The organism is Solibacillus sp. FSL K6-1126 (genome assembly GCF_038003445.1).
Classification (GTDB): Bacteria; Bacillota; Bacilli; order Bacillales_A; family Planococcaceae; genus Solibacillus; species Solibacillus silvestris.
Genome location: NZ_JBBOPD010000001.1, coordinates 240,001 through 297,671, shown reverse-complemented (window position 1 = coordinate 297,671; position 57,671 = coordinate 240,001). Strand labels below are relative to the sequence as shown.

Sequence of the window (57,671 nt, the reverse complement as noted above, 5' to 3'; positions counted from 1 at the left end):
GTAGTAAGTACCAGCTTTAGATGCTTCGAATTCAACTAAATTCCGAGTACTTTCAATCACTACTTTTTTGATTTCCATTTTAGGAATTTCATTATCGACATGCTCATAGTATGCTTCGTTACGCGGTGCATTTTCAGTTGAAGGGAAGCGATCGATATGCTCGAATTCATTTTCAGCTAAATCCAATACATTTTTTGATACAGTTACACGAATTGTATCGCCTTTTACTAATGCATTGAGAGCGGGAATTGTTAGCCTAACTTTTGTACCACTTACTTCTACTTTCGAAGGATTTATCGTTTTTTGTCCACTAACATTTAATATCCCCGTACCTGACAACGAGTAATTATTTTTATCGAGAGCAGATTCAGGATCTAACTGCTCAGATACAGTAAACTCAAAAACCCCATTCTTTTCGTCTATTAATTTTAGTTCCGCATTATTAGCTACATATGGTTGGCTTAAATCCGGCACTGCTGTCTTAATTTGCTTAGCCTCTACTAAACGCATTTTGTTCCCCGTCAAATCGACCATTACTGCATACACGACATAATCTGTACTTGGTTGAACTGGATTTAATCTAGGAGATGTACCATATTCTCTCACTTCAAATACTTGGTCTCCAGGTTGCGCGACTTTTCTGCTTCCCGTTTTATTATTGATGACATAGTCCACCGTTATATTTTTATCAATTTCTTTTTCTTGACGTACTAAATAGAAAATTTCCCCGGGCTCGCTCATCTTGTCTATTGTAAATTCAAAACGTTTACCACCTGGTTTCGCATCTAGCTTAGAAATACTGAATGTCGGTGGCCGGTTATCAATTGTCGAGAACTCCTGCTCTTCCTTCTCTGAAACATTGTCCGCATCATCAATAACAATCGCATAAATGACATAGTCCGTCATCGTTTCCAGGCCGGATACCGTAAATTTCACAGGCTCGTCCATTACGAGTGGGCCATTGCCGTTATATTTTGTACCGCCTGTTTTAATCTCGCTGATCGATGGCGCTTTTTCATTGGCCTTTTTAATGACATAGTAGTACGTTCCATCTTCATCGGCTGTTAATGTCACATCGGCTGTCGATCCGCCTGCTGCAACATCCAGTTGTGTAATGGATGGGGACGTTACATCTGTTATAATCGTATTTTCCACAGGGTCACGATCAACCGGTTTTCCGTTTTCATCCTCTACATAACCAATGTTCGGATCATCGATTTTATAATCGTCAAACACATCATTTACTGTTTTGTTGTTTGGGATAATCGCTTTAGAAATATAGGCATGTGTACCAAGATTCGTAAAGCCGTTGCTTGATGTAATGTAATAATAATCATACGTGCTGTCTGTATTCAGATACACATTTTTCAATGTATTTTTGTAGACATATTGAATATCATGTACGCCATAAATAGAGACATTATAGTCTGTATCGATATACATCGCTTTCGGGCTTGCATACAGCTCCATATTTGCAACATTTCCCTGCACTGTCATCCGGTCGATATCATAGTTGGCCTTTAAAAATGTTCGGTCCGCTGTTACATATAGTTGACGTATATCGGAGTTTTCAAAGTCCACATATTTCTTTACATTGGCCATACGTTCTGTGTACTTTTGCAAATGGGGCGGCTTTGTCGGATCAGGCTTTTCCTGCAAATCCTCATTTTCACTAGGGTTCAGGAAATCCTCATTATCCGGATTATTTGGCTTTCCCCAGTCGATAAACGATGCGAAGCTTCCTAAACTTGCAATACGTACATTTTCCAATGCGCCAAGCGAGCGTCGTGGTGCTTCCGCTACTTCCACACGTCCTGTAAAATTGATATTTTTGAAGCGTAAATAACTGCCATGAATGACAAGTTCCCCTGCAAAAGAAGAATAGCCCCCATCAAGCGCCAGTAAACGCGAGGAAGTTCCGCTTGCATTGATTGTCAGCTTCGAAATGTTTTGAAGGGTCTTTCCTGAATAGCTTCCTTCAATGTAAGCACCTTTTAATACATTTTGATTTCCCGCATTAATAATACTGCGTAAATGGGATGCCACCGTGTACGCGACACCGTTTATGTATATTTGATTCCCTACAATATCCCCGACTGTGTAGACAGGATTGCCGCGGTCCGCTTTTTCCGCACGCCAAATAAATGTCGCCATCTGTCCGCGTGTTACGGTATTGAACGGATCAAATGAAACAGGCGTTTTCCCTTTTGTTACATTCAAATCGTAAAGTGTCTGTATAAAATACGCATTGGCATTTTTATTTGAAACGTCCTTGAAACCGTGGTTAAGTTTTGTTGAAATGCCAAACTTGAAGCCGAGTGTTAAAATTTTCGCCATTTGACCACGTGTTATCGGCTCTTTTGGTTTAAAGGTTTTATCTGAATAGCCATTAATGACACCAGCCTCTGCCAATGCGGCGATATAACGGTAATTCGGATTATTTACCGTCACGTCTTTAAAGCCCGGATTTTTTGGATTTGTTGTATTTACATCAATCGTCAATGCCAGCATTTTTGCGGCATCTTCACGAGTAATCGCTGTATTTGGTTTAAATGTGCCGTTTGAATAGCCTGTTGCAATCTTACGGTTGGCTAAATCGATAATCGGCTCATAATAATCTGCATTTGGATTTAAATCACTGAATGAATAGGCGTTTGCCTGATGGGGCATTGCCACTAGCACACCGCTTGTCGCCAAAACCGTTGCGACCGCTGCCTTCGAGAGTTTTTGTGCTTTTTTCGAGTCCATGTTAGAAAATCCCTCCCTTTTGAAATGTCGTAACATGTTCAATCTAGTAAAAACTTCTACTCTTTATATCGGCTAGCGGTGTGCAAAACTGTATGAAATTTATGGAGTTTTTCATTTTAATTCTGGATTTCTATATTTGAACAAAAAAAGGAACGACCCTGCTCCGACTTAAATGTCTAAAGCAAAATCGTTCTTATAAATAAATAGCCAACCATCCATACTTTACCCTAGCTAAAAACTTTCTAATCTTTAATAGGGTTTCTATACTAGTTAATATTCACTAAACTTATATTTTATTCCTCATTAGGGCTATTTTTTTTTAAAAAAGAATAGAGAACAATCTATGTAAGTTTGTTTTTTCTATATTTCTGCACAATTTGCTTATTTTCGCACTATAATTTTCAGAGTATTTAAAATATAATGGATAATAGAGAACGAGAAAATAAGGGGACTCTTTTTCTTATATTTATATTTTATTGAAAGCGTTGGCGTCATCTGCTATTTTATAAGCTCTTATTTTGGCGTTGGTTCTACTTTTCATTCAGAACTTTCCACTTTGACACCAATGCTTTCTACTTTCACTTAATTTGATTCAACTTTTGCGCCAAAAAGTTCTACTTTCCGGCAAAGGGTTTCTACTTTCCACACTTAACATTCAATATTTCTTACAAAAACAACTGTTCAACACATAAGGGGGATGGGTATGACTATTTTAAATGGGTTAAAAGTTTTGGATTTTTGTTCGCTATTACCGGGACCGCTTGCGTCAATGATGTTTGCAGATCTTGGGGCAGATGTTATTCATGTGGAATCAGAGCGCCGTGTTGATTTAATGCGGATTATGCCGCCGTATGATGAAGATAAGGAATCTTACTTCCATCAGCATTTAAACCGCTCAAAAAAATCTTTGCAGCTCAATTTAAAGTCTGCGGAGAGCATTGAAATTATTAAAAAGCTTATCCAAGATTATGACATTGTCATTGAAGGGTTCCGCCCGGGTGTGATGAAGCGTCTTGGAATTGACTATGAAACATTGCGCGAATTCAATCCGCGCCTCATTTACTGTGCGATTACAGGCTATGGACAAACCGGGCCATATGCAACACGGCCAGGCCATGATAATAACTACTTATCAATTGGCGGAGTGCTCAATCATTCCCGTTTAAAGGATAAAAAACCTGTTGCAATGGGAATTCAAATCGCGGATATTGCCGGCGGGACAATGCATGCTGCTGTCGGAATATTAGCGGCTGCTTTTCACCGTGAAAAAACAGGCGAAGGGAAATTTATTGATGTCTCGATGACCGATGCGGTGTTTTCTATGAATGCTTTATATGGCACACAATATCTCGGAAGCGGCCGTCCGCCTCAGCCAGAAGAGGAAATTTTAAACGGCGGAACATTTTATGATTACTACCGTACGAAAGACGGGCGCTATTTTTCAGTCGGCAGCCTGGAGCCTCAGTTCCGTAAACTGCTATGTGAAGCGCTTGGCATTCCGGAACTGATCGACAGCACATTTAATGACTCCTACTATACACAGCAACGCTTTAAGGAAGCGGTTACCGATGCGTTTTGCTCGAAAACATTTAATCAGTGGCTAGAAATTTTCAATGAAGACTTCCACGGATGTGTGGAGCCCGTTCTTACATTTGACGAAGCTTGCGAACACCCGCAAATAAAAGAAAGGAATATGCTTGTAGATGTTCAGAAACCGGATGGATCCTCGCAACGCCAAATTGGAACTGCCCTGAAAATAAGCGGAGTTGAGCCGACTTATAAACATGTCGGGGCAAAAATGGGTGAACATACCGAGGAAATTTTAGCTGCATATGGCTATAGTAAAGAACAAATCGAGCAACTAACCAAAGCAGGGGTATTACAGTAAAATAAAAAGGTGAGGCATGCATCGGCATTGCTTCACCTTTTCTTTTTTAACATAGAGCTACACGGCGCTCAATAAATAGGCGCAAATCTTGGAAATGATGCGGTATAATCAAATATTTCTTATAGACCGCTAATAGTTTCTCCACTAAAAGATCTTCTTCTGCCCAAAACAGTATTTTCAACAAATTGCAAATATGCTGTGATGTCATTTCAGCAACACGATAATAAGCGCTGCCTTTTTTTAAATATTGCTGTTGCCAAATAATGATCGATTCCCTGATATTTTGTGGCGAACCATCAATGAATAGAGCAATATCGCGTTGAACAGTCGCTTCGATTATATGTAGCATCGTTTCCGTTTCATCGGCATGCAGCAGCTGAAATACCGCTGTACATGACGCGAGCTCATTATTTTTCAACAGCTCCATCCCAAGCCCAAACTGCTCCTCTTTTACAACACTATTAATCAGTTCATAAAAGACATGCTCCAAGTAGTTTTCCCGGTAATCTTTCACAAGTGTATCAGGCTGCGGGTTCATGCTGCTCAACACGTCAGCATATTCAACGACAAGTTCAATCGCATGATTATTAATCCGCTCTTCTTCAATTAAATACATACCCTGCAGTAAAATACTCCGATAATCTCTTTTATAAACCGCCTCCTGAAATAACATATAGCCAAGCAATGTTTGCTCTTTCATATTTAATGCAAACTTTCCGGTCGACCAATTTTCCAGTAATGCGTGAATGCATTTTCGAAGCTTCAGCATATGACGTCGTCCACTTGTAAAATGCGTTCGGACATTTAATAGATGCAGCTGCTTTACTTCATCAGATTTCGGATTTTCATAATCAATCTTTTGTACGAGCTTATGAATAATAGTTGCAATCCGATTTGCCGTGAATTGTCCCGCAAGCAATGTTTTAAAATGTCTCATTAATTCAACGGGTCTTGTAATGTTCCTTAAGGGTACTTGTAAAAACAGTGAATAAATCTTCTTCGCCCCAATTATTTTCCAGTACTTTTCATTTACAAAATAAATTGGTTGCACAAAAAATTGATTGTTTACTTTGTACACATACATTTTCTCAAGTCCTGTTTGTTGACGAGATACAGGAACAGGTTTTGTATAAATAAATTCAATCAGCTGGTCAAATGCCACTTCCCCTTGTGTATGTAAAAATGAAAATAACGCTTTTCTGTTTTGCTGCTCGGCAAAATACTGCTTCATTTTTTCATTCACTGTATTCGTCTCGTGAACTGAATCATTACTATATAATTCTAGTTTACCCCAATATTTTTTGATTAACTGAAAGCAAAACCTCTCTGCACAATCCTGTTCCAACAAAAATTCATTACTTTGTACAGGTGCACCCCAAATTGCAGTTTGTTTTACAAATAGAAAATCTTCCTCCAAAGCTTGCTCTAGCTTTTTTCCTGTTTGTCCGTCCGTCCGTTGAAAGAGCTGCTCATCAAATGAAAGCAACAACAAAGATCCCTCCATATATTCCACCTTATTTCTATACAAAAATATACCAAAAAATAATTGTGTATGTAACGTTTTAATTTTTTTACTTTTCTTGCACAAAAAAAGCATATCGTTTCATTTGTTCCAATTCGTATGAAATATTGCTTAGAACATACAAACTGATAAATAGAAAACGATATGCCTCTTCACTATTCATTATGCATAATAGAGGTCACGATAATTTTTGATGGATTGGCTTGCACTGGTTTACTTTTCGTTGCACGGTCATAAAAAATGAACAGCATCTTTCCTTCCAAATCTTTCTGATCAACGCGCTTTCCCACCAAATCCACAATTTCCGTTTTTTCATTAACATGGAGTTTAAGCTTCAGCTGATCACAGTAAAGCACCCGGTCAAATGCACCGACACATACCTCGCCCTCTTTATCAAACTGATCAAAAATAATGAGCAATGGTGTCGTATGTGGCGGGGAAACCATTGGCAACGGATTTCTGGAATCAATAAAGGCAATAATTTTCGCCTTAACCGGAATGGCAGATGCCCCAATTTGGTATCCGTCCTTTGTCATTAAAGGCGTTTTTGATGTAATTTGGAATATGACTTTCTTATTGCCGTCTTTTTCACTTATTGCTTCAATAATACCAATACCGGACTGAACGCTAATCGAGATGACAAGAGCTTCTATCTTCTTGATCAATGGCTGCATCGCTTCATCCCCTCTACTTTTCTAGTAATTTCCTAATTCCCGAAAAATAAAGAACAAAAACTTATCTAATTAACTATGATTTTACTGCTTTTTACGACTGATCAACGAAATTCAGTCATACTGGCGTTTAATGGTTTTAAACAGTCTCGCTTTTTTCAGAAGTGTTTTCGGCATCTGAACCGTAGCCGTCACAACACCCGGGTGCCTTCCTATTTCAATTCCACCGGTAATGGTTGCACGATTTCTCACTTCTTCCACTGTTAGCTCAAATAATTTTGCTGCTCGATCGAGTGCATTTTCTGTAGCCACGTTTAAGTTAGCTCCTGTTCCTACTATCGACAACGGGAAACTTTCCTCAACTTGCTTCACACCGAATTCTTCAGCCAACTCACGTGCAATGCGTTTTTCTTCTTTCGTAAAAGGTTTTGCAGTATAAGGCAAATCCTCTACATTCGGCAGCAGAATTGGACCGTCCAAATTTACTTTTTTCAATACACTTACCTGAAGCTGTACGATACCCGAGACATCTGTCGTATGTCCGGCAATTTCTCCATCACCCTGCATTGCATGCATATCTCCTACGTATACACCGCCACCAGGAACTTTTACAGGGCAAATGACAACAGCCCCTTCACGTACACGATTAATATCCATATGTCCATCTGTACGGTGAATATTCAGCTCGTCTTCGGTCATCGTAAATTCATGTGGTGCTCCGATTAAAAATGTTCCGAAATCACCGGCATTATGAGAATCCGGCATTGCTTTTGATGGCGTTGTTCCAAGCTGTCCAACAAACGGACGCATTCTTGCAAGCACTCCGATTAAATCACTCGGAGCGAATGAAGTAATTGGATTTTGAACGGAATTTTCCGGAGTTCGCATATAGTTTTTGCTGTCTTGAGCAATCCGGCGTGCAGCCTCTTTTCCGACCGTTAATCCGACATTCCCTTTTGAATTAAATGTCATCGTATAGCCGTTTGAAATTTTAAATGGTGTTGTATCCGTCCCGCATGTCATACATTTTACCGATTCCTGACCGATACCCTGGACAATTGTCGGCGGATGGAGCTTCCCGCACCCCGGGCATTTCACTTTCACAAAAGGATCTCCGATAAAACGTTCATTCTGAGCTTCGTCTGTTCCTGAAGAAGTCGCAATCGATGTCACTTGAATCGACTTAATCTGAATAACAATTGCATCTCCGACTTCCGCACCTTCCACATATACCGGCTTCGTTACTTCATGTCCTCCGCGAATCGTCGGTGTAATCATTGGGCCCCAACAGCCAGGAGCTGTATTGGCAATAATCGTCCCCCCATCTTTTAATGGTCCTAACATCGGTGCATTCGGATTTAATACACCATCTGTAAATTCATTGACGAATATTGTTTCAGCAGCCTGAATGACTGGTTTTTCCCGGTATACCAACTCTCCTGTTATTTCTCCACTCACTGATGTTAGTTCATTTACCATCGGAATCCCTCTTCCCCTTTAATTTTAAGTAAATTCAGTAAATTTTGAAGCTATCTACATTATACAATTTTTTACACTATAAGTTTGGTTTGCCTTTATATAAAAGCAAAACTTTTCTCTATCTTATATAATGTGAACAACTAGTACATTATGCAAAAGTGGAACGGGAGGAGAAAATTTTATGGATCAGAAGAAGACGGAAATCCTTTGGCGTGAGGAAAAGTATAATGTGATGTTTCACAGCCAAAATTACTATAATGCAATTCGACAGGCGATGAAAGACAAGGGCGCTTACGAAGAAATTTCAGCGCTGATCGAACAGGCATTAAACTTAACGCCAACAGAAGGAAGCATGCGCAATGCTTGCCAACATATGTGGGGCTATTTTAAAAAGGTTGCAACCGAAGAAGAGAAAAAACAGTACGAACAATTGATACAAACAACAAGCTTCAGCGAATTATTAACCTTTTTAAGACAATTGGCAGAGAAATATGGAGTAACATATTTACTGGAAAGCCGCGTTTTGGAGCGTTAAAAGAGGGAGATTAATGAGGATAAAAAATCCCCTTAAAGATTTTTTTAAGGGGATTAATAATTAATATTTATAAGACTGCCCACCGTCAATTGGAATAACTGCTGCGTTGATGAAGTCCGCTTCGTTTGATAAGAGGAATGCCACTAAATAACCGACTTCTTCCGGCTTACCGAAACGTCTCATCGGATTCGGCTTTACAAACTCCTTACCGACTTCCTCCCAGTTATCGCCACCCATTTGGCGCAGTGATCCTTCTACCATTGGGGTCATAATTGCACCAGGGGCAATTGCTTTAATCGAAATCCCGTATTGGCCGTATTCAATCGCCGAGTTGCGCGTTAAACCGACAACGCCATGCTTACTTGCCGCATAGCCTGACTGGTTACCCACACCACGGATCCCGCCAACCGAAGCCGTATTGACAATCGAGCCGTATCCTTGCTCCTTCATTACTTTAAGCACATATTTCATACCATAGAAGACACCGTTTAAATTGACGGATATGACTTTATGAAATTCTTCAATTCCGTAATCACCAGTTAAATTTTGCTTTCCTTCAATTCCTGCATTGTTAAAGAAACCATCAATTTTGCCGAACTTCTCAACCGTTTGATTGACAAAATTTTCGACTTCGCTCTCTGTAGCTACGTTTGCTGTCACTAACAATGTTTCAGCATTCGGTGCCACTTCTTGCACTTTTTTCTTTGTTTCATCCAGTCCAGCCTGGTTTAAATCAACGAGTACAAGCTTTGCGCCTTCCTTTGCAATTTGCAATGTCGCAGCTTGTCCTAATCCCGAACCTGCACCGGTAATAATTATAACTTTCCCTTCAAAACGATTCATGAGTTGTCCTCCTTTGTTATGAAAAGCTCACCATCAGCATACAGTATTTTCTGTTTGAGTAAAATTTATAGCCCCTAAAGAATTTAATATTCTGTAAACTTTTATGTTATTTGGAAAAAGTATTTATAATATAGGATATATCATCACAAAAGTGAGGCATGGACCCGATATAGATTCGAATCCATGCCTACTAAAAATGTTATTTAAATCAGAAAAGCTCAAAAAGCCCGGCTGTTCGTTTATTGAATTCATCTAAGTTGATAGCAGCATCTACTGCTTCACGTACTTTCCTTTCTTGTTCTGCGTATTTTGCTGCAAAATGTTTTGCACCTGCCATCGTTGCTTTGTACTTTTCTACGATTGCTTCAATATTCTTTGCTTCTACTTCTGTCGGATGACAATGCTGAGCAATATCGAAAATTTCATCACCAGGACGATTTCCATCAGGAAAATACACGTGCGGCTCCGTACTGTCAAAAATACAGAATTTCAATTCAGGGATAATGACCATATCAATCGAATTGGAATCCAGTCCGCACCAAACGAGTTGTACATCAAAGCCTCTGCTTATCGCTTCATTGGCTAATTTCTTCATCATCGAAGATTTCCCTGTTCCGGGATACCCTTTAATAAACAATCTCTTTTCAAGGTTTTGCGTAATGCTTTGTACTGTGTCTTGCGCTCCTGTTGGGGTTAATGTTCCGAGTAAGCGATGAGTAAGCTGGCCGGATTTCTGCCGATTCGTTTCGCCAAACAGATCGTTCGTCAACTCCGCAAACTGCTGATCCAACCCGCTCCATTCCATTTGCTTTCTCGTTTCGACTTCCCAGTCATCATGAATGTGAATAGCATCTGCAAGCTTGGCGAAGCATTGGTCATAATAGGCTTGTTTCGATTCGTTTACCGAAGACAAATTTCCATACAATGAAATGTATTGTTCATCCAAACAGTCATTCAGGGAAATGACATGATCCCGTATCCCCGGCAGTACCGGTTCTATTGACGGGTTTGTCGCTTGAACAATTAAAATCTGATGAGGGGCTTGAATATAAACAGCCTCGACCGTATTTTCAAATAAAGGATCATGGAAAAGCTCAATGTGGGCACCTTTTTCACAGTAATGAGAGCCAATTTTCTGCAGTAACTCAGAAACTTTGAAACCGTGTGCTCCCTTTAATAAATACACAGCTTTTGCTTCATCCATTAGCTCTTTATAAATATTTTTAATACCCTGCCCTGTCATTGCCTGGCCGAAGAAATGTTTTGTCGTGCTAATAATGTCATCCTTCCATAACCTTGTTAACCTTATTTTTATGTTAACCGGCAAGAAAAGTTGCCATATACATTTTTACCATTTTCTATTTATGCCTTAGCAGGCCCGAAAAACAGTTTACGGACTTGGATAATAACTAATGGCACCAAAGATAACCCATAAATCATTAAATATTGGTTACTCGTCAAATTAGCAACCTCAAATAACCCGTTGATTAGTACAAAGTTCAGTATTGTAAACCCAAGTAAAAAGGCGATCCAAACTGCCAAATTTGAGAAAATTCCTATTTTAAAAATGGATTCTTCCGATCGGCAATTAAATCCATGCAGCAACCTTGATAAACATAATGTTGCAAACGCCATCGTTGTTGCGACTGCTGTATCGCCTGTTGATAAGCCCACTTGGAAGGCGATAATTGTGACTGCTGCAATAATCAGGCCTTCAAAACCTACTTGGGATACGAATTTTTTATTTAGGAGTGACTCATTTATGTGACGCGGTTTTTCCTTCATCAATTTCTTATTATGCGGTTCCAAACCAATCGCAATTGCTGGAAGACTATCCGTTAATAAGTTGATAAACAGCAGATGAATCGGCAGAAACGGCGCCGGCAAAGCGAAAAGCGTCGCATATAAAACAACGAAAATCGCCCCTGCATTCCCGGACAAAAGAAATTTAATTGCGTTTTTAATATTGGCATAAATACTTCGTCCGTTGGAAATCGATTTGACGATTGTTAAAAAGTTATCGTCGGTTAAAATCATTGCTGACGCATCTTTAGCCACTTCTGTTCCTGTTTTCCCCATTGCCACACCAATTTCAGCCTGTTTTAACGCCGGGGCGTCATTTACCCCATCCCCCGTCATTGCGACAACATGTCCCTTTTCTTGCCAAGCCTTTACAATACGGATTTTGTGCTCTGGAGATACACGAGCATAGACAGAGAAGCTTTCCACCTTATTTTTCAATTCCCGATCCGAAAGCTTTTCAATTTCCTTTCCTTCAATTGCTTCATCAGGACTTTTTAATATACCGAGCTGTTTCGCGATCGCAATTGCTGTAATTTTATGGTCCCCTGTAATCATGACAGGTTTAATTCCTGCTTCAATACAATCTGCAACTGCCTGTGCCGATTCATCGCGCGGAGGATCCATCATCGCGATTAGACCGACAAATGTTAAGCCTTGCTCGTCCTTTTCACTTATATGAGAAGAAAAGACATCTTTATACGTAATTGCAATTACGCGTAACCCGGCATTCGAAAATGCGGTATTCGCCTGATTAATCTTTTCTAGCTGCTCGTTTGTAATAATTGTACTGCTGCTTGAATCGACGCGACTAATACGGGGAAGAAGCTCGTCCACTGCCCCTTTAGTAATCATGACATTACGGTTCCCCATACGGTGAACAGTACTCATTAATTTTCGAGTAGAATCGAAAGGAATCTCTCCTACACGCGGATGAAGCCCGCGTATCAGTTGCTCACTCATTTCAAATTCATGTCCTAACTTTACAAGCGCAAGTTCTGTTGGATCTCCTATTGTTTTATCCCTTAGCATCATAGAATCATTGCAAAGAATCGCGAAATCGAGCAGTTTTTTATGATTCGGATTGGCCGGCTCCAGCTCGCTAGATGAGAAAAACTGCTCCCCCGTATAAATTTCCTGAACAGTCATCTTGTTTTGTGTCAGCGTCCCTGTTTTGTCTGTACAAATAATCGAAACACTTCCCAAACTTTCTACTGCAGGCAATTTGCGGATAATCGCATTTTCTTTTGCCATATTTTGAGTCCCTACTGCCAAAACAATCGTCACAATCGAACTTAACGCTTCAGGGATTGCCGCAACTGCCAATGAAACTGCAAACATAAAGGAATCAATCATCTCGCGCCCGCGAATAATATCCAGTGCGAAGATAATAATACAAATAAAGATAATTCCAATCGCAAGACGTTTCCCGAATTTATCAAGATTAACTTGCAAAGGAGTTTTTTTCTCTTTCGCATTATCGATCAGCTTAGCAATTTTTCCGATTTCAGTATTCATTCCAATCGAAGTAACAGCCACCGCTCCACGTCCATTTGTTACAAAGCTGCCGGAGTACACCATGTTTTTTCTGTCTCCCAGTGCAAGCTCTGTTTCATGAATAGTATTGGCTACTTTATCGACTGCCAAAGATTCGCCTGTTAACGAACTTTCATTTATTTGCAAACTGTAACTTTCAACTACTCGTCCATCCGCACTAATAGAATCGCCCGCTTCCAAAATGAGCAAGTCCCCTACAATTACATTTCTAGATGGGATTTCCAAAATCTCTCCATTGCGTTTTACTTTTGAAACGGGTGCCGACATTTCTTTTAAACTGTTCAATGATTTTTCAGCTCGTGCATGCTGAACGGTTCCCAGAATGGCATTTAATATTATGACAACTAAAATGACAATGGAACTGTCCATATCTCCAAGGAATATCGAAACAATTGCCGCAACAATTAAAATGAGTACTAAAAAATCCTGAAACTGCTCCAAGAAAACTTGAAAAATATTTTTCTGTTTTCCTTCTTTTAATTCGTTATATCCATACTTTTTCTGTCGGCCACGAACTTCGTAATCATTTAACCCATATTGCGTCACATCTAACTTTTTCATTACCTCTTGTACAGATGTTTGGTAATATTCTGTTACTTTCATTTTAAACCTCCTTTAAGTCATTTGAATGGTGCAAATAACTATTTTGAGCAATCCCATTTAAAATAGAATAACTCTCCCAAAACACTGTATGAGAGTTTCAGTATGAAAATGAAAACTTCACAACAAAAATCTCTTAAAAAATTTTGTTTTATACATAAAAAAACGTTAATCTAAAAATAAGATTTGATATTATCCCCTTTAAGTAGACAATGTTAAAAAACCTACAGTACGCTGTAGGTAAACATTTTACTTAAAGGGGATTTTTCTGTGTCGAGAAAAAATAGTATTTATTCAAACGAGTTGAAGTTAGAGATTGTACAAGCTTATTTAACAGGCAATGAAAGTATGCAAAAAATTGCGGATCGATATGAGATTCGTAATGTTTCTCAAGTAAAAGCTTGGGTGAAGAAATATAAAGAAGTCGGATCCATCGAAGCTTTTAATCGTATCGCATCTACAGGTTCTGGTGCGAAAGGTGAGAAGAATCCTTTAAAAGGAAAACGGGTCCACTTTAAAAATGTAGAAGAAGAACGTGATTACTATAAGGCACAGGTCGAATACTTAAAAAAGCAGTATCCAAATCTGTAAATGGAGGAATGCCTACTTATTCAGATCGTTATCAAATTATTGAAGAAATGAAAGATCGCTATCCCATTACATGGCTTACTAAAATGGCAAAATTGGAACGTTCAGGCTACTATAAGTGGCTTAAAAATGGCAAAGTATCGTTACGCAAACATAATGATATTGTTTTAAAGGAGCAAATTTTGGCAATTCATCAAACGCACAAAATGTATGGATATCCACGCATGAAAATCGCTTTACGAGACAAAGGCTTTCTTGTGAATCATAAGAAAGTCTATCGACTAATGAGTGAGTTGGGTATTCAATCGATTATCCGTAAAAAGCGTCGCGTATGGGGCAACCGTCTCTCACGTGTATTTGATAATGTGTTGGAGCGTCAATTTAAAGAACGTGTAGAAAATGAGGTGCTCGTAACAGATATTACGTATCTGCCAACGAAAAATGGATTTCTCTACTTGTCAGCTGTACAGGATTTATATAACAACGAAATTGTCGCTTGGCGTATTAGCAAGCGTAATGATTTAGAATTAGTCATGGATACCCTCCAGGAATTGACCGCAAAAAGAAATGTGTATCGAAGCATCATTCACTCAGATCAAGGCTACCAATACACATCCATAAAGTATCATCAAACAGTAGAGCAGCTTGGCATGATTGGCAGTCATTCTCGCAAAGGAAACTGCCATGACAACGCTTGTATTGAGTCCTTTTTCTCGCACTTTAAAAGCGAGTGCTTGTATCTGTTACATGATTATTCAGAGGAAACGGTAAGACAAGCTGTTGAGCAATATATCTACTTTTATAATTACCAGCGCTTCCAAAAACGACTCAACCATCTGGCACCGATAGAATATCGTCACCAGATGGCTGCTTAGTCTTTTTATAGGCTGTCTACTTGACAGGGGTAAGTCCAATTAACGTTTAAAAGGAGCTTTTTATTTATAAACTAAATATGCTATTTAAATGATTCTCTTCTAGCTTTGGCTGCTTTTCTTTCTTTAATTTGTTCTTCTAGTTCGGCAATGGCTGTTCTGCGACGCGCATTTTTCTCTTCAATATTTTCCAGTTCATCAGGAAGTGCAAACTCTTTACTAATTTCAGCTTCGTGTATATTTTCTTTTGTATTGTTAATCATTTTCCCTAAACTTATTGCATTTTCCGACCCTTTGTTAAACACTTCATGTCTGTTGTTTTTCATCACTATTCCTCCTTTTCGATGATAAATTTAGTTTGTTTTCCTTTACTTTATTTATTCCAACATAATTTTGCTTTATTTCGTCACAGATGTCATATTTTTGTTATACAAATACAATATAATAATAATAAAAAATGCATAAAACACCTTCAAAACCTTGATACAATAGGTTCTTTCATATAATTTGCTACTTTACATCTTAATTACATCTTTATTAAAATGACATTTTGCTAATAATTATGCGCTATAGTATGGATAAGTTCAAAACAAGTAGTTAGCCTTCATCATGATTCCACCTTTGCAGAAAATCACAGCTGCTAGCATGAGCGAACGCATAACTATACATAATTAATTTGAACAAATTTGACTAACACCTCTTTGCCGATTACGTCACAGCGTAATTGTATCCAAACGTTGGATATCCACCCGAGGTTTTAACTTCATTTAGCGAGTGTTTATAACACACACTTGAAACAATATAGACACTTCCTCCAGCCATCTTGCAACCTTTCATAGAGGTGGGAAGATGCTACTAAAAGAAGTTAAACACAAAAAAGCTCCAGCTATTTCCCAATAGTAGCTGGAGCTTTTGATATTTTATTCTTTTTTACCATAGCGTTTCGGTGCCTGCATAATGGCATCCCACACGCCGCTAAATGGCGGTGCATACGCTAAGTCCAAATTCAGTAGTTCCTCGAAGGTCATTTCATTGTATAGTGCTGTCGCAAATACATCGATGCGTTTATCGACGCCGTGCTTCCCGACAATTTGAAGACCCACAAGTTTGCGGCTATGTTGTTCAACGAGCATTCGTAGCTTCATCGGCTGGACATTCGGATAATAGCTCGCAATATCATTTACTTCCATTACATACGCTTCTACAAGTGCATTTAAACGATCTGCAGCTTCATTACTTAATCCTGTCATGCCGATGTGCAGGTCGAAAAACTTCAAAATGGATGTTCCGACAATACCGCGGAACTTCTGATTAAATCCGGCTATGTTCAACCCAGCAATTCGCCCCTGTTTATTTGCTGTAGTTCCAAGCGGTAAATAATCATCCTTTTGGTTTACGCGATTAAAATGAGAGGCACAGTCCCCAGCCGCATACACATTGGGAATCGAAGTCTCCATTTGCTCATTGACGATAAGTGCACCATTTTCCAGCTTGGCAAAACCTTGTGCAAACTGTGTATTTGGACGCACTCCTGTTGCGACGATAACGAGGTCTGTAGTATGCACACCACTATTTGTCCGAACAGCCTCCACAAATTCGGTTCCTACGTAGCCAATCGTATCTTCATTTAATAAAACTTCCACACCGTTTTTGATTGCTTCTTCATATATAAGTTCAGTCAGCTGCGTATCTAAAATCGACATTAAGTTGCTTCCACGTTGAATGAGACGTACATCGAGACCTCGCTCCCGTACTGTTTCGACAACTTCCAGACCAATATATCCTCCACCGATGACCGTTACGTGCTTCACATTCGGTAACTGTTCCATCAGTTCATTCATTTGCGGAATTGTTTTTACTGTATGAATCCCTTTTAAATGGGCATTTTCGATTTTCGGCATTGTCGGTGATGCCCCTGTGGCGATGAGCAGTTTATCGTATATAAATTCGAATGGCTCATTGCTGTTTACATCAATCCCACACACTTTTTGCAGTTTCGTATCAACTGCAGTCACTTCATGGAAAATGCGGGCATCAATTCCGTATTTCGAACGAAACTCTTCAACATCCCTTGCAATCAATTCTCCTGCATGAGGGACTTTTCCGTTAATTACGTAAGGCAATCCGCATTGTCCATACGAATAGACCTCTCCTTTTTCCAATACGACAACATGGGCGGACTTATTGTTACGCACGATTTCCATAGCCGCACTCATCCCCGCCGCGTCGCCGCCTATAATTACAACTTTCATAGCTGATCCACTCCTCAATACACTTTTCTCTTTCTTTATAAAATGCCACCGAAAATTATTTCTATTAATAGCATACCATTACTATTGTTTCGTAATCCTATGTATTCCCAAAATATGTTACACTAACTATCAGAAAAATCCCATATTTCTTTCGTCCGGCATACACCGGACGAAAGAAATAAAGCCTCCGGCTGATGTCATGGATTCGATAAGGACATCTTTGCGCCGGGGCGCAAAGCCGAATCTAGACGCAATTACGCCAAGGCATAATTGTAAAAAAAGGAGAATATTGAATGACTAAAACAACGATTGGCATTATCGGCACTGGTGTTGTCGGTGAACGCATTATTAACCAGGCACTGCAAAACGAACATTATGAAATTGCGGCAATTTTCGATACAAATGAAGCACGTACAGCGCAATTGGCATCTAAATATAATGTACCCACTACTAATGATTTACAAGCGTTATTAAATTTAAAACCGGACTGGGTGTACATCGGCACACCGCCTGTCAGTCATGCAACACTTGCCGCAGAAATTGCGAAACATGGATTACATATTTTATCGGAAAAACCGCTTGCCCATGATGCAGCAGACGGAGAAACAATGGTACGCATTGCAAATGAAGCAAATGTTCAAACAGCGATGCACTTTCCTTTAATGTACGGTGCAGCAGTCTATCAGCTAAAACAAGAGCTGGCAACAGGTATGGGCAATATTACACGTATTGAACTACATACGTATTTTCCTGAATGGCCTCGTAAATGGCAGCAAAATCCTTGGATTGCTTCACGTGAGCAAGGTGGCTTTATTCGGGAGATTTTCCCGCATTATTTGCAATTAACACATCATTTATTCGGTGATGTTGATATTTTGGCGCATGAAACTACTTACCCTGAAAATGAAGCACTTTGTGAAACTGGGGTATCTGCATTAGCAAAAACAGCAAGTGGTATTCCAATGGTCATGAACGGTCTTGCAGGTATTGGACAGGAAGAGCGCATCGACTTTAAAATTTTCGGTACAGAAAAAGTCGTAACATTGCGCAACTGGTCCGAAGTTTATATCAGCAAAGCATATGAACCGGAAGTGAAAATAACATCTGACGAAACTCCTGAAACAATGCTCGATGCATGCCGAAAAGTCCTTTTAGGAGAGGAAGCATTTGTCGTACCATTTGAGGAAGGCCTAAAAGTGCAGCGCTGGATTGATGAATTGCTGAAATAACAATTGGTATTATGGAGCTGTTTGGAAAGCGGATAACTTTCCAAACAGTTTTTATTTCGGATTCTGAAATATTTAAATTGTAAATACCCCTCTTGTATACTAAAATAATTTTAATATTCTTTTTATTATGTCATTAAAATTAAAAGGGGAATTATTTGTGGACTTTTTACATTATCCGTATCCAAGTAAGCGGAATACGGTCATCGCCAATCGAGGTATGGTCGCAACATCTCAGCCGCTCGCAGCACAGGCAGGACTGGATATTTTAAAAAAAGGCGGCAATGCAGTCGATGCAGCGATCGCAACAGCGGCGGCACTAACTGTCGTTGAGCCTACATCAAACGGAATAGGCGGCGATGCATTTGCGCTCGTCTGGATGAAGGATGAACTCTACGGGTTAAACGCTTCAGGACCTTCTCCTAAGTCGTTTTCCAAAAAAGCCTTAACCGAACGCGGACTTGATCAAATTCCGATGCATGGAGTTATTCCTGTTACTGTTCCAGGTGCTCCATCAGCATGGGCGGCCTTGTCAAAGCGGTTCGGGAAGCTGTCACTGAGTGAAGTATTAGCCCCTGCCATTTCGTATGCAGAAGAAGGATATCCGATTTCTGTAACGCTCGGACACTACTGGCAATCGGCCTATAAAAAGTATAAAAAGAATTTTACATCCGAAGAATTCCAGCACTGGTTTGAAACATTTTCCATTGATGGACGGATGCCGGAAATTGGTGAAGTGTGGAATTCACCAGCACATGGAGATACGTTGCGCAAAATCGCCAAAACAAATGGGGAGGCTTTCTATAAAGGCGAAATTGCAGACAAAATTGATGCTTTTATGAAAAAACATAACGGCTTTCTTACAAAGGACGATTTGGAAAGCTATGAATCGGAGTGGGTAAACCCGATAAAAGTGCATTACAAAGGCTATGATGTATGGGAAATCCCGCCGAATGGCCAGGGCATTGTTGCACAAATGGCGCTGAATATTTATCAGCATGCCGAATCGAAGTGGCATGATGCCGAGACACTACATAATCAAATCGAAGCGATGAAGCTTGCGTATACGGACGGTAAAGCATTTATCACAGAAACAATTGATATGCCGATAAATGTCGAAACACTATTATCTAAAACTTACGGAGAATCACGCTTTGCCGAAATAAGCAATACAGCACTCGAGCCAAAACCATTCGATATTCCAAAAGGCGGCACGGTGTATTTGGCAACAGCCGACGCAGATGGGAATATGGTATCGTACATCCAAAGTAACTATATGGGCTTCGGTTCAGGCGTGGTCATTCCGGAAACGGGTGTAGCACTTCAAAACCGCGGCTATGACTTTTCATTGGATGAAGCACATCCGAACTTCTTAAAGCCTGGAAAACGAACATTCAATACAATTATTCCAGGATTCTTGACGAAGGATAATGAAGCGGTCGGACCATTTGGTGTAATGGGGGGTTATATGCAGCCTCAAGGGCATTTCCAGGTCATTACATCCACAGTCGACTTCGCACTCAACCCGCAAGCAGCACTCGATATGCCGAGATGGCAATGGATCGGTGAAAAGCGCGTTGAAGTCGAGCCACACTTCCCTAATTATTTAGTGCAGGCATTGCAGCGGAAAGGGCACGACATTCGAGTTGCAGTCGACGGCGGCAGTTTTGGACGCGGCCAAATAATTTGGCGGGATCAGAAAACAGGCGTGTTATACGGTGGAACAGAGCCACGAACAGATGGCGCAATTGCCGCTTGGTAAAAGATATTCATACAACAAATCAGGCGTATCCCATTGAATTGGTTTTACGGGATTGGTTCAAGTCAGTTTAAAACGAAATATATAGACTAAAAAAAGGTAGCGAATGCGCTACCTTTTTTATGCAGATTATTCAGCTTCTGTTTCACTAGAATCAGCAGATAATTCCTCTTTGCAAAACGCCAAAATCATTGCTTCTTCGTCTTCTTCCAATGCAAAATCCAAAAACTCATTATTTGCTTTATCGATAATAAAATAGTTCACGATGCGTACGTTATCGTCAATTACCCCTACAATTACTCGAATTTCTAATCCTGCAGCGGAATACAGTTCATCTTCCTCATCCACTTCTACATCTAATAAAAACTCATAGCGTTTACCTTCAATAATCTTTGTCGGATCTAAAATTTCTTCTATTGAAAATTGCGTAATATTCATATTCATGCTCCTTCCGGGAAATGCTTCTATTTTATCATAAACGAAAATTGCCCCGCGTCAAATAACAATCATTATTTACACCGTGACAGCAACGTTTTCATATGACAAACTAGAAATTAAGGAGTGATGGACTTTGAAAAATCTATTATATTACAAAGATGCAATGATGAAGGAATTTACGGCACAGGTTGTGAAAACAGGCAAAGATGACACGGGAAACTTCATCGTATTAGACAATACGGCCTTTTATCCTACAGGTGGCGGACAACCCCATGATACCGGCTGGATTAATGATGTGGAAATTATCGATGTTGAGAAAATTAATGAGGAAATTCGTCATTATACGGCAGCCGATGTGTCGAATATTTCCGGGGAAATATCCGGGAAACTTCATTGGTCGCGCCGATTCGACCATATGCAACAACATGCGGGGCAACATATTTTAACAGCGGCCTTTGTTGAATTATTCGATATGGCGACAGTGAGCTTCCACCTAGGAACAGAGCTTGTCACCATCGATTTAAATGTTGGTGAAGTATCAGAAGATCAGCTGGCAGCAGTGGAAAAACGGGCTAACGAAATTATTTTGGAAAACCGACCTATTGAAACAAAGTGGGTAACAAAAGAAGAATTAGCTCAATATAACCTGCGGAAAGATGTAAAAGTCGACGAAGATATCCGTTTAGTCATTATCCCTGACTATGACTACAATGGCTGTGGCGGTACACACCCTACTTCTACCGGACAAGTAGGCTTATTGAAGATTTTAGCTACCGAGAAGATGAAGAAGCAGATTCGCATACATTTCGTATGCGGTAATCGCGTATTACAGCAGCTGGCAATGCGCAAACAGGTATTAAGCGATGTGGCACGTCAGTTGAGTGCATCGGAAGAAGAAGCAGCTAATGCGTTGCGCAAATTCACGAAAGCAGCAAAACAAACAGAGAAAAGTTTAACGGAAGCACAAGATACCCTTCTTGAATTCGAAGCAAAAGAACTGGCAAAAGAAACCGTTGCAGCCGCGACTTTCGAAAACCGTTCGATCCAAAGCCTGCAGAAGCTTGCCCGTTTTATTACACAGCAAAATGGTGAGGCAATTGCCCTGCTCGTTGCCAATAATGAAGACAAGCTACAATTTGTTGCGGCACGCGGAAGTGAGCAAACGAAATCGATGAAAGATATTTCTGCAGCTGCTTTACCGCTTATTAATGGTAAAGGCGGCGGCAATGATGCGCTTGTACAAGGTGGCGGTGAGAAGGCAATAACTGCAGAAGCATTGATTAAGGCAATGAAGGAAGCCGTTCAATAAAGTGAAATTTCAATCTGCGGAGGTTTTCCTCCACGGATTGTTAGTTGAACCAATCGGGCTTTTACGGGGAGAAGATCTCCCGCATCTCCCTTTGCCCTGCCTAAATATGAAGGCTGGATCTTACTAACCGTTAATGCGGGATAAAACGAAAGAAGAAGCGATAGAGGGTACCCTCTATCGCTTCTTCTTTTTATTCAGCACGCAGTCCATTCATCCCGCGACGAATGTTTGTTATATCGGTATAACCGAGCTTTACGAGTTCCTTGCACGCTTTATTACTGCGTGCACCGCTTTGACAAATGACAACAATTGGTCGATCTTTCGGCAAATCTCCTAAATACGTTCCAAGCGGACGATTAATAAACTGAGGAATATGAGCCTCTTTATATTCTTTTTCCGTACGGACATCCACAAATACATATTTCTTATCATCCAGTAAAGGCTGCAGTTCTTTTGTCGTCATATATTTCACACCTTTTTTCGGCATAAAACGCACGATCATTACAATGATTCCCACCATTGCAAGTAGTGTAATAATCCCTTCCATTTGCATACTCCTAAGATCTGTTTTCACTTATTTTACGATAATCTGCATAAGCTTACGAATATTTTGCGCTTTAAGAACGGGAATGCCGTCCTTTATTGAAGGTTTGGAAATATATTAGAACTTTTTGCAGATTATTAGAACAAGGGAATACTTTATTTGAAAAGTTCACCAGGTTATTAGAAGAACAAGGGCCTATTTTAGAACTTCTTAATAATTTATTAGAACACTCACATTATATTAGAACTTATTCGACTTTATTAGAAAACCTGCAGCATATATTAGAAAACTACTAATTAGTCTTTCCTTCTCAACTCAACCACGTAAATTTCAGGCAGATTAAAGATTCGGTAAGGAAACAGGCTGTTCCCCAACCCCCTATTTACTATCATTTCCGTGTCCTGCTGTTCATAAATACCTGCTGTGTATGTTGGCATGAAACCTTGAGTTGGCGCAAAAAGTCCGCCGATAAATGGCAGACGAATTTGACCACCATGTGCATGCCCTGTTAACACTAGGTCAATGTCCTTTTCAACATATGTTTCAAACACCTCAGGACGGTGTGACAATAGCACTTTAAATGCATCCGGATTCATATTGTACAGGGCTTCATCGATCGACAGTCCCACTTCTTTCCCCATTAACGGGTCCTCAATACCCGCAATGACAATGTGCTCTCCATTGCGCTCCAACTGTACCGCGTCATTCGGTAACACATGGACGCCCAGCTCATTTAAAGCCGCATAAATTTCATCTGTTAAATTCAATGCAACTTCGTGGTTGCCCAGAACATAGTAAACATCCGCAATATCGACTAACTGACGCACAGCCTGCAAGCTGTTTTCCAAGTCATAGCGGCGACTATCAACTAAATCACCCGTTATGAAAATAGCATCCGGTTTGGTAGCCCGCACTTTTTTCACTAATCGCGATTGATTTTCCCCAAATGTCGCATCATGCAGATCGGTTACTTGGGCAATCCGGTAGCCATCAAAGCTCTCCGGAATTTTCTCTGATTCATGTACATAATCGGTTGTGACAAGCCAATTATTATTTATATATAAAAATAGATAGACAACACCTATAAAAAGGATTAATTTCAATAACTTTTTCAATTTATTCGCTCAATTCATTGTGAGTTTTAAGCAGCGACTAATACCACCCATCTTTATCAATAATATTGAACTGTTTCGGAACATTCAAGTGTAAAATCCGTTTACCAATTAATTCGTTGAGTGGATTATTGTAGCTTTCGTACTCAGTAGAGTTTAAAAGTTCCATAGATAAACGCATTGATTTCGCTGTTATTTTCGTTTCGGTCTCTATAATGTATAGTTTATTGTCATCCCACTCGATTTTTGGTGCTTTAACATATGGCGAAATATAAACACGATTCAAATAAAGCGGTGTTTCGTAATAAGAAGCCTCTATTTTATTTTCGGCTGAATCCGTCCATGAAATAACGACCGGTAAGTAATAGCTGGTTTCATTACGTATGATTTCAATATTTTCTTCTTTCGCTTCAAATGTTTCCGTAAATTTTAAATGCTCTTCCTTTAAGCTTTCAAACCGGCGATTTTTTAAATCTTTCTCCAGCTGTTCGGTTTCCTCCATTTGCTCCTTTAAAACCTTATCTGAAGCTATCTTTTCCACATTGCCCGACACAAACAGCAAATATATAAACGCCATAATTCCACAACTAAAGTAAACAGCCGCAAACCAAAACGTACGCTTCGGCTTCCAGATTCGTATTTTTGTAATTAACAGGCTAGTAAAAATCATAACTATACCTAGTATTAGAACAAGAAACATAACCCCACCTATCATTGGCGTGTCACCTCCCTTTTTCGACGGATCAACGCAATTAGAAGCCATAAAATTACGACATAAACAGCACTTCTCCCAATAATTTGCATTGTTCCATCACCAAAAACAAATTGCCATGTATCAAATGTATATTGACGAATTAGTAAGAACATACCGACAGCGAGTATGATAAAAGCAATCTTTGAGAAATTGAACACGGCATGCAAAAAATAGCCGACTGATGCAGCGAGTAATGTACAAACAATAAAACCGATAATTGCAATAAATGAAATATTAGAGTCGTAATACAAACTCTGATCTCCTGTACTCAACAGATTGATTAAAACGGAAATCGTTAAAGTACTAACCGCTGCTGCAAGTGTAAAAACACATAATACTATAAGGAATATTCCGGTTGATACAACTTCCGTCAGATTTGTCGTGACAATCGAGTAGTTTTGCCGGGAAAGCTGCTTTGAAGCGAGCATCCATCCTAAAATCAGCATTAGCATGATTGTATAGATAAAAAATCCGTCCAGAGAATAGAATCGCTCCTCATAATTAACAAAGCTGACGCCTCTTCCTACAGAGCCGCTCATACCACCTGAAAGTAACCCCATTAAAATATATACAATCAGCACCGTACTGAACATTGAACTGTACGCCTTACATTTCCACTTCACCTGCTCATAAATATTACGCATTGGACTTACTGTTACGATAGATGTCATCAACGGAACCCCCTTTCGATGTCGTCAACACTTTACATACATCACTTGCCGATAGATTTTGCATTCTTACTCCTTCAGGTAATGGGAACTCACTGTTTTTAACAATTGCTTCGAAAATTGGGCCGTTTTCATATGTCGCAAGCACTTCATACGCTTTTAATGGCGGCTCCACATTCTCTTTTTGCCCTACTAGCTTGACCGCAAGCTGCTGCACTTCTTCAACAGATGAGAATAACTCCACTTTCCCTTCATGCAACAGTAAAATGTCTTCGATTAAATGCTCCATTTCATTTAAATAATGGCTGGAAATGATCATTATACGTGGATATGCCAGGAAGTCCTTTAAAATAACCCGGTACATATCATCACGGATTGTCTCGTCCATGCCGTTCATTGGCTCATCCAGCAAAGTAATCGCACAGCGGCTAGCAATGCCGTAAATTAAATTGAACACCGCTTTTTGACCCTTTGAAAGATAGTGGTGGTGATTTTTGTCGGATATGCGGCTAAACTTCAATAGTTCAAACGCTAAATCCGTTGCAAAGTTTTTATAGAATTTTTCACCCGACTTCAAAATTTCCTCTAAATTCATCACAGAAGGAAATGTCATTCCATCTTCGATAAATATCGTATTCGCGGCAACCGTTAAGTTTTGAAATGGTCTTTTACCAATAACTTCTGTTTTCCCAGCCGATGTTTTTACATGACCTGCCAGTATTTTCAGCAATGTCGACTTGCCAACACCATTGCGCCCAATCAGCCCAATAATTTTCGGCTCTGTAATTTCAAAAGACAACTGTGTCAAAATCGTTTTCCTGCCGTATCGTTTTTCCACTTGTTCGCATACAATCATTCGCTCACCCCTCCTTTTGAATATGTTTGATCAACTCAATCAAATCTTCATCCATCACGCCTAAACGTTTTGCCTCTTCTACGATTTCCTTTGCCATCTTCGTCAATGTATCACTTCGTCTTGTTGTTAAAATACGATATTTTGCATCCCCGACCACAAACATTCCAAGCCCTCTCTTTTTATATAGAATTTCTTTTTCAACTAAAATTGTCAGGCCTTTTCCGGCAGTTGCCGGATTAATATTAAAAATTTCAGCAAGCTGATATTGGGAATAAACTTTCCCTTCCGGTAGCAGCCGATCGGCCAATATCTCATTTTCGATCCATTCCGCTACTTGCATATAAATAGGCATTGTACTTTGTGTATTAAAAATCAAAGGGATCCTCCTTTCAAAGTTATCCAGTACATTAGTGTTGTAATGTACTATATAAAAAACGAGCTTATTTGTCAATAAATCGAGAAATATTATCCACATATACTATTTATCCACAAAGTTATACACATTAACGTCAATTATCCACAATTTAATCACGATTTTTCAACAGGTTGCAATCAACTTATCCACATATCAATATCTTGAAATTCTATTTTAGAACAAGATATTAAAAAAATATTCGAATATATATTCATTTGTTCTATAAAATGTCACATTTTTCTACAATAAACGTAGCCATTTCATATAAAAAAGGGATAATTTTAACTTTACGTATTAATCTTTCGCAAAAAATATTAAACCGCTCCTTTTCTATTGATATTTACAAAACTTTATCTACAAGTTATCCACACCTCTTTCTTTTTTATCCACTAAAAAAAGCATTCTAAAAGTGACATGCCATCACTTTTAAAATGCTTTTCCATTCATTATTTAATTTCTTTCAATGTAGCTTCTACTTCTTCTTTCACTTGCAAATTTTCTTCGCCAAACAAGATTTCATTTAATGCATCGTCTCCAGAACCTTCAGCTAGCGGTACGCGTGAACGATATGCCGCGCGACAGACTAAATGCCCGGAAACTGGTGCTGTAATAAATACGAAGATAATCCCTAAAATGAGGCGAATACTCACATAGCCATCATGGATCCAAAAGTAAATGAACCCACCGAACAAACAAAGCAATACAGAGAGTGTCGCACTTTTCGTTGCAGCGTGTGAGCGTGTGTACACATCTGGTAAACGGATCATGCCGAATGCGCTAATGACACTCACAATTGCTCCTAACAAAATCAGAAGTGCCGCCATTAATTCAATCAGCTGATTTACGTTCAACAATGACACCTCTTTCGATATATTTCGAGAATGCAATCGTTCCGATAAATGCTAAAATCCCTAATATTAAAATGGCTTCTAAAAATGCCTTTGTTTTTAAAACAATTGACACGATGGCGATCGCAGAAATTAAATTAACACCAATTGTATCAAGAGCGATTGCACGGTCAGGCAGTGACGGCCCCTTTATCACACGAAATAAGGATAGACCGATTGCCACCATAAATAGAACAAGTGCCGCCTTAAGAATCAAATCGATCATTGTGTCACCTCCAAAATGGCACGTTCAAACTTGCCGATTGAACGGAGTACCGTTTCTTTCGATTCTTCTATATCCATCGCGTGAATATAAAACGTACTGTTATCTTCTGAGACTTCCATTACAACAGAACCCGGAGTTAACGTTAATAACAGGGCCAATGTCGTTACTTGGTAGTCTCCTTCTAATTTTGTTTCATAAGTGAAAATACCTGGTGTAAAATTCATCTGTGGATCTAGCACTTGTTTTAATACAGAAACACTTGATGAAAGCAGCTCTCGAATAAATATTAGGATGAGCTTAATAATCTTTAATACACGACGCAAGTAAAACTGTGTTCCGAAAAATCGGTGCATAGCATATAAAATCAATGTTCCGACTAAAAATCCTGACATAAATGTCGTAAAGTCTGCAGTTGGATCATCCTTTAACAAAAACCAAAGCGCCGCAATAAATAAATTAATAATAAATTGACCTAACAAGTGCTCACCCTCCTTTATTTATTCGTATTTAAAACCGCATCAATGTAAACAGCAGGGTTTGATAATGTGTATGCTGCATCATTAACATAGACCGCCAGTCCTTCTGCGCCAACTCCCAAGCCAACGATACAAATCGTCAATAGTATGAACGATACCATCGCACCACGTGGCATCCGAATTTTGTCCTCTTCATTAATCGATGTTTCTCCAAAAAATGAAGCAAGGAAAATACGCAATAATGAATAGAGTACGATGATACTCGAGCCAAATGCCAATGCCAATAAAATATAGGCCTCTGCTTCAACAGCACCTTGGCCGATCAATACTTTCCCGATAAATCCGCTTAACGGCGGAATTCCGACAAGTGCACACATCATAATAAAGAACAGCCAGCCGAATAATGGATAAATTCGAATTAAACCATTCATATTTTTTACGACAATTTCCCCTGTTAATAGCACCATTGTTCCAATAAGTAAAAACAGTAACGCCTTACCAAGCATGTCATGGATTAAATAATAGACCGCTCCTGCCATTGCGGATTCTGTTCCAATCGCAAGTGCCACCAGTATAAAGCCAACACTAATGATGACGTTATACGTAGCAATTGTCCGAACATCTCGTCCGGAAAATGCGCCCATACACCCCGCTATAATCGTCAGCCCTGCCATCACACCGATGGCCGTATGCGTAATTTCCGGCTGTAACGGGAACATGAGCGTGAACGTACGGAACAATGCATACATGCCGACTTTTGTTAACAATGCCGCAAATAATGCCTGTACTGCTGTTGGCGGCACACTGTATGAACCAGGCAGCCAAAAGAACAGCAGCAAGCCTCCTTTTAAAGCAAAAACAATTAGGAAAACAAGTGCGACAACCGTTAATAACGGGTCTTGGCCGGCTTCTGCAACACGCTGTGCAATATGCGCCATATTAAGCGTCTTTAGCGTTCCATACAAGAATGCCAGTGCAACGAGGAAAATCCAGGATGCGACAACATTAATGAGCACATACTTGATTGACTCGCGCAGCTGTATCTTTCCTCCGCCAAGAGCAACAAGGACGTATGACGCAAGAAGCATTACTTCAAAACAAACGAATAAATTGAAAATATCGCCTGTTAAAAACGATCCGTTTACACCTGCTAGTAAGAATAATACAAACGGATAGAAGTACATTTTTTCATGACGCTCGCCGATTGTGGAAAAGGCATAAATTAAACAGAACATCGTCACAAGACTTGCCGTTAAAACAAGGAGTACCGAAAATGAATCGGCAACAAATAAAATACCGAACGGCGGTGCCCAGCCACTAAAGTCTATACGCATAATACCTTCTGTCTGAATAAGCTGCAGCAGGACAACAGAAGTCCCCACTACGAAAATCATTGTTACTAAACTTACTACCCGCTGAAGTTTTATATTATTATTTAAAAATACTAACAATGCGGCCGTTATAATCGGCACGATCATTGGTAAAACAATTATATTATTCATCTGATGACCCTCCAAGTTCCCCTAGATCATCGGTTCCGTTCATTAAATACATTCGATAAGCCAGTACGAGTAAAAAGGCCGTAACAGCAAAACTAATAACGATTGCTGTTAAAATCAATGCTTGAGGCAAAGCGTCGGTATATGGTGCAGCCGCCTGACCTAATAGCGGCACACTCCCTTTTTTTAACCCGCCGACCGTCAATAACAATAAATGAACGGCATGAGATAAAATGGCGGTGCCGACAATCACGCGTATGACACTACGAGAGAGGATTAAATAAGTAGCGACTGCGACTAGAATGCCGACAAGTACAATCATTAATGATTCCATACTAATCATCCTCACTTATATTTAAAATAATCGTTACGAGTGTACCGACAACCGTCATTGCGACACCTGCTTCAAAAATCGTAACAGTCGACAAATGCTTTTCTCCTACCAACGGGAGATTATAATAGCCAGCTGTCTGTGTTAAAAAAGGTACGTCAAAGAAAATCGAGGCAATTGCCGAACCTGTCGCCAGCAATACACCGATTGCCGCCACTTTTTTAAAATCGAACGGCATTCCTTTATGCACCGTTTCAATATCGTACGTCAAATACAACAGGACAATCCCCGAGCCAAGCACTAATCCGCCGATAAATCCGCCGCCCGGAGCATTATGCCCTGCAAAAAATAAATACATACCAAGCGTAAAGACGATGAATACAACGCCTCGTACGACTGATTTTAAAATAACATCATTTACTTTCAACGTCTGCATCCCCCTTTTTCGCCTTAAGCTTAATAAGTGTGTAGACGCCAAGACCTGCAATGAAAAGTACAACTACTTCAAGCATCGTATCAAATGCACGGAAATCGCCTAAAATCGTATTGACGATATTTTTTCCACCTGCCAGATCATACGAGTCCTCAAAGAATTTCGAGATTGGTTCAAAACGATCGTAATTCATTACCGCTAATCCAATCAGTGTCACAGTTGCACCGACCGCAATAGAAATTGTTACCTTCGCAAAACGCCAGCTTTTCGAAATATACTCATTTTTAAGCTTCGGTAAATATTTAAATGATAGTAAGAACAGTGCTGTTGTAACCGATTCAACGACAAGCTGCGTCAGCGCCAAATCAGGAGCTCTAAATACTACGAAGAAAAAGGCAACAGAATACCCGAGTACTCCATTCAACAGCACGACTGTAATACGCTGCTTTGCAAAAATAATCGCAATTGCAGCCGCAATCATAACGAATACAAGAACTAATTCATATGGCTCAATCACCGAGTCTTTCGAAGGATTCCAGCTGAATACGTCCGCATAAATCATATACCCTGCCAGTAGCGTTACAAAAAATACATAGATATAAACGAAATAATACGTTAAATTACCGTTCATATAACGGTTTGTTACACGTCCTGATACACTCTCACTTGAATTAATCACACGTTCATAAATCGCATTTAGCGTAAAGCTTTGCGGTATCCACAGATAGACAGGACGCCATTTTTTTAATGTACGGTATAAGAAAACCCCTACAACAATGACACCAAACGTCATAATAAGTTCCGTATTTATATAACCATGCCATGCTGCGATATGAGGCGTCATTTCCTCTACAGATGGGAACATTGGGTAAATGCTTGCCATCGCCGGACTTAAAATATAATGTCCCAAAACATTCGGGAATATAAAAATTCCAATCACGAAGGCAACTAAAATAAATGGTGAAATTAACATACCAAACGGCGCTTCATGTGGCGGCTTTTCCAAACGATCCGGCTGTATTTTCCCGAAGAATGTACGCATGACGATAATGACACAGTAAATAAACGTAAATACACTGGCCACCCAAGCGATAATCGGGAATAAAAGACCGATGCTATCAAGTGAGAAAATATCAAGCTGTGTAATTTTTAATGTAGCTGTAAAGAACATTTCCTTACTTAAAAAGCCATTGAATGGTGGTAACCCTGCCATTGAGGCACTTCCGATTACGGCAATCGTGAATGTAAACGGCATTAACGACATCAATCCGCCTAATCGACGAATATCGCGTGTTCCTACTTCATGGTCGACTATTCCGACCATCATAAAGAGCGCGCCTTTAAATGTCGAGTGGTTGATTAAATGGAATAATGCAGCAAATGTAGCCTGCGTATAAATTACCGACTGTGTTGAATAACCAAAATGCAGTGCTGCTGAACCAAGACCGAATAAAGACATAATCAGTCCAAGCTGACTAATTGTGGAGTATGCTAGCAATGCCTTTAAATCATACTGGCGGACCGCATTGAAGGAGCCCCAGAATAATGTAAGAAGACCTACCCCGCTCACTGCCCAAAACCATACCTCGTGCCCGCCAAAAATCGGTGTTGTACGAGCTACTAAGTAAATACCCGCTTTTACCATCGTTGCAGAGTGTAAATAAGCGGAAACAGGTGTCGGTGCCTCCATTGCATCCGGCAACCAAATATGGAACGGGAACTGTGCCGACTTCGTAAACGCACCTAAAAGTACAAGACACATTGCCGGTACAAAATAAACGCTCGATTGAACGACATCCAAATTCGCAATAATTTCGCGAATACTAAACGTTCCCGATGCAACATATAACATTAAAAAACCAGCGAGCATCGCAACACCACCAGAAACCGTAATGGTCATTGCTTTTCGTGCGCCTGCACGAGATGCTTTACGATGATGCCAAAATGCGATTAATAGGAATGACGATACACTCGTTAATTCCCAAAATACATAAAGCACCATTAAGTTATCTGAAAAGACGACGCCTAACATCGCGCCCATAAATAATAGTAAGTAGCAATAGAAATGGTGTAATGATTCTTTCGTTGATAAATAGAAAATTGAGTAAAGTATTACTAAACTGCCTACCCCAGTAATGAGTAAGCTAAAAATCATACTCAAGCCGTCTAAATAAGTAGTAATATTAATACCGAAAGTGGGGATCCACTCAAATGTCCTAATGAATACTTCACCATTGGCAATTCGAGGGATATATGTAGCTAAAAGCGAAAATAAAGCAACAGGAACAAGTAAAACGAACCAACCTAAATGGATATTCTTAAATTTCCTGTATATTAATGGGATTAATGCTGCAGCAAGAAATGGGAGCATAATCGAAAAAGCAACAACCAAAAGCGATAACCTCCTAACCGAGTGAGCCAATAAAAATATGTAAAGTTCGGCATTCGAACAATCACACTTGACTATCTATATAACTATCTTCATAATAATGTGGCATATGGGGAATATATTTTCCAACAACAGTAATTTAATAAAAATTACAAAAGCAAAAATATAACATAAAATTTACTGAATATAAATATGCATCATAGAAATAAGTATACAATAATGATGAGTGCATTGCACTGTAATAGCCTTCGTTTTATCTCAATTATGCTTAGTTTCTCAAAATATATTCGGATTTAATTCATTATTATAGGATAAGAAAAAGAGGTGCGAACTAAAATGAAACATGTTAAAGGCCGATTAGACGAAAGTATTTTGGTTTGTGTATATTACGGACAAAATGGTGAGCGTTTAATTCGCCGAGGACACAAGCTTGCTACATTACTTGACTGCCCATTATATGTGTTGACTGTTGATTCAAAGCCAATTGATGCATTTGATGCGGAAAAATCCGGCTATATCGAGCAGTGGAAAGAACTGACAGATGAGTTGGAAGTAGAACAGTTTATTATTAAGGATAATGAAAAGCGTCCATTCCATAAAGTCATTACAGAAATTGCAATGGACTTTAACATTACCCAAATCATCGTGGGTCAGAGTGCCCAAAGCCGCTGGGAGGAAATCACAAAAGGTTCCTTCTTGAATGTTCTCTTAAAAGAAGTACCATTCGTCGATTTTCATATAGTATCGGTAAAGCGTCCTTCCGAGGATGAACTGATCGATGTTTACGAAAAAGGTGTACGTGCTTATATAATCCAGGAAAATGATTATTATAAAGTCGTGTTTACATGCCCTAAAATTATTGCTCTGGAAGGGATTTTCTTTAAGGAGATCGGGACAGACTTCGATAATGGTATATTCAAGTTTAATTATAATGGGAAACTTTTAGAGGCTGATATAACAGAAGGTACTGTTAACAACCCTGAAATTCTTCCTAAAGATCGCTTTACATCATTAAAACCTTAATACGAAAGCTGTTTCCAAGTTATTGGAGCAGCTTTTTTTAGAATTTGCGAATAGGAAGGATTAATAATATGAAATTTGAAGTACCAAAAACAAAAAAACTATATGAACAAATAGCCGCTATTATAGAACAAAAAATTACGAACGGGGATATTTCACCTGGCGATAAACTGGATTCTGTTGAACAGCTTGCAAAAAACTTTGAAGTTGGCCGCTCTGCTATTCGTGAAGCCTTAACAGCTCTTCAGGCTCGCGGTATTATCGAAATCCGCCAAGGAGAAGGAACTTATATCCGCAAAGTAACGGCCCAGGATATTTCATTGAACATTCCTACATATGCCTCCTTTTCACAGCAAGATTTACAACAAATATTTGAAGTACGAAAAATTCTAGAATTAGGTTTAATTGAAAATGCCGCAAAGCGCAGAACGGCTCGCCACCTTGAACAATTAAAAGAAGCGCTCATCAAAATGAACGATGCCTTGATCGATCCTGATACAAGCAGTAACGCCGATATGCGCTTTCATGCAATCATCGCTGAAGCAGCGGACAACCCTTTACTCGTTTCGATGCTACAAAGTGTTTCAAAGCCGATTGCACGCCAAATCCAGCATACCCGTTCCATTTTATCCACTACAGATCATGCGGCTTTATACAATTTGCATGAGGAACATACCGCTATTTATAGCGCTTTAGTAAATGCAGATGATGTACAAGCTAAACAAGCGATGGCAAAACATCTTGAAACAGTCGAATCATTACTTTTCGACAAATAATGTTTTAATTCAATATAATTCTCTTTAAATACTAATTTACAAAGTCATCAGATGACCTGTTGACTTAATTATCAGAAAGTTGTAAATTTAATGGAACAGGGGGGATTGGATGAATGTATCATTATTCGCTACATGTTTAGTCGATATGGTTCAAAGTAATATCGGGAAAAACACGGTTGAGTTGTTGGAACGCTTAGGTTGTACAGTAAGCTTTCCAAAAGGCCAAACTTGTTGCGGTCAACCAGCCTATAATAGTGGCTATGTAAAAGCCTCTAAAGAAACGATGAAAAATACAATTCAAGTATTTGAAGACGCAGAAGTCATCGTCTGTCCATCAGGTTCTTGTGCTTACATGCTAAAAGAATATGTTCATATTTTTAAAGATGAGCCGCTTTGGCATGAAAAAGCACAACGAATCGCAGACAAAACATATGAACTGACACAATTTATTGTCGATGTACTTAAAATTGAAAATGTCGGAGCAAAACTAAACGGAACGGCTACTTATCACCCTTCCTGTCATATGACGCGCTTATTGAAAGTACAGAAAGCTCCCCTCACATTGCTCCAGCATGTAGAAGGCCTTGAATTGCTGGAAATGCCTTTAAAAGAAAATTGCTGCGGTTTTGGCGGGACATTTTCTATTAAAATGGGCCAAATATCTGAACAAATGGTAGATGAAAAGATTGCTTCTGCTGAGCAGATTGCTGTCCACTACTTAATCGGGGCTGATGCAGGCTGTCTTATGAATATCGGCGGACGGATTGACCGGAAAAACATTGACATTAAAACAATGCATATCGCAGAAATATTGAATAGCCGTTAATAGAGAGGAGGATGTGTATCAAATGGCGATGAAAATCAGTCAGCAAAAATTTAATGAACGCCTTTCGTCCAACTTGGAAAATGATTTTATGCGTGGTGCCGTAGCCGGCGCACAGCACCGTTTTCAAACGAGACGAAGCGCCGCTGTAGATTCTTTAAACTGGGAAGAATGGCGCAATCATGGAGAAGAAATCCGGCAGCATGTACTGGAAAATCTCGATTACTATTTATATGAATTGAGTATAAACGTCGAAGCGCGAGGCGGCCATGTATTTTTTGCACAAACTGCTGAAGAAGCTACTGAATACATTTCAACAATTGCCAAACAGAAAAGTGCTAAAAAAATTGTGAAAGCAAAATCGATGGTAACCGAAGAAATCAATTTAAACTCACACTTGGAACAACTTGGATGTGAAGTGATTGAAACGGATTTAGGCGAATATATTTTACAGCTTGATGACCATGACCCGCCTTCCCATATCGTGACACCGGCACTTCATAAAAACAAAGATCAGATCCGTGAAGTATTTGAACAAAAAATTGGTTATACAGCTTCCTCTCAACCTGAAGAACTTGCACTGCATGCCCGCAAAGTTTTACGCGAACATTACTTAACGGCGGATATAGGTATTACGGGCTGCAATTTTGCCGTTGCTGAAACGGGTTCTGTTTGTTTAGTAACAAATGAAGGCAATGCGGATCTTGTAACAGCCTTGCCGAAAACACAAATTTCCGTCATGGGGATGGAGCGTTTAGTACCAACATTTGAAGAAATGGAAGTACTCGTCGGTATGCTAACACGCAGTGCAGTTGGCCAGAAGCTGACGAGCTATATTACCGTCTTGACAGGCATAAAAGAAGCGCTTGAAGTCGATGGTCCGGAAGAATTCCATTTAGTCATTGTGGACAATGGACGCTCTTCGATTTTAGGCGGCGAATTTCAGTCAATTTTTACAATGCATCCGTTGTGCTGCCTGTATTAACACATGCCCTGTTTATCGCCATGTTGGCGGCCATACGTACGGTTCCATCTATTCGGGTCCAATTGGGGCGGTATTATCACCGTTATTAGGAGGATATGATGATTATAAAGAGCTGCCTTACGCTTCCACTTTATGTGGTGCATGCACAGATGTATGCCCAGTGAAAATTCCGCTACACCAATTGCTTCATAAGCATCGGGAAGTAATCGTTGAACGAGAAGGCCGTGCTCCGATTAGTGAAAGTCTACTGATGCAGGCATTTGGAATGGGAACTTCATCGCAATCAATCTATAAGCTAGGTACTAAAGTAGCCTCAACGGTTATGAAGCCGTTCACGAAGAACGAGAAAATTACTAATGGTCCTGGTCCGTTGAAAAACTGGACAGCGTATCGCGATTTTCCATCATTACAAAAAGAGCGTTTCCGTGACTGGTTTGAACAGCATAACAAAGGAGGCAATCCCAAATGATTCAAAATCGAGAATCGTTTTTACAGTCAGTCGCTGCTCGTCTCGGCAGATCCACTCCTTCTTTAACCAAACCGGAGCGAAACTGGAAGCATCTCCCTCAACACGAAGTATTGAAGGATGCTTCGATGGAAGAACTTATCGAAGTGTTGAGAGAACAATGTTTGAACATCCACACTACATTAAAGAAATGCACAAAGCAGCAACTGCCTGAAATATTAAATGAAACAATTGTAGACTATGGTGGTGGGCGAGTAATTTACAGCAATGATCCGCGGTTTGGAGTATTGAATGTGTTACCGGTTTTCGAGCAATATGAACATTTAAAGTGGCAATCTGCAAACGGTAAGGAAAATATCGATTTTGCTGAACAGGCCAATGTCGGTGTCGTAATCAGCAACGTGACATTAGCAGAATCCGGCACAATTATGCTTCAAGCGTCACCGGAAGTTGGCCGAACAATTTCATTTTTGTCTGAAAATTCGATTGCCGTTATACCGAAAAGCAGTATCGTTCCACGCATGACACAAGCTGCCCAGTTTTTACGTGAGCAGTCACATGTCTCTTCCTGCATTAATTTTATTACAGGACCAAGCAACTCCGCAGATATCGAAATGAACTTAGTTGTCGGCGTACACGGACCGGTGAGAATGACGTATATTTTGGTGGAGGATTATTAAAAAAGAACTTCGGACAATAAAATCCGAAGTTCTTTTTATTTCCCTAATCCCCTACTCGATCGCGTGGCAGTAAAAACGCTACGAGCAATAATAATGTCAGTACCGACACAGCATTCATTGTGAAATGAATGCCCATTTTGTCTATGAGCATCCCGATAACAATCGATCCAATTGCCCCCATCCCAAAGGCAACTCCGACTGTTAAACCTGCCATTGTCCCAATTTTCGATGGGACAAGTTCCTGTGCATAAACAACCGTAACGGTAAAGCTAACCATAATCAGCAATCCGATAATAATAAGTAATACCAATACAGCAGGCAAAGGAACAAATGGGAGTGCCAAACAAAATGGAATCGGTGCAATTACCGACAGCAATATAACATTTTTTCGGCCGAAGCGATCTGATAATGGACCACCAAAAAAAGTGCCTACAACCCCAACTGCCATGAATATAAAGATAAACAGCTGACCGCGCTCAACACTCATCCCATATTGTTCCGATAAATAAAAGACATAGAAACTTGTTATATTCGTAACGTAAAACGAACGGGCAAATATAATGAACAGCAGCACAAGTAAAGCCATTCCAACTTGCTTTTTCGTTAAAGGAGGCAAGGACGAAACCAGCATTTTTTTGATTTTCGATCTCTTTTCCGCTTCGAGCTGACGTTTATACCACATCGATATTTTCGTTAATAAAAAGATGCCGATTGATGTAAAAATAAGAATAACGGAAACCCCGTACATCCCAAAAGGCAAAATGATAAATGCGCTTAGCAATGGGGCTAATGCCTGTCCGCTATTACCCCCTACCTGGTAAATGGACTGAGCTAAGCCGCGCTTATTGCCTGCCGCCATAAACGATACACGTGAGCCTTCGGGGTGGAAAATGGCTGAACCAAGCCCCAAGAATAGAACCGACACTAAAATCATCCAGTATTCGCCTGCCAATATGAGCATTGTCAGCCCGATAAAAGAGCTCACCATCCCAAGCGGCAATGCATACGGGAATGGCTTCTTATCTGTCATAAATCCGACGGCCGGCTGCAGCAGGCTGGCGAACATATTCAGGACAAATGAAATCATTCCAAGCTGCGTAAACGTCAGTCCTAAGTCGCGCTCTAATAATGGGAACATTGCCGGTATAACCGCCTGCATCGTATCATTAATTAAGTGACATACCCCAATGGAGACCATAATAGGATAGACAGGGTTTGATTGTTTTACTGTTGTAGTCGACATTTTTTCACATTCTTTCTGCTAGATCAATACATTACTCATAATTTTTAATTCAGCAACTCGCTAATTTTATAAAAATACCCCTCAATTTTGCCTCTCGTATTGAATGCATTAAGGGTGCATAGATTATCGCATTTTATTCATACTACCCTTTATAAGGAGGGATTATCATAGAACTGAACCTTGGCGAAATGATTTTACGTGCAAGCTTTTCCTTTTTCGCGATATTAATACTCGCCCGCATCATCGGTAAAAAGCAAGTGAGTCAGCTCACTTTCTTCCATTATGTCACGGGGATCACTTTTGGTTCGATTGCTGCCGAAGTCTCGACTCAAGTGGAAACCCCTTTTTTAGACGGCATGGTTTCTTTAATCGTGTGGGCTGCATTAACAATTATCGTTAGTTATATTTCATTCAGATCTTCAAAAGCACGTATCCTTTTTGACGATAAACCGTCGATTGTCATCAATAACGGTGTCATATTAAATAATGAATTGAGAAAAGCACGGCTTCATCCGGACGAGCTCGCTATGCTGTTGCGTGAACAGAGCATTTTCTCATTTGATGAAGTACTATATGCCGTTTTTGAAACAAATGGAGAATTAAGTGTCCTGAAAAAGCCGCTTGCCCGGACTGCAACAAAAGAAGACGTATCAGTGTCTGCCCCTGCCCCGCAATACTTTCCTCTGGAATTGATTTCGGACGGGAAAATTATTCAAAAAAACTTAACGGATCTTCAGCTTACTGAAGACTGGCTCAGAAAAAAATTAGCAAAGAAAAATATCCACGAGATCGATAAAGTTTATTATGCGCAAATTTTAGAAAATGGATCACTTTATATTAGTATTAAAAATGCTAGTCCACCTTCATAACCATTTGAAAAGACATTTAATCTTCATTATATTACCAATTTTCTTGAAAGTTAATACAAAAAAGCAGAAATCAATTGTAAAACAACGATTTCTGCTTACCATTTATACTTTTAAATAACGAATATTGTTCTTGCTCATTTTAATGCCAAGCAGTACGATGACAAAAATTAAGATGAGGACAACTAATAAAGTATACCAATAATTTTCCATTAATACGCTATCTGTCAGAAGGCCTGTTCCGTATTGTGCAAGCTTCCAAGGTGTCACACTCCAAAAGCTGCCGATTAATGTATCAATAAGCAGACCGACTGGGATGAGAATAATTGTAATCGCAGCAGCGACCGATGTTTGGAAGGCTGCACTCATCGCAACAGTAAGCGCCATAACTAGCATCAGCCAAACACAATACGTACCGAGCATTGCTAAAAATTTTGATAAATCAACAGTCCCGTAAAGCAGTACTGTATAATACATACTCCCCGCATATCCCGCCAATGCGCTGAGAATAGCAATCATGCTTGCAACAATCCATTTACTGAAAAACAACGCAGTAAAAGACATTGGGCGTACATAAAGAAGTGTCGCAGTACCATTCTGACGTTCACGGCTCACGGAACCGATAAAGGCAGTAATTAATACAAGCAGTCCAATTGATTGAAATTGCCCGGTTGATGCCATAAGCAGATCAGCAGGCTGAAGTTCAGGCATTGTCATCATAAATCCATCGGGCATATTACCAACCGCCTGCAAAATATCTTCCATAAAGTAATTCATGAGCGGATCACTAATTCCGAGCAATACAAAAACGAGCGGAATCCATATAATTTTAAAGCTACGAACACTTTCACGCCATTCTTTTAAAAGTAATGCCTTAAATTGCTGCATGCTTTCCCGCCACCTTCATAAAGATTTCCTCCAGGCTTGCCGTTTCCCGCTCTACTTTTACAACTTCAAGTGGTGAGGCCGCCAATTGCTGAAGCAGCTGTTGCATAGATGGACGTTCATCTATAACTTCCACATATGCTGCTATACCATTAGCTACAGCTCCTAATGTAGACTGACTCGCAAATTGAATCGCCTCATCCGCATGCTTGAATGTAATTTTATAACGCGGTTCCTCAAACTTTTGCTTCACCTCTGTTAATGAACCTTGCTCGACAAGTTTACCGTCTCGTAAAAACAGCAGCTGATCGGTCATTTCCTCTGCATCATTTAAAATATGCGTTGAGTACAAAATCGTCGTTTGCTGCTGCACTTCCTTTAACAAGTTCATCACTTCCCGACGTCCAACCGGATCAAGTGCGGATACTGGTTCATCCAGCAATAGAAGTTTTGGTTTATGAACTATTGCCTGGGCAATACCTAAGCGCTGCTTCATTCCTCCTGAAAAAGTCTCGGTCTTTTTGTTCATCGCATCATGCAAGCCCACAAATTCCAGCATCTTTTTACATTCACTTCTTAATGAGCGTTTTTCAAGACCGCTTAAATTTGCCACCATCTCCATATATTCAAGTGCAGTCAGCCAGGAATAGTACTGGGGATATTGGGGTAAAAAGCCGATTGCACTGCGTATATCTTTTACATCCGGCATCATGATTTTGCCGCTTGTCGGCTCAAGTATATTGGCAAGCATCGAAAGGGCCGTCGTTTTCCCCGCGCCATTCGGACCGATCAGCGCTGTAGATGTATGCATCGGTAATGTGAATGATAAATCCTCTACTACTTTTTTTGCGCCAAACCGCTTTGTGAGTCCCTTCACTTCAATACAGATCATTGGCTTTTCCGTCCGAATAGAAAGTAGGCGATCGGTCCGAGTGTATTAACAAAGAGTGATACGAGCACCCATACCCATTTCGGGCCGCGCGTCTCATAACTGCGTACAATATCCACTATGGCAACCGCCCCAAGCACCAATTGCAATACTAATAACGGCGCAATAAGTCCCCAAGGAATATTCGATAATTGATCCATTATAAATCCCCCTTAAATTTTTAAATGATGTTTTAAATTGACAAGTAAACTTTTATAGCGCGTATCGTTTTGCACACTTGCCAACATCGGGTTTTGGGCAATGCTTTCATAAATTGATTTTTTGATTGTTTCTTCATCACGTGGTGTTTGCGTGCTCAGTATAACTTCCTTTGCGATCCAGCCATCCAGCAAGTAGAAATAATCATCCCCTGTAATTTGAAATGGAAATTTGATTTGCGTACAAATTTTTACATAGCGCTCAATACAGCGAATTGCTTCTTCTATATTATTTTGTGTTGCATATCCGCTCGCTGCCTTTATATAAAACAGCAGTGTGTTGTGTATATTCAGTTTATTTAAATGAAAAGTGTCTATTATCGTTTCAATTCGGCTGACCGACTGTTCGAAATAAGATACATTTCCTATTTCCAATCCAAGTGCTTCATTCGCATTCGTAATCATATACAGCAAATGCTGGTACATGTTGACCTGGTGAATTTCCTTCGCCTTTTCTATATTGCCCAGCATCGTTTGTGCCGTAGCGATAAGCTGTTCAGTCCCAAGCTGAACTACAGCATCTTCTCCTAATAATTCGAGTACATGCTGAGGTTCTCCTCTTAAAATATACGTATACGCCTCGAGTAAATTCGCCTCGTTTTTCAGCCGGTAATTTCCGCTGAACTCCTTTACACGTTTACAGAGTTCCTGTATTTTGTCCGCAGCGGCTTCTTTATTCTGTGCAAGATTAAAGTAATTGACGTAAAGCTGCGCCATCTTCAGTAAAAACGGGAAACAACTATAATATTCTTCAATGAGTTGATCAATTGTTGCGTCCACTTCAGCAAATGGTTCCTTTGAAAAGCGCTTTGCTAATTCCGCATACATTTTCAAAATCCGTTCATCCGTCAATTGAGGCTCATAACCGAGCAGTGCATCAATTGAAATATTGAAAAATGTTGCAAGCTTCGGCAATAGTGCGATATCCGGATAGCTTTGCCCCTTCTCCCATTTCGAAACAGCTGCCCTTGATACCCCGACATGCCGCGCAATTTCCTCTTGTGTCACTTGTAATTGTTTACGGCGCTCTGTAAAAATGGCCGCAAATTGAAAGTTGGTCATCCCCCTCACCTCTTATTCTTATTATAAAAGAACTTTGGCTGATTAATAGCGACTAATTCTTTCGAAATATAGACTTTGTCAACTGATGGTTTCGTTTGGCTGTGGTGGCTGGGATTGTGGAGGCAGGATATTCTAATAAAATGGTGGAAGTTCTAATATATTTTTATTTGTTCTAATAAAATCGCGATTTTCTAATATAACCGTTCATTGTTCGAATATCCGGATGAATTGTTCAAATATCGCTAAGGTATTTTCTAATATCGTTCCTACTTCTTCTAATATCCCGTACCATTGTTCTAATAAAAATTAAAACGCCCTTCCTTCTCCTCTATTCATGTTTAAACGAAGACCTTGTCACTCGGAATTCCCCCTCATTTTCTAATAACACCACCCGTTGTTCTAATAACCATCTAACTTCTTCTAATAAACGGCTTCACTCTTCTAATAACCACAACCCAAACTTGCGCTCAACAAAAAACTGCCTCCAAAATGTAAAACACTTCGGAGACAGCTTGCTCTATATAAAGTTTATTTAATTAAATGCTTAATTTCCTCGAAGCTTGGCAGTGCCGTTAACGCACCTGCTTTAGTAGCAGCCATTGCTCCCAGCTTGTTGCCGAATGCGACACAGCTGATTAAATCTTCTGTTACTGTAGGTAAACCATTGAAATGAACATAACGGAGTACGCCTGCCATAAATGCATCACCAGCACCTGTCGTATCTACAGGGATTACCTGTTCAACCGGAACATGTGTTACTTCACCGTTTAATACAGCATATGCTCCATCAGCTCCAACTGTAATTAACACGATCGGTACTAACAGCTCATCCAACTTTTGGAGGCCTTCTTCAATTGTTGTTGTTTCTGTCAGGAAATATAATTCCTCATCGGTAAGCTTTAAAATATCGGCATCTTCAAAAAATGAAGAAATCGTCTCACGGCAAATTTCCTCGGATTCCCAACGAAGCGGGCGGATATTCGCATCGATTGCGATAATCGCTCCTTTATCTTTGGCCATATCCACTGCAGCACGTGTTGTTTTTAATGCGGTTTCTTCAAACATCGTTCCTGAACAAACATTTAAAACGGAAGCACGTTTAAATGCTTCTTCCTGTAACTGCTCAGGTGTTACTTGTAAACTCGGCGTCTCATCGACATAATCTTTAAATACTCGCTCACATTTTTCAGTTAAATGCACATATACACCACTTACACGCTTCTTCGCATTAAATACAGCGAAATCAAGATTCACACCTTCTTTTGCGATCTCCTGACGGCAAAATTCCGAAGTTTCATCATCGCCTGTAATTGTAATAAGTGCTGACGGTGCCCCAATACGACTAATCCCTGCTGCAACATTGATTGTTGCGCCACCTAAATACTTCGTAAATGAAGTATTGGTCTGATCATTTGCAATATAATCAACGAATGCATCTCCATAAACTAAGATGAATTCTTTGTCTATTTGACTCATTAATTGTCTAACCTCCGACGTTGTATGTTCTTACTAATTTACCATAGAAAAGATATATTTATAAAACTTTATACTATTCTGAAACTAATGCTTTCTTCGCGCATGAAATTAATTTCTGTTATACTGTGTTCGGTAAGGAGATGATTGTTAATGAATGTTACCATTCGACAAGCAGAACGAGATGACGCGAAAGCTGTCGCCCCTTTAATTTATGACGCAATCGGAGACATTGCAAACAATTTGACTGGTGAAGAGGAAGTTTCGCAGATTTTAGCTGCTTTAGAACAGTATGTCACAGAAACGACAAATCGACACAGCTATTTGAATACTTTTGTAGCGGAACAGCAAGGTGAAATAGTTGGGATTGTCGTGCTTTATGATGGGCGTCTCGGGTACAAGCTCGATCGCCAGCTTGAACAACAGCTAGCCAAAAAAGGAATACAGACTACATTGGATATTGAAGCACATATGGATGAATATTATATCGATACAATTTGCGTCTCAAAAAATGCACGCGGACTTGGCATCGGTACGCTTCTTTTACAATTCGCCGAGCAAAAAGGCAAGGAACTTGGCTATGAAAAAATTTCTCTAAATGTGGAACTAGAGAAACAAGATGCACGACGCTTGTATGAAAAAATAGGCTACCGTACAACCGAAAGCTGGACAATAATTAATGAGCCATTTCATCATATGGTGAAATCGCTTTAGAATAGGAAGAAGTAATAAATGAAACAAAACTGGATTTACCCGCTATTAATCGTAATAGCGGCTAGTAGTTATGGAGTATTATCAACAATCGTAAAAGTGGCAATGCAGCACGGCTATACTTCGTCAGAAGCTGTTACTAGCCAGTATTTCGTTGGATTTTTACTCGCACTCGTACTTTTTGTAGTAACACAACGCACATTACCGAAGCTTTCAAAAAAAGGCGCTATCACTTTGCTTTTAGCCGGAACATGTACAGCGATTACCGGTATTGTTTACGGACACTCCCTTAATTATTTACCTGCTTCATTGGCAGTTGTTATGCTATTCCAATTCACATGGATTGGGTTGTTTATGGACTGCTTCCTGAAAAGACGTCTGCCAACTCGTATTGAATTAATTTCATTAGTATTTTTATTTGTAGGTACGATTTTAGCAGCTGGTGTGATTGATGTAGATTTATCGCAGATTGCTTGGCAAGGATGGGCACTAGGTTTACTCGCTGCCTTTACTTTTGCAGCATTTATGCAATTTAACGCTCAGCCTGTTGAAGGGGTGACGACGATTGGACGTACATTTATTTTATCTGTTGTGTCACTGATTATCGTATTCATCTTCTTATCACCTGAAATTGTATGGAACGGCCAATTAACTGGCGGTCTTTGGAAGTTCGGTCTGGCACTCGGACTCTTCGGTATTATCTTGCCGATTTTACTATTTTCGATTGCCGCGCCAAAAGTCGGTGGTGCACTTGTCCCAATTTTAAGTGCAATGGAGCTGCCAGTAGCAATTACAGTATCCGTCATTGTATTAAATGAAAGTTTAACACTTCTACAAATTTTCGGTATCGTATTTGTACTATTTGGTATGGTATTGCCATCTTATTTCGCTTCAAAAAAAGTGCGTGTTATCGATCAAAAACAACAGCTGCCCTGAATTTAGGGCGGCTTTTTTTCTTTTATTCCGGTTAATTCACTTTATTTATTTGAATTGATAAAATTTTCTAATAATTGTAGAATGAGAATATTAGGTAGTAGTTTCTATCATTTGATTGGAGGCCCATTCAACATGTTCTTTCAGAATTACCGCAATTTAATAAATGAAAAAGAAGGAATTTTATTTCCTTCCAATAGTTATCGTCAAATGGTTTTACAGCCCGCTTACGATGAGGCACGCAAGCATTTTTTGGATGCGATGCTTCAAATTCATATTGCCCATTTAAAGATGCTAGAAGAACAGGAATTGGTTACCTCAGAAAATGCACGTCGTATCGGTCAAGCTATCCAAAATCTTGATTTGGAATATTATAAAACGCGTGATTATAACCCGCAGTTTGAAGATTTATTTTTTCGTATTGAAAACAAGCTAATCGAACTGGGTGGCGATGTTTCTGGAAATTTACATATTGGACGCAGCAGAAACGATATGGGAATCGCCATTTACCGCATGACACTACGTAAAAAGATGCTCACGCTCATGCAGGAACTTTTGAATTTACGTCAATCGCTAATCGTCTTTGCCGAAGAGCATGTAGAGACGATTATGATTGGCTATACACATACACAGCAAGCACAGCCGACAACGTTTGCCCATTATTTAAAGGCCGTTATTGACCAGCTTACTAGGGACTATAAACGAATGCAGGCCGCATATAATACGATTAACCGAAGCAGTATGGGCGCGGCTGCTTTAACAACTACAGGGTTTCCGATTAGCCGCGAACGGGTGCAGGAGTTGCTTGCCTTTGATGATTTAATCGAAAATGCTTGGGATGCGGTAGCCGGTGCCGATTATATCGCAGAAGCTGCCAGTATCGTACAGCTTGCCGCACTTAATTTAGGGCGCACATCTCAGGACTTTTTACTATGGGCAACACAGGAATTTAATGCTTTTAAGCTGGCCAGTCCATATGTGCAAATCAGTTCCATCATGCCTCAAAAACGCAACCCTGTTTCAATTGAACATACACGTTCACTGCTCTCATCGGTTGTCGGGGATGCGGCAACTGTATTGCAGATGGTTCACAATACACCATTTGGAGATATTGTCGATACAGAAGATGATATGCAACCTTATTTATGGCGGGCAATCGACCGGTTAGTCGGAATTTATAAGCTATTTGCAGGAATGATTCTCACGATGGATGTGAATAAGGAGAATTTACTGAAGCGTGCACAAAACAGCTTTGCCAATGTAACAGAGCTTGCCGATTCCCTTGTCCGCTCCGAAGGTATTTCATTCCGTCAATCACATAAAATTGTTAGCCTTTGTGTGCGGGAGCTGATGGCAAATAATAAAGAATCGCTTGCAAGCCTGACATGGAATTTGGCAAATGAGAAATGTGTGGAAGTTACAGGAAAGACGCTTCAAATTAATGAGATTGCTTTTTACCAGGCCATTCAGCCGGAATACTTCGTTAATATTCGTACATTAAAGGGAGGTCCTGCGCCTGCAACAATGCGAAAATCACTTAGCCAGGCACAAGATGATACTGTCCATCTTGAAAATTGGCTGAGAGAAAAAACAGAGGCAATTTTAAAGGCCGAAAATGGATTGGAACAAATTTTAAAGGGGTGGACGGAACATGAGTAATCGTTATGTATTAGCCGTTGATGGTGGTGCATCAAAAACAATAATGACTATTCGCTCTACAGATGGCCGTGAACTATTTACCGCAACTTCCACAGGCTCAAATTACCAAGCTGTTGGAATCGAACATGTCCAACATGTATTTACCGGCCTGCTCCGGAGTGCAGCAGCTCATTTACCAAGTCTGTTTATTGATATCGCGATATTTGCACTTGCCGGCATTGATACAGATCAGGACAAAAAGATTATCGAAGAGATTATTGAAGAAAGTATCGCCCGCTCCCCTTTTACATTCGGTCAAATTATTATAGAAAATGATGTTGAAGCAACTTTAAAGGGGCTCGGGAAAAACAATGTCAGCCTGCTAATTTCCGGTACAGGGGCTATTTGCTACAGCCTTATGAATGATCGGATTAGCCGCGGCGGTGGCTGGGGTCATCGGATTGGCGATGAAGGAAGCGGTTACTGGATCGGAAAACATATTGCAAAAGCAATTTTCCGCGCTGCCGACGGGCGAAATAAACCGACTTTATTAACAGAGCTTGTTTTAGCTGGTCATCATGTCAACAGCACAGATGAATTGTTCAATCTCATTTATTCAGCGGATTATACAAATGCGCGATTGGCAAGCTTCAGTTCCTACTTACAACAGGCAGTCGAAATGGAAGATACTGTTGCACAAAAAATTATGCAAAAGGCAGCAGATGAGCTTGTATTATTGGCAACAACGACATTGAAAAATGCCGGTTACTCCAATATAGCCCATACACTTTTTTTAAATGGCGGAATACTAAAAAACAATCCCTTGCTTGTTGAGTTAATAACTACACAGCTCCAAAAAACACATCCGAAGATAACGTTAAAGTTATGTGAGGAAAAGCCGATTGAAGCTATCTTTAACCGCGGCTTACGTGAATTAAATGGGGCACAACCCGTAAAGTAGACATAGAAAATCCCCTTTTGCAGTAGTTGCTGAAAGGGGATTTCTTCTTTTATTTCACTACATTCTCCTGGCTTCCAAGCTTTGAATCGATTAACCCTTTTGCCTCATCCTTCATCTCATCTGTAATCGATAAATATACTTTTCCAAGTGCAGTTAAAATAATAAATGCATCATCCGTCAAACCGACTAAAGGGAGAAAATCGACAACTAAATCGAATGGTAAAATGAAGTACCCCAGCGCTCCTAAAACAATGAGTTTACTCGATTTAGGCATGTCCGGGCTACGCAGGGCAACGTAAAGTGTCGCCGCTGCATGCACCGCTTTATAACCTAAACCTCCACCGAAGTTTTTCAATTTATGCAGAAACTTTTTATCTGAATAATGTTGGTCTTGACCTTCAACCATTTTTTCGAAATTATATTGTTCGCTCATACTCATGCTCCTTTCCTTGCTATTACATTAGTATTCCTCAAATATGCGACTCGTAATCCTATACGTTTTCGCTATTAGAAAAGATTCATTTCGTATTTTGTCTTTTATGTAGGAAATTTATCCAAAGTTGCTGAAAAATTTTCGTTGGATTCAATACTTCATCGTAGTAAATGATTGAATTTTTCCGGAGCTTTGCATGACCGATCGGCACCTCGTATACAGGAACTTTTCGTCTTATCGCCTCTATCAGCATATTCGTGTCATAGTGATAAGACTCTCCTTTCACTTTACATAGCCATGGCAGATGTTTTCTTGGAATATAACGTAATCCTGTTTGAATGTCGAGCAAACGTTTACGAATAAACAGTTCAAACATCATCGAATAAGCACGATTTTGAAGTTTGCTAATGAACGGGTAGTCTGAATCTTTAAAATCACGAATCCCTAAAATAATCCCATCCGAGAAAATTTTAGTACTTGATAGCACTTGCTCAACATCCAACACCGAATGCTGACCATGTGCACCTACTGTAATAATTCCCTTTGTACGCAGTCGGGATTTTAGAATATATTCCATCCCTGTTTTAAGTGCGCGGCCTTTCCCTAGATTTTGGTCATGTGTTAATACATCGCAACCTTCTTGCTGTAATTGTTCAAACAGACGGTTATATTTTTCTTCACTGCCATCATTAATGACAATAATACGAGCGATCGGCAATGCACGCAGTTTCCTGACAAATTCCAGAAGGGCCGGTAAAGGGTTTAGCGCTGGAATCATAATAATGACTTGCTCCATTTTACATGCTCCTTAATAAAATATTTATGGGAACTATATAGGTTAATGCGATTGATCGGACTGTAAAATCTCAACAGGAATATGCCGGAATTTTTTAACATCAAACAATCCTGTATCGGTAAGCTTAATGTCAGGGATTACCGGCAGTGCCAGAAATGATAATGTCAGAAACAGATGATAATCGAGCATAGGATGAATGGTATGCAGTCCTTCATGTAATTTTTTCAGCTTTTGCTTCGCCTGTTCTGCAGGAATATCTGTCATAAGACCTGCGATTGGCAGACTAAAAGAAGCAATCACTTCCCCATCATTAACTACGACTAGTCCGCCTTCTATCTCTTGAAGTGCATTAAGTGCGATTAGCATATCTTCATCATTTGTTCCTACGGCAATCGCATTATGTGAATCATGGGAAATAGTTGTCGCTACAGCACCGCTTTGAATACCGATACCCTGTACAATTGCAACTGCTTTTGTCCCAACATGGTGGTGGCGCTCTACCACTGCTAGCTTCAATAAATCCTTTTCGATCGATGGTACAAATTGTCCGTTTTCTACATCTACTTCCACTTCTATCCGCTTTGTAATGAGTTGGTTTGGTACAATTTTTATAACATTTGCCCTGTTTCCTTTAAACCGCAGGCGTAAATCTTCAATTGTAAGTTTTGTTAAGTGCATTGACTGTAAAATAGATCTCTCCACAGTAGATTTTTCTGGGGCTGGTGAAAGCATTTCTCCACTTTCCGCAACTTTTCTTCCATTTTTCCATACAGCGCGTGCTTTCATCGTCTTTAAATCATCAATTATTATAAAATCTGCGTCATAGCCTGTAGCAACAGCACCTTTATTTACTAAACGGTAGCATTCCGCAGCATTTATTGTAGCAAGCTGAATCGCCAGTAATGGGTCCATTCCTTCTGAAATCGCCAGTGCCACTGCATAATTGATGCTCCCTTGCTCCATCAGTTCATCCAAATGCTTATCATCCGTACAAAAGGCAAAACGACGCGAATTAGCCATTGTTACAGCAGGTAAAATGGCTTTAAGGTTTTTGGCTGCAGAACCTTCCCGGATCAACACATACATCCCCTGCTCCACTCGGTCCAATGCTTCTTCAGCTGTCACACATTCATGGTCCGTTGTAATGCCGGCCGCCCGGTAGCCACGTATTTGTGCACTTGTTAAACCTGCACAGTGCCCATCGATGACCATCCCGTTTTCTTGAGCAAGCATTAACTTTGCGAGCATTTCCTTTTCCCCATTTAGTACAGCAGGAAAATCCATCACCTCGGCCAAACCTAGTACACTTTTATGTTGAACAAATTCCTCTAAATCCTTTGCAGTCAGCACTGCACCCGCGTTTTCAAAAGAGGTGCCCGGTACACTGGATGGCAACATATAATAAATATCCATTTCCACATCTTCTATATCCTGCAGCATAAATCTCAGTCCAGCTTTTCCTGCGACATTCGCAATTTCATGCGGGTCTGTAACAACAGTCGTTACACCATGGGGAAGCACGATTCGGTTAAACTGTTTTGGTACCACCATAGAAGATTCAATATGAATATGTGCATCAATAAAGCCTGGCACAATATACTTTCCGTGCGCATCTATTATTTCTTCTGCTTCAAATTCACCCGGCTCCGAAATCGCAACAATTTTTCCTTCTGCTACTACAACATCCCCTTGTCGCCACCGTAAATTAAAGACATCTGCAATTTGTGCATGTTGAATAATGAAATCCGCTTTTCCCCGTTTTTGGGATTGATCGATGATTTGCTTCATATGCCACCTACCCTTTTTATTTCAAACTATCATACAATATTTTCTATTAGTAACTAAATAAAAAGGGAACGCTCATAAATTGCACCGTCCCCTTTTCAATATTCCCCCGAATCGCTATATGCTTTCCGGGCAATCTTTTTAGCTTTGTACCGTAGCTGCTTCTAATTGTTGAAAGAATACTTTTTTAGCTTTTTCGATATCGACTTGAAGCTGTTGCTCTTGCAATGCTTCACCAATCACAGCAATTGCCTGCTCCAGCATTTCCGCCGTCGTATTCCCCATATGTCCGATTCGGAATGCTTTTCCTGCTAAGTGGGCTAAAGAACCCGCTACAATAACGCCGCTTTTTGCCAAGCTTGCTCGGAACTTGGCATCATCAATACCTTTAGGATATAAAATACAGCTCAATGTCGGTGCTGCTACTTCCTCATTAGCCAATGGTGTCATCCCGTACGAATGCAGTGCAGCACGGATTGCTTTACCAAATGCGATATGACGCGCTTCACGTTTTTCCATACCCTCTTCTAATACAATATTTAATGCAACATCATATGCGTAAATTAAGTTCACTGGAGGCGTCGCAAAGTACATTGCCGGGTTATCCATAATAGCGCGCCAGTTATGTATATCCGCATAATAAGCTGGCACTGTCCCGATCTGTTCACGGGCAGCCAGTGCCTGTTGACTGAAAGCAACAATCGCCAGCCCAGGAGGAATACCAATCGCCTTTTGGGATCCTGTTAACACAATATCAATTTTATAGTCGTCTTCACCGTAAGCTTTACTCATATCCTCTTGCAATGCTGCTGTTGCGACAACACCATCGACAATAACAAGTGCCCCAGATGCTTTAATAATCGGTACAAGTGTCTCTAAATCGGACATAACCCCTGTTGATGTATCCGCATGTGTAATTGTAACCGCCTTATAATTGTTAGCCTTCACTGCTTCCTCAACAAGCTTTGAGTCTACACGCTCCCCCCATGTTGACTGTAGTACATCGACTTCAATTCCAAACGCCTTTGCAAGTGGTGTAAAACGGTCACCGAAGTAACCGTGACTAATAACAAGCAGACGTTCACCTTTTGCAATAGTATTTACTATTGCCATTTCCATTGCCAATGTTCCTGAACCTGCTACAACATACACTTCCCCATCTGTATTAAATAGCTTTTTTGTATTGGCAAGTGCATTTTTAAATGTTTCCACAAACCGAGGATCCGTATGCCCTCTCGTTTCACTTGCCAGGGCGTCATAAATCTTATCCATTACCGGTGTCGGCCCTGGTACTAATAATAATTCTTTATTTTTCATTGTAATTACTCCCTTTTCACAATAGTAAAAATATTCTATCTATATAATATTCTCTATATAAGATTAGAACTCCTTCATTTTTAATAAATAGAAAATGCCTTTCTAGCCCCATCCAAGCTAAAAAGACATTTATCCTTTATAAAAACCCCTAAGTTTTCCTTATATGTTGGGAGGCAACCCCATACTAAACCGCGTTCCAATTCGATTTAGTAATTATCGTAGTAGTCAAGCTGTTCAAGTTCAAAAAGTTATTCCCCTTCTCCATCCTACGTTTCTTTCAATAACCGCTTCGGCATAACGTCTATTTACTAAGTGCACATTCCCCAATGTCACTTGAATCGATATGATAGAAGAAAAGGAATAAGTTAATCCGTAAAAGCAGTTCCCCGTTTATGAATCTATTCATAACACTGCCTATAAAATCTTAATCTTATACAAATTGCTCTGTTTCAGTAGAACCTGACATCGCAGTTGTCGATGATGTACCACCTGAAATTGTTTGTGATACTTCATCAAAGTAACCAGTACCTACTTCACGTTGGTGACGAGTAGCAGTGTAACCTTTACTTTCAGCAGCAAACTCAGCTTGTTGTAATTTAGAGTAAGCAGCCATACCATTATCTTTGTAGTCATGCGCAAGCTCGAACATACCAAAGTTTAAGCTGTGGAAACCTGCAAGTGTGATGAATTGGAACTTGTAGCCAAGTTTCCCTAATTCACGTTGGTACTCTGCAATTTCCTCATCCGATAATTTAGCTTTCCAGTTGAATGATGGCGAGCAGTTGTACGCTAACATTTTCCCTGGGAACTCAGCGTGGATTGCAGCAGCAAACTCACGAGCTTCTTCTAATGATGGGTGAGAAGTCTCACACCAAATTAAGTCTGCATATGGTGCATAAGCTAACCCGCGTGCAATTGCTTGCTTAATACCTGGTTTAGTACGGTAGAATCCTTCTGGAGTACGTTCACCCGTTAAGAACTCTGCATCGCGTGGGTCAATATCTGACGTTACCATGTCAGCAGCATCCGCATCTGTACGTGCGATTAAAATTGTATCAACGCCTGCCACATCAGCAGCTAAACGTGCAGCAATTAAATTACGTACAGCGTTTTGTGTTGGTAATAATACTTTCCCGCCTAAGTGTCCGCATTTTTTCTCAGAAGCTAATTGGTCTTCTAAATGGACACCAGCTGCACCAGCTTCAATCATCCCTTTAACTAACTCAAATACGTTTAATGGACCCCCAAAGCCTGCTTCCGCATCAGCTACAATCGGCGCAAACCAGTCAAAGCCATCGTCGCGGCCTTCTGCATGGTCGATTTGGTCAGCACGTTGCAGTGCCTGGTTAATACGCTTTACTACTGCCGGTACAGAGTTTGCTGGATATAAAGACTGGTCCGGATACATTTGACCAGAAAGGTTTGCATCAGCCGCTACTTGCCACCCCGATAAGTAGATTGCCTGTAAACCTGCCTTTACTTGCTGTACTGCCTGATTCCCCGTTAAAGCACCTAAAGCATTAATGAAAGGCACTTCGTGTAATGACTTCCATAAACGAGCTGATCCTCGTTTTGCTAATGTTTGCTCCTGGATGAATGAACCTTGTAACTTTACAACCTCTTCTGCTGTATAGCCACGCTCAATTCCTTTCCAGCGCTGGTTTTCTGCCCAATCCTTTTGTAAAGCTTCGATTCTTTCTTGACGAGTTGACATAATAAATTTCCACCTTCCCCATTGTGTATGGATATTCTGTTAGAAAAATTTGTAATTGCCTGTTCCATAACAGAACATCTTGCTGTAATATAATGTATAACAGAATGTTTAACTTTTCATTATTTTCTGACAAATTAACTTTAATTTAGGATGAATGTGTATATTTGGAGGATGAATTGACATTTAGGCAATAATACAGAGGGAGTGGATTTGCATTGTCACTACAAAATATTGAGATCGAAAAGAACATTTTAAAACAGTATAAAATTATTTTAGAAGATTGGATTCCTCAAGATGCATCGATAGCAATAGCAGTAAACAATTGCTTTATTTATTTCAGTACAGGTCATCACCATTTTTCATTGAAAGTAGGTTCCGATGTACCGAAAGACAGCATTGCTTATAAAGTACTTCAAACAGGTAGAAAAGTAGATGCTGTTATGGAAAATACACTTTTTGAATCACCTTATTATGCAATCGGGTATCCGATTTTGGTAAATGGCGAACAAGGTGCTTTAGTTGTCGTCTTGCCCCCGTTATTTAAAGTAAAGAGTTCAGATATATATCAGTTTTTAACAGGTAAACAAATGGAAGATTGGATACCGATTTCAATCGACCAAATTTCGCATATTGAAAGTCTGCAAAAGCGGACATGGTTTTATTCCAAAGGAGAACAATACAAAACAGCGATTACATTAAAGGAGCTGCAGACTCGATTGCCAAATAACTTTCTTCGCATTCATCGTTCCTATATTATTAATATTTGCTATATAAAGAAAATCTCTCGGGATTTGACTTCCAATTTTATTGTACAGCTGAATGATGGTGTGGAATTGCCAGTTAGTCAATCGTATATAAATAACTTGCGGGCCGTTCTGGAGTTTTAATATATGATGGATTTTAGAGTGGGCATTACAGGGTTTTAAAAGTTGAAATTCAATAAAATAAAACGAAAAACCCACTGATTACTCAGTGGGTTTGCGTTGTGCGAAGCGACGTCCTACTCTCACAGGGGGAAGCCCCCAACTACCATCGGCGCTAAAGAGCTTAACTTCCGTGTTCGGTATGGGAACGGGTGTGACCTCTTTGCCATCATCACTTCACTATTTTCGGCTTCCAATACACGGCGCTATCCTTCGTCAACTTCCTTCGTTCTTTCAGTCACGTACTTAAGTACGCTCCTTCAATCACTCAGTCGTTTCCTCGACTAGCTTGTATCTTGAAACCCTTAGAAAGATCATTCTTTCAAAACTGGATAAACGTTTCATTGAATTGAGCAATAAAATGTGGTTAAGTCCTCGACCGATTAGTATTCGTCAGCTGCATGCGTCACCGCACTTCCACCTCGAACCTATCTACCTGATCGTCTTTCAGGGGTCTTACTTACTTGCGTAATGGGAAATCTCATCTTGAGGGGGGCTTCATGCTTAGATGCTTTCAGCACTTATCCCGTCCATACATAGCTACCCAGCGATGCCTTTGGCAAGACAACTGGTACACCAGCGGTATGTCCATCCCGGTCCTCTCGTACTAAGGACAGCTCCTCTCAAATTTCCTACGCCCACGACGGATAGGGACCGAACTGTCTCACGACGTTCTGAACCCAGCTCGCGTACCGCTTTAATGGGCGAACAGCCCAACCCTTGGGACCGACTACAGCCCCAGGATGCGATGAGCCGACATCGAGGTGCCAAACCTCCCCGTCGATGTGGACTCTTGGGGGAGATAAGCCTGTTATCCCCGGGGTAGCTTTTATCCGTTGAGCGATGGCCCTTCCATGCGGAACCACCGGATCACTAAGCCCGTCTTTCGACCCTGCTCGACTTGTAGGTCTCGCAGTCAAGCTCCCTTATGCCTTTACACTCTACGAATGATTTCCAACCATTCTGAGGGAACCTTTGGGCGCCTCCGTTACTCTTTAGGAGGCGACCGCCCCAGTCAAACTGTCCGCCTGACACTGTCTCCTACCCCGCTAAGGGGCATGGGTTAGAAGTTCAATACAACCAGGGTAGTATCCCACCGACGCCTCCTTCGAAGCTGGCGCTCCGAGATCTCTGGCTCCTACCTATCCTGTACAAGTTGTACCAAAATTCAATATCAGGCTACAGTAAAGCTCCACGGGGTCTTTCCGTCCTGTCGCGGGTAACCTGCATCTTCACAGGTACTATAATTTCACCGAGTCTCTCGTTGAGACAGTGCCCAGATCGTTACGCCTTTCGTGCGGGTCGGAACTTACCCGACAAGGAATTTCGCTACCTTAGGACCGTTATAGTTACGGCCGCCGTTTACTGGGGCTTCAATTCACAGCTTCGCTTGCGCTAACCGCTCCTCTTAACCTTCCAGCACCGGGCAGGCGTCAGCCCCTATACGTCACCTTACGGTTTTGCAGAGACCTGTGTTTTTGCTAAACAGTCGCCTGGGCCTATTCACTGCGGCTTCTCTAGGCTATGCACCCAAAGAAGCACCCCTTCTCCCGAAGTTACGGGGTCATTTTGCCGAGTTCCTTAACGAGAGTTCTCTCGCACACCTTAGGATTCTCTCCTCGACTACCTGTGTCGGTTTGCGGTACGGGCACCTCTCACCTCGATAGAGGCTTTTCTTGGCAGTGTGAAATCAGGAACTTCGCTCATACGAGCTCGTCATCACAGCTCAACGTTATAGTATGCGGATTTGCCTACATACACGCCTTACTGCTTGAACACGCGCAACCAACGGCGTGCTTACCCTATCCTACTGCGTCCCCCCATTTCTCAAACGGTGAGGAGGTGGTACAGGAATATCAACCTGTTGTCCATCGCCTACGCCTATCGGCCTCGGCTTAGGTCCCGACTAACCCTGAGCGGACGAGCCTTCCTCAGGAAACCTTAGTCATACGGTGCATGGGATTCTCACCCATGTTTCGCTACTCATACCGGCATTCTCACTTCTAACCGCTCCACCAGTCCTTCCGGTCTGACTTCAACGCTGTTAGAACGCTCTCCTACCACGCATACTCAAAGTATGCATCCACAGCTTCGGTGAATCGTTTAGCCCCGATACATTTTCGGCGCAGCGTCACTCGACCAGTGAGCTATTACGCACTCTTTAAATGATGGCTGCTTCTAAGCCAACATCCTGGTTGTCTAAGCAACGCCACATCCTTTTCCACTTAACGATTACTTGGGGACCTTAGCTGGTGGTCTGGGCTGTTTCCCTCTTGACTACGGATCTTATCACTCGCAGTCTGACTCCCGTGTATAAATATCCGGCATTCGGAGTTTGTCTGAATTCGGTAAAGCGAG

At 40.3% G+C, this 57,671-nt stretch carries 51 protein-coding genes, 2 rRNA genes and 1 pseudogene (2 of these 54 only partly in view); 18 read left to right on the top strand and 36 right to left on the bottom strand.

The annotated features are described in order from the left end of the window. Nucleotides 1-2,748: the 5' portion of an S-layer homology domain-containing protein gene (locus MHH44_RS01470; protein WP_340797586.1), read on the bottom strand. It extends 1,563 nt beyond the left edge of the window; 2,748 of the gene's 4,311 nt are visible here — the first part of the coding sequence; the start codon lies at nt 2,746-2,748; the stop codon falls past the left edge of the window. 703 nt (nt 2,749-3,451) lie between these two features. Here MHH44_RS01470 and MHH44_RS01465 point away from each other — a divergent pair. Then, the gene (locus MHH44_RS01465) at nt 3,452-4,636 is read left to right on the top strand and encodes a CaiB/BaiF CoA transferase family protein (RefSeq protein ID WP_014825028.1); all 1,185 of its coding nucleotides are present in this window, start codon (nt 3,452-3,454) and stop codon (nt 4,634-4,636) included. A gap of 46 nt (nt 4,637-4,682) precedes the next feature. Here MHH44_RS01465 and MHH44_RS01460 read toward each other — a convergent pair whose 3' ends face one another. From MHH44_RS01460 to MHH44_RS01450, 3 genes are all read right to left on the bottom strand, one after another. After that, a complete protein-coding gene (locus MHH44_RS01460; RefSeq protein WP_340797585.1) occupies nt 4,683-6,140 on the bottom strand; it encodes a Fe-S-cluster redox enzyme in 1,458 nt (485 codons plus the stop codon). 173 nt (nt 6,141-6,313) lie between these two features. After that, nucleotides 6,314-6,832, bottom strand: coding sequence for a hypothetical protein (locus MHH44_RS01455; protein WP_340797584.1), 519 nt, complete (start codon nt 6,830-6,832; stop codon nt 6,314-6,316). A gap of 111 nt (nt 6,833-6,943) precedes the next feature. Then, the gene (locus MHH44_RS01450) at nt 6,944-8,239 is read right to left on the bottom strand and encodes an acetamidase/formamidase family protein (RefSeq protein WP_039967303.1); all 1,296 of its coding nucleotides are present in this window, start codon (nt 8,237-8,239) and stop codon (nt 6,944-6,946) included. Nucleotides 8,240-8,489: 250 nt separating this feature from the next. On the opposite strand from MHH44_RS01450, the gene MHH44_RS01445 reads away from it, so the two are divergent. After that, nucleotides 8,490-8,843: a YbgA family protein gene (locus MHH44_RS01445; RefSeq protein ID WP_008407490.1), complete on the top strand. Its 354-nt coding sequence runs from the start codon at nt 8,490-8,492 to the stop codon at nt 8,841-8,843. A 60-nt stretch (nt 8,844-8,903) separates the two neighbouring features. Here MHH44_RS01445 and MHH44_RS01440 read toward each other — a convergent pair whose 3' ends face one another. The 3 genes from MHH44_RS01440 to MHH44_RS01430 form a co-directional block, all read right to left on the bottom strand. Further along, a complete protein-coding gene (locus MHH44_RS01440) occupies nt 8,904-9,686 on the bottom strand; it encodes an SDR family oxidoreductase (protein WP_340797583.1) in 783 nt (260 codons plus the stop codon). Nucleotides 9,687-9,894: 208 nt separating this feature from the next. After that, on the bottom strand, nt 9,895-11,013 hold the full coding sequence (locus tag MHH44_RS01435; protein ID WP_340797582.1) for a nucleotide kinase: 1,119 nt from the start codon (nt 11,011-11,013) through the stop codon (nt 9,895-9,897). 35 nt (nt 11,014-11,048) lie between these two features. Beyond that, entirely contained in the window at nt 11,049-13,646 is a 2,598-nt protein-coding gene (locus MHH44_RS01430) for a cation-translocating P-type ATPase (protein ID WP_008407484.1), read from the bottom strand. Nucleotides 13,647-13,913: 267 nt separating this feature from the next. Here MHH44_RS01430 and MHH44_RS01425 point away from each other — a divergent pair, with 267 nt between their 5' ends. After that, nucleotides 13,914-14,234, top strand: coding sequence for a helix-turn-helix domain-containing protein (locus MHH44_RS01425; RefSeq protein WP_008409062.1), 321 nt, complete (start codon nt 13,914-13,916; stop codon nt 14,232-14,234). A gap of 8 nt (nt 14,235-14,242) precedes the next feature. Then, nucleotides 14,243-15,106: an IS3 family transposase gene (locus MHH44_RS01420; protein ID WP_340797581.1), complete on the top strand. Its 864-nt coding sequence runs from the start codon at nt 14,243-14,245 to the stop codon at nt 15,104-15,106. An 80-nt stretch (nt 15,107-15,186) separates the two neighbouring features. On the opposite strand, the gene MHH44_RS01415 is transcribed toward MHH44_RS01420, so the two are convergent. Together MHH44_RS01415 and MHH44_RS01410 are read right to left on the bottom strand one after the other, a co-directional pair. Beyond that, nucleotides 15,187-15,429: a small acid-soluble spore protein Tlp gene (locus MHH44_RS01415; protein ID WP_008407481.1), complete on the bottom strand. Its 243-nt coding sequence runs from the start codon at nt 15,427-15,429 to the stop codon at nt 15,187-15,189. Nucleotides 15,430-16,023: 594 nt separating this feature from the next. Further along, nucleotides 16,024-17,355: an FAD-dependent oxidoreductase gene (locus MHH44_RS01410; protein ID WP_340797580.1), complete on the bottom strand. Its 1,332-nt coding sequence runs from the start codon at nt 17,353-17,355 to the stop codon at nt 16,024-16,026. Nucleotides 17,356-17,648: 293 nt separating this feature from the next. Here MHH44_RS01410 and MHH44_RS01405 point away from each other — a divergent pair, with 293 nt between their 5' ends. After that, entirely contained in the window at nt 17,649-18,584 is a 936-nt protein-coding gene (locus MHH44_RS01405; protein WP_340797579.1) for a Gfo/Idh/MocA family protein, read from the top strand. 127 nt (nt 18,585-18,711) lie between these two features. Then, entirely contained in the window at nt 18,712-20,343 is a 1,632-nt protein-coding gene (locus MHH44_RS01400; RefSeq protein ID WP_445683033.1) for a gamma-glutamyltransferase family protein, read from the top strand. A 126-nt stretch (nt 20,344-20,469) separates the two neighbouring features. Here MHH44_RS01400 and MHH44_RS01395 read toward each other — a convergent pair whose 3' ends face one another. Next, entirely contained in the window at nt 20,470-20,778 is a 309-nt protein-coding gene (locus MHH44_RS01395; RefSeq protein WP_340797577.1) for a DUF6509 family protein, read from the bottom strand. 133 nt (nt 20,779-20,911) lie between these two features. Here MHH44_RS01395 and MHH44_RS01390 point away from each other — a divergent pair, with 133 nt between their 5' ends. Further along, nucleotides 20,912-22,087: an alanyl-tRNA editing protein gene (locus MHH44_RS01390; protein ID WP_340797576.1), complete on the top strand. Its 1,176-nt coding sequence runs from the start codon at nt 20,912-20,914 to the stop codon at nt 22,085-22,087. A gap of 190 nt (nt 22,088-22,277) precedes the next feature. On the opposite strand, the gene MHH44_RS01385 is transcribed toward MHH44_RS01390, so the two are convergent. The 13 genes from MHH44_RS01385 to MHH44_RS01325 form a co-directional block, all read right to left on the bottom strand. Next, nucleotides 22,278-22,634, bottom strand: coding sequence for a rhodanese-like domain-containing protein (locus tag MHH44_RS01385; protein WP_008407469.1), 357 nt, complete (start codon nt 22,632-22,634; stop codon nt 22,278-22,280). A gap of 293 nt (nt 22,635-22,927) precedes the next feature. Beyond that, on the bottom strand, nt 22,928-23,746 hold the full coding sequence (locus MHH44_RS01380; protein WP_340797575.1) for a metallophosphoesterase: 819 nt from the start codon (nt 23,744-23,746) through the stop codon (nt 22,928-22,930). A 37-nt stretch (nt 23,747-23,783) separates the two neighbouring features. Next, the gene (locus MHH44_RS01375) at nt 23,784-24,458 is read right to left on the bottom strand and encodes a glucose-6-phosphate isomerase (protein ID WP_340797574.1); all 675 of its coding nucleotides are present in this window, start codon (nt 24,456-24,458) and stop codon (nt 23,784-23,786) included. After that, on the bottom strand, nt 24,455-25,168 hold the full coding sequence (locus tag MHH44_RS01370; RefSeq protein WP_340797573.1) for a silver transporter: 714 nt from the start codon (nt 25,166-25,168) through the stop codon (nt 24,455-24,457). The genes MHH44_RS01375 and MHH44_RS01370 overlap by 4 nt, the downstream gene beginning before the upstream one ends. Next, complete coding sequence (locus MHH44_RS01365) at nt 25,134-26,021, bottom strand: ABC transporter ATP-binding protein (RefSeq protein ID WP_340797572.1); 888 nt, start codon at nt 26,019-26,021, stop codon at nt 25,134-25,136. Before MHH44_RS01365 ends, MHH44_RS01370 begins: the two co-directional genes overlap by 35 nt. Nucleotides 26,022-26,025: 4 nt before the next feature. Then, a complete protein-coding gene (locus MHH44_RS01360) occupies nt 26,026-26,397 on the bottom strand; it encodes a GntR family transcriptional regulator (RefSeq protein WP_008407460.1) in 372 nt (123 codons plus the stop codon). Nucleotides 26,398-26,882: 485 nt separating this feature from the next. After that, a complete protein-coding gene (locus tag MHH44_RS01355; RefSeq protein WP_014825047.1) occupies nt 26,883-27,287 on the bottom strand; it encodes a Na+/H+ antiporter subunit G in 405 nt (134 codons plus the stop codon). Beyond that, the gene (locus MHH44_RS01350) at nt 27,265-27,549 is read right to left on the bottom strand and encodes a Na(+)/H(+) antiporter subunit F1 (RefSeq protein ID WP_008407457.1); all 285 of its coding nucleotides are present in this window, start codon (nt 27,547-27,549) and stop codon (nt 27,265-27,267) included. Before MHH44_RS01350 ends, MHH44_RS01355 begins: the two co-directional genes overlap by 23 nt. Next, entirely contained in the window at nt 27,546-28,028 is a 483-nt protein-coding gene (locus tag MHH44_RS01345; protein ID WP_008407456.1) for a Na+/H+ antiporter subunit E, read from the bottom strand. The genes MHH44_RS01350 and MHH44_RS01345 overlap by 4 nt, the downstream gene beginning before the upstream one ends. A 14-nt stretch (nt 28,029-28,042) precedes the next feature. Continuing rightward, entirely contained in the window at nt 28,043-29,527 is a 1,485-nt protein-coding gene (locus MHH44_RS01340; protein ID WP_008407454.1) for a Na+/H+ antiporter subunit D, read from the bottom strand. Next, on the bottom strand, nt 29,520-29,858 hold the full coding sequence (locus MHH44_RS01335) for a Na(+)/H(+) antiporter subunit C (RefSeq protein WP_008407452.1): 339 nt from the start codon (nt 29,856-29,858) through the stop codon (nt 29,520-29,522). Before MHH44_RS01335 ends, MHH44_RS01340 begins: the two co-directional genes overlap by 8 nt. A gap of 1 nt (nt 29,859) precedes the next feature. Further along, nucleotides 29,860-30,282, bottom strand: a complete 423-nt coding sequence (locus MHH44_RS01330; protein WP_008407450.1) for a Na(+)/H(+) antiporter subunit B — start codon at nt 30,280-30,282, stop codon at nt 29,860-29,862. Then, complete coding sequence (locus tag MHH44_RS01325; RefSeq protein WP_008407449.1) at nt 30,269-32,680, bottom strand: Na+/H+ antiporter subunit A; 2,412 nt, start codon at nt 32,678-32,680, stop codon at nt 30,269-30,271. Before MHH44_RS01325 ends, MHH44_RS01330 begins: the two co-directional genes overlap by 14 nt. A gap of 333 nt (nt 32,681-33,013) precedes the next feature. On the opposite strand from MHH44_RS01325, the gene MHH44_RS01320 reads away from it, so the two are divergent. The 5 genes and pseudogenes from MHH44_RS01320 (at nt 33,014) to MHH44_RS01300 (ending at nt 37,427) form a co-directional block, all read left to right on the top strand. Then, the gene (locus MHH44_RS01320) at nt 33,014-33,700 is read left to right on the top strand and encodes a sensor protein KdpD (RefSeq protein WP_008407446.1); all 687 of its coding nucleotides are present in this window, start codon (nt 33,014-33,016) and stop codon (nt 33,698-33,700) included. A gap of 68 nt (nt 33,701-33,768) precedes the next feature. Next, a complete protein-coding gene (locus MHH44_RS01315) occupies nt 33,769-34,473 on the top strand; it encodes a FadR/GntR family transcriptional regulator (protein ID WP_340797571.1) in 705 nt (234 codons plus the stop codon). Nucleotides 34,474-34,582: 109 nt separating this feature from the next. Then, nucleotides 34,583-35,299: a (Fe-S)-binding protein gene (locus tag MHH44_RS01310; RefSeq protein ID WP_008407443.1), complete on the top strand. Its 717-nt coding sequence runs from the start codon at nt 34,583-34,585 to the stop codon at nt 35,297-35,299. Nucleotides 35,300-35,321: 22 nt separating this feature from the next. Beyond that, a pseudogene (locus MHH44_RS01305) lies at nt 35,322-36,750 on the top strand (LutB/LldF family L-lactate oxidation iron-sulfur protein). Then, the gene (locus MHH44_RS01300) at nt 36,747-37,427 is read left to right on the top strand and encodes a LutC/YkgG family protein (protein ID WP_340797570.1); all 681 of its coding nucleotides are present in this window, start codon (nt 36,747-36,749) and stop codon (nt 37,425-37,427) included. The pseudogene MHH44_RS01305 and the gene MHH44_RS01300 overlap by 4 nt, the downstream one beginning before the upstream one ends. Nucleotides 37,428-37,470: 43 nt before the next feature. Here MHH44_RS01300 and MHH44_RS01295 read toward each other — a convergent pair whose 3' ends face one another. Next, nucleotides 37,471-38,670, bottom strand: a complete 1,200-nt coding sequence (locus MHH44_RS01295) for an MFS transporter (RefSeq protein WP_014825054.1) — start codon at nt 38,668-38,670, stop codon at nt 37,471-37,473. Nucleotides 38,671-38,858: 188 nt separating this feature from the next. Here MHH44_RS01295 and MHH44_RS01290 point away from each other — a divergent pair, with 188 nt between their 5' ends. Then, the gene (locus tag MHH44_RS01290; RefSeq protein ID WP_014825055.1) at nt 38,859-39,539 is read left to right on the top strand and encodes a YetF domain-containing protein; all 681 of its coding nucleotides are present in this window, start codon (nt 38,859-38,861) and stop codon (nt 39,537-39,539) included. Between the two features lie 102 nt (nt 39,540-39,641). Here the strand turns inward: MHH44_RS01290 and MHH44_RS01285 are convergent, their stop codons facing one another. The 5 genes from MHH44_RS01285 to MHH44_RS01265 all read right to left on the bottom strand — a co-directional run bounded on the left by MHH44_RS01285 (nt 39,642) and on the right by MHH44_RS01265 (nt 44,105). Further along, nucleotides 39,642-40,424, bottom strand: coding sequence for an ABC transporter permease (locus MHH44_RS01285; RefSeq protein ID WP_008407433.1), 783 nt, complete (start codon nt 40,422-40,424; stop codon nt 39,642-39,644). Further along, nucleotides 40,411-41,313: an ABC transporter ATP-binding protein gene (locus MHH44_RS01280; RefSeq protein ID WP_340797569.1), complete on the bottom strand. Its 903-nt coding sequence runs from the start codon at nt 41,311-41,313 to the stop codon at nt 40,411-40,413. Before MHH44_RS01280 ends, MHH44_RS01285 begins: the two co-directional genes overlap by 14 nt. Then, a complete protein-coding gene (locus MHH44_RS01275) occupies nt 41,310-41,510 on the bottom strand; it encodes a PLD nuclease N-terminal domain-containing protein (protein WP_008407429.1) in 201 nt (66 codons plus the stop codon). The genes MHH44_RS01280 and MHH44_RS01275 overlap by 4 nt, the downstream gene beginning before the upstream one ends. A 12-nt stretch (nt 41,511-41,522) precedes the next feature. After that, nucleotides 41,523-42,629, bottom strand: a complete 1,107-nt coding sequence (locus tag MHH44_RS01270; protein WP_340797568.1) for a helix-turn-helix domain-containing protein — start codon at nt 42,627-42,629, stop codon at nt 41,523-41,525. A 528-nt stretch (nt 42,630-43,157) separates the two neighbouring features. Next, the gene (locus tag MHH44_RS01265) at nt 43,158-44,105 is read right to left on the bottom strand and encodes a carbohydrate kinase family protein (RefSeq protein ID WP_340797567.1); all 948 of its coding nucleotides are present in this window, start codon (nt 44,103-44,105) and stop codon (nt 43,158-43,160) included. A gap of 150 nt (nt 44,106-44,255) precedes the next feature. On the opposite strand from MHH44_RS01265, the gene MHH44_RS01260 reads away from it, so the two are divergent. The 4 genes from MHH44_RS01260 to MHH44_RS01245 all read left to right on the top strand — a co-directional run bounded on the left by MHH44_RS01260 (nt 44,256) and on the right by MHH44_RS01245 (nt 48,345). Beyond that, nucleotides 44,256-44,816: a GNAT family N-acetyltransferase gene (locus tag MHH44_RS01260; protein ID WP_008407423.1), complete on the top strand. Its 561-nt coding sequence runs from the start codon at nt 44,256-44,258 to the stop codon at nt 44,814-44,816. Between the two features lie 18 nt (nt 44,817-44,834). Further along, the gene (locus MHH44_RS01255) at nt 44,835-45,749 is read left to right on the top strand and encodes an EamA family transporter (protein ID WP_008407421.1); all 915 of its coding nucleotides are present in this window, start codon (nt 44,835-44,837) and stop codon (nt 45,747-45,749) included. Between the two features lie 132 nt (nt 45,750-45,881). Then, nucleotides 45,882-47,405: an argininosuccinate lyase gene (argH, locus tag MHH44_RS01250; RefSeq protein ID WP_008407419.1), complete on the top strand. Its 1,524-nt coding sequence runs from the start codon at nt 45,882-45,884 to the stop codon at nt 47,403-47,405. After that, a complete protein-coding gene (locus tag MHH44_RS01245) occupies nt 47,398-48,345 on the top strand; it encodes an N-acetylglucosamine kinase (RefSeq protein WP_014825060.1) in 948 nt (315 codons plus the stop codon). Before argH ends, MHH44_RS01245 begins: the two co-directional genes overlap by 8 nt. A 49-nt stretch (nt 48,346-48,394) precedes the next feature. On the opposite strand, the gene MHH44_RS01240 is transcribed toward MHH44_RS01245, so the two are convergent. The 5 genes from MHH44_RS01240 to aceA all read right to left on the bottom strand — a co-directional run bounded on the left by MHH44_RS01240 (nt 48,395) and on the right by aceA (nt 54,390). Beyond that, entirely contained in the window at nt 48,395-48,778 is a 384-nt protein-coding gene (locus tag MHH44_RS01240) for a YkvA family protein (RefSeq protein ID WP_008407415.1), read from the bottom strand. Nucleotides 48,779-48,863: 85 nt separating this feature from the next. Continuing rightward, nucleotides 48,864-49,574 (bottom strand): glycosyltransferase, encoded by a 711-nt coding sequence (locus tag MHH44_RS01235; RefSeq protein WP_014825062.1) that lies wholly within the window; start codon nt 49,572-49,574, stop codon nt 48,864-48,866. A 42-nt stretch (nt 49,575-49,616) separates the two neighbouring features. After that, the gene (gene ade / locus MHH44_RS01230; protein WP_340797566.1) at nt 49,617-51,362 is read right to left on the bottom strand and encodes an adenine deaminase; all 1,746 of its coding nucleotides are present in this window, start codon (nt 51,360-51,362) and stop codon (nt 49,617-49,619) included. Nucleotides 51,363-51,500: 138 nt separating this feature from the next. Further along, nucleotides 51,501-52,676 carry a pyridoxal-phosphate-dependent aminotransferase family protein gene (locus tag MHH44_RS01225; protein ID WP_340797565.1) on the bottom strand — a complete coding sequence of 392 codons (1,176 nt, stop codon included), beginning with the start codon at nt 52,674-52,676 and terminating at the stop codon, nt 51,501-51,503. 430 nt (nt 52,677-53,106) lie between these two features. Further along, nucleotides 53,107-54,390, bottom strand: a complete 1,284-nt coding sequence (gene aceA / locus MHH44_RS01220) for an isocitrate lyase (RefSeq protein WP_008407410.1) — start codon at nt 54,388-54,390, stop codon at nt 53,107-53,109. A 215-nt stretch (nt 54,391-54,605) separates the two neighbouring features. Here aceA and MHH44_RS01215 point away from each other — a divergent pair, with 215 nt between their 5' ends. After that, on the top strand, nt 54,606-55,277 hold the full coding sequence (locus tag MHH44_RS01215; protein ID WP_340797564.1) for a LytTR family DNA-binding domain-containing protein: 672 nt from the start codon (nt 54,606-54,608) through the stop codon (nt 55,275-55,277). 100 nt (nt 55,278-55,377) lie between these two features. Here the strand turns inward: MHH44_RS01215 and rrf are convergent. After that, a 5S ribosomal RNA gene (gene rrf / locus MHH44_RS01210) occupies nt 55,378-55,493 on the bottom strand. A 183-nt stretch (nt 55,494-55,676) separates the two neighbouring features. Continuing rightward, nucleotides 55,677-57,671: ribosomal RNA gene (locus MHH44_RS01205) — 23S ribosomal RNA — on the bottom strand (it continues 934 nt past the right edge of the window).

Excerpts from the sequence above, each read along its gene's own strand:
- MHH44_RS01465 (WP_014825028.1), top strand. The coding sequence starts at position 3,452 with ATGACTATTTTAAATGGGTTAAAAGTTTTGGATTTTTGTTCGCTATTA.
- MHH44_RS01460 (WP_340797585.1), bottom strand. The coding sequence starts at position 6,140 with ATGGAGGGATCTTTGTTGTTGCTTTCATTTGATGAGCAGCTCTTTCAA.
- MHH44_RS01455 (WP_340797584.1), bottom strand. The coding sequence starts at position 6,832 with ATGCAGCCATTGATCAAGAAGATAGAAGCTCTTGTCATCTCGATTAGC.
- MHH44_RS01445 (WP_008407490.1), top strand. The coding sequence starts at position 8,490 with ATGGATCAGAAGAAGACGGAAATCCTTTGGCGTGAGGAAAAGTATAAT.
- MHH44_RS01440 (WP_340797583.1), bottom strand. The coding sequence starts at position 9,686 with ATGAATCGTTTTGAAGGGAAAGTTATAATTATTACCGGTGCAGGTTCG.
- MHH44_RS01430 (WP_008407484.1), bottom strand. The coding sequence starts at position 13,646 with ATGAAAGTAACAGAATATTACCAAACATCTGTACAAGAGGTAATGAAA.
- MHH44_RS01420 (WP_340797581.1), top strand. The coding sequence starts at position 14,243 with ATGCCTACTTATTCAGATCGTTATCAAATTATTGAAGAAATGAAAGAT.
- MHH44_RS01415 (WP_008407481.1), bottom strand. The coding sequence starts at position 15,429 with ATGAAAAACAACAGACATGAAGTGTTTAACAAAGGGTCGGAAAATGCA.
- MHH44_RS01410 (WP_340797580.1), bottom strand. The coding sequence starts at position 17,355 with ATGAAAGTTGTAATTATAGGCGGCGACGCGGCGGGGATGAGTGCGGCT.
- MHH44_RS01405 (WP_340797579.1), top strand. The coding sequence starts at position 17,649 with ATGACTAAAACAACGATTGGCATTATCGGCACTGGTGTTGTCGGTGAA.
- MHH44_RS01400 (WP_445683033.1), top strand. The coding sequence starts at position 18,712 with ATGTCATTAAAATTAAAAGGGGAATTATTTGTGGACTTTTTACATTAT.
- MHH44_RS01395 (WP_340797577.1), bottom strand. The coding sequence starts at position 20,778 with ATGAATATTACGCAATTTTCAATAGAAGAAATTTTAGATCCGACAAAG.
- MHH44_RS01385 (WP_008407469.1), bottom strand. The coding sequence starts at position 22,634 with ATGGAAGGGATTATTACACTACTTGCAATGGTGGGAATCATTGTAATG.
- MHH44_RS01375 (WP_340797574.1), bottom strand. The coding sequence starts at position 24,458 with ATGATAGGTGGGGTTATGTTTCTTGTTCTAATACTAGGTATAGTTATG.
- MHH44_RS01370 (WP_340797573.1), bottom strand. The coding sequence starts at position 25,168 with ATGACATCTATCGTAACAGTAAGTCCAATGCGTAATATTTATGAGCAG.
- MHH44_RS01365 (WP_340797572.1), bottom strand. The coding sequence starts at position 26,021 with ATGATTGTATGCGAACAAGTGGAAAAACGATACGGCAGGAAAACGATT.
- MHH44_RS01350 (WP_008407457.1), bottom strand. The coding sequence starts at position 27,549 with ATGATCGATTTGATTCTTAAGGCGGCACTTGTTCTATTTATGGTGGCA.
- MHH44_RS01340 (WP_008407454.1), bottom strand. The coding sequence starts at position 29,527 with ATGAATAATATAATTGTTTTACCAATGATCGTGCCGATTATAACGGCC.
- MHH44_RS01335 (WP_008407452.1), bottom strand. The coding sequence starts at position 29,858 with ATGGAATCATTAATGATTGTACTTGTCGGCATTCTAGTCGCAGTCGCT.
- MHH44_RS01320 (WP_008407446.1), top strand. The coding sequence starts at position 33,014 with ATGAAACATGTTAAAGGCCGATTAGACGAAAGTATTTTGGTTTGTGTA.
- MHH44_RS01315 (WP_340797571.1), top strand. The coding sequence starts at position 33,769 with ATGAAATTTGAAGTACCAAAAACAAAAAAACTATATGAACAAATAGCC.
- MHH44_RS01310 (WP_008407443.1), top strand. The coding sequence starts at position 34,583 with ATGAATGTATCATTATTCGCTACATGTTTAGTCGATATGGTTCAAAGT.
- MHH44_RS01300 (WP_340797570.1), top strand. The coding sequence starts at position 36,747 with ATGATTCAAAATCGAGAATCGTTTTTACAGTCAGTCGCTGCTCGTCTC.
- MHH44_RS01295 (WP_014825054.1), bottom strand. The coding sequence starts at position 38,670 with ATGTCGACTACAACAGTAAAACAATCAAACCCTGTCTATCCTATTATG.
- MHH44_RS01290 (WP_014825055.1), top strand. The coding sequence starts at position 38,859 with ATGATTTTACGTGCAAGCTTTTCCTTTTTCGCGATATTAATACTCGCC.
- MHH44_RS01285 (WP_008407433.1), bottom strand. The coding sequence starts at position 40,424 with ATGCAGCAATTTAAGGCATTACTTTTAAAAGAATGGCGTGAAAGTGTT.
- MHH44_RS01280 (WP_340797569.1), bottom strand. The coding sequence starts at position 41,313 with ATGATCTGTATTGAAGTGAAGGGACTCACAAAGCGGTTTGGCGCAAAA.
- MHH44_RS01275 (WP_008407429.1), bottom strand. The coding sequence starts at position 41,510 with ATGGATCAATTATCGAATATTCCTTGGGGACTTATTGCGCCGTTATTA.
- MHH44_RS01270 (WP_340797568.1), bottom strand. The coding sequence starts at position 42,629 with ATGACCAACTTTCAATTTGCGGCCATTTTTACAGAGCGCCGTAAACAA.
- MHH44_RS01265 (WP_340797567.1), bottom strand. The coding sequence starts at position 44,105 with ATGAGTCAAATAGACAAAGAATTCATCTTAGTTTATGGAGATGCATTC.
- MHH44_RS01260 (WP_008407423.1), top strand. The coding sequence starts at position 44,256 with ATGAATGTTACCATTCGACAAGCAGAACGAGATGACGCGAAAGCTGTC.
- MHH44_RS01255 (WP_008407421.1), top strand. The coding sequence starts at position 44,835 with ATGAAACAAAACTGGATTTACCCGCTATTAATCGTAATAGCGGCTAGT.
- argH (WP_008407419.1), top strand. The coding sequence starts at position 45,882 with ATGTTCTTTCAGAATTACCGCAATTTAATAAATGAAAAAGAAGGAATT.
- MHH44_RS01245 (WP_014825060.1), top strand. The coding sequence starts at position 47,398 with ATGAGTAATCGTTATGTATTAGCCGTTGATGGTGGTGCATCAAAAACA.
- MHH44_RS01240 (WP_008407415.1), bottom strand. The coding sequence starts at position 48,778 with ATGAGCGAACAATATAATTTCGAAAAAATGGTTGAAGGTCAAGACCAA.
- MHH44_RS01235 (WP_014825062.1), bottom strand. The coding sequence starts at position 49,574 with ATGGAGCAAGTCATTATTATGATTCCAGCGCTAAACCCTTTACCGGCC.
- ade (WP_340797566.1), bottom strand. The coding sequence starts at position 51,362 with ATGAAGCAAATCATCGATCAATCCCAAAAACGGGGAAAAGCGGATTTC.
- MHH44_RS01225 (WP_340797565.1), bottom strand. The coding sequence starts at position 52,676 with ATGAAAAATAAAGAATTATTATTAGTACCAGGGCCGACACCGGTAATG.
- aceA (WP_008407410.1), bottom strand. The coding sequence starts at position 54,390 with ATGTCAACTCGTCAAGAAAGAATCGAAGCTTTACAAAAGGATTGGGCA.